We start from the raw sequence: 56,541 nt of genomic DNA, 5'->3' as shown, positions 1-56,541 counted from the left end.
GTCGCGGAGGATGTTACCGCAGATCGTCCAGCATCAGTGTTGCGGTGGCCTTGGCGCTGCCGACCACACCCGGAATGCCCGCGCCCGGATGGGTGCCGGCGCCGACGAAATAGAGGTTGGCGATCGCATCGTCGCGGTTGTGGACGCGGAACCACGCGCTCTGTGTCAGGATCGGTTCCAGGCTGAAGCCGGAGCCGAGATGCGCATTGAGATCGTCGCGGAAATCGGTGGGCGCATAGTGGAACTTGGTGACGATGCGATCGGCCAGATCGGGGATCAGCCGGCGCTGCACCTCCGCCAGGATGCGTTGCTCAAGGATCGGGCCGACATCCTTCCAGTCGGTCGGAAACTTGCCGAGATGCGGAACCGGCGCGAGCAGATAGAAGGTCGAATGCCCCTCGGGCGCCATGCCGGGATCGGACGCGCTGGGATGGTGCAGGTAAAGCGAGAAATCCTCGCTGAGCACGCCGTGCGAATAGATATCGTCGAGCAGCCCTTTGTAGCGCGGCCCGAACAGGATCATGTGGTGCGGGATATCCGGGAAGGTGCCGCGCAGGCCCAGATGGACGACGAACAGCGATGGCGAAAAGCGTTTGCCGACCAGCCGGTTCGAAGTCCGCTGCGCGCTGCGCGAGCCGCGCAGCAGATCGCGATAGCTGTGCACGATATCGGCGTTGCTGGCCACGGCGTCGACTTCGACCTCGAAGCCGCTTTTGGTCCTGACGCCGGTGACGCGATCGCCCAGCGTCTGAATCTCCTCCACCGGATCGCCCAGGCGCACCACGCCGCCGAGCCGCTCGAAATGGCGGACCATGCCGGCGATCAGGCGATTGGTGCCGCCTTCGGCCCACCAGACGCCGCCATCGCGCTCGAGCTTGTGGATCAGCGCATAGATGCTGCTTGTCGCCATCGGGTTGCCGCCGACGAGCAGCGTGTGGAACGACAGGGCCTCGCGCAGCTTCTCGTTCTTCACGAAGCTGGACACCATCGAATAGACCGAACGCCAGGCCTGATGCTGCATCAGCGCCGGTGCCGCTTTCAGCATCGACTTGAAATCCAGGAACGCCTTGGTTCCCAGCTTCACATAGCCTTCCTGATAGACCGATTCCGAATAGGTGAGGAAGCGGCGATAGCCGGCGATGTCGTCGGGATCGAGCTTCGCGATCTCGTTCGCGAGCACGGCATCATCGTTGGTGTAGTCAAAGGTCGTGCCGTCCGGCCAGGACAGGCGGTAAAAGGGCAGAACCGGCTTCAGCGTGACGTCTTCGGCGATGTCGTGGCCGGACAGCCGCCACAGTTCCTCAAGCGCGCCCGGATCGGTGATGACGGTCGGCCCGCCGTCAAAGGTAAACCCGTCGCGTTCCCAGAAATAGGCGCGACCGCCCGGCTTGTCGCGCCCCTCGATCAGGGTCGTATCGATCCCCGCCGACTGAAGGCGGATCGCCAGTGCGAGGCCGCCAAAGCCGGCGCCGATGACTGCCGCGCGCGCCATCAGCGGTGCCTGATCGCGGCGATGGCGCGGCCGATCGGCACCGGCGGCTTGCCCGTCAGCACGCGCAACCGATCCGCCCATGTCGTCTGGCCTGCGTAGAAGCGCTGGATCAGTCCGGCGTCCAGCCTGTAAAATCGTTGCAGCACGCGATAGCGCTCCTCGGGTTCGGCCGCTTTGAACAGCATTGCGGCGAGCATGCGATAGAAGCCTCGCTTGCGCCAGAGCGTCCGCGCATGGCCATACAGCATTTGGTGCAGCGCCGGCCCCGAAAAGTCGGTGGCGCCCGCGACCAGTGCTGCGGTTCGGACGGCGTCGGGGAAGGAATAGCCGGTCATCGGGTGGAACAGCCCGCCCTTCATCCCCGCCTTGGCGACGCCGCGGCCGCCGGCCGCCCAATAGGCGGCGAAATCGCCGTCGATCGCCACGGGCAGGCTGCCGGTTTCCTCGCGCAGCACCCGATCGACCTGCCAGCGTTGCGCCGCGGCATAGGCTTCGATGCGCGCGCCGGTCAGGTCCAGATCGATCTCGGGGGTGTCGCTGTAATAGGTATCCTCGACGAACATGCGCGTGGGCGTGAACGGCAGGCAGTAAACGAAGCGATAGCCGTCATGCTGAGCGACGGTGGCGTCCATGATCACCGGCCGGCGAAGCTGGTGTAGCCCGTCCAGCGCCAGTTCGGCGCCGTGAAACTTCTGCCAGCCGAGCTGCAATGCGCTGGTATCGCCCAGGCCGCGGCAGTCGATCACGCCTTCGGCCTCGACCAGGTCGCCATCGGCCAGCGCCACCGCGGTGGGGGTGACGTCGGCGACTACGCGGCCGAGCATCAACTGGCGGCGCGCCAGCGTGCGCCGCAGCACGTGATCGAAATGATCCGATTCGACCGAATAATAGCGGCCGGCCAGGGTGCGGGCATGGTCGGGAAACGCGACATCATAGCCCGACCAGCCATGACTGATCAGCGGCGCCGCAAGCCAGCGATGCTCGGGCGCGACATCGTCGGCGAAGAACGACCAGAGATGATTGCCACCGATCCGGCCCGATCCTTCGATCAGGCGAATGTCGCAATCGGGCAGTTTTTTCCTGAGGGCGAGCGCAATAAGCCCGCCTGCGAGGCCGCCACCGACAATGGCGACGTCGCAGCTGATGGTGGACGGCATCGCTGCCGCCTAGACCAAGGCCGTCATGCTGGGAACCCCATCCATAATGCAGCGCGGCGAGACGAGTGCGGGCGCAGCCCGGGCGCGCCGAGGCATGGCGGCGCGCAGGAATTTACATTTTATTAACCATCGTCACAGAGGTTGCACACCGGGCCCCTAACAACGGTTGCAGCCGTATCGGCTGCTTTGCGAATCAGGGGTTTACGCATGAAGATCAAGATCATTGCCGGCGCCGCCATCGGCGCCGTTCTCGCCGTGGCGCCCGCCGCGCAGGCGCAGATCGCGCTGACCGGCACCAGCTACACGCAGGATTTCAACACGCTGGCGACCAGCGGCACGAGCAACGTGCTGCCGATCGGCTGGCAGCTGGACGAGCGCGGATCGAGCAGTGCCGGCTCGGACGATGCCTATGCCACCAGCAACGGCAATGCCGGCACCGCCTATGCCTTTGGCACCGGCAGCGAGCGTGCGCTGGGCAGCGTTACCTCGGGCAGCGCGTCGCCGATCCTGTTCGGCGCGTTCTTCAGCAACGAACTCGGCGCCGCGATCGAATCAATCACGCTGAGCTATTTCGGCGAGCAGTGGCGCCGCGGCACGGCGAGCCTCGACACGCTGGTGTTCGAATATTCGACCGACGCGAGCACGTTGTCGAACGGCAGCTGGAGCGCGTTTTCGGCGCTCGACTTTGCCAGCATCGTCAATGGCACGGGATCGGGCAGCTCGAGCAGCGCGATCGACGGCAACGCCGCAGCGAACCGCACCGCGATCAGCGCGACGATCGCCAATCTGATGATCGCCGACGGGGGCACGTTCGCGATCCGCTGGACCGACTATGACGTCGGCGGTTCGGATCACGGCCTGGCGATCGACGATCTGACGCTGACCGCCGCGCTGACGCCGCCGGCGGGCGCGGTGCCGGAGCCGGCCACCTGGGCGATGCTGATCGGCGGCTTCGGCCTTGCCGGCGCCAGCGTCCGCCGTCGCCGCAACGTCGCGGCGCACGCCTGAACGGATTGGGGGCGCCAGGCGAGGCGCCCCCTTTTCACCGGTCAGAAATTGTAGCGGGCGGATGCCGAGACGGTGCGGCCGTGAACGCCGCGGCCCCAGCCCAGGCCGCTGGCCGGTACGCTGCTCTGGCTGATCTCGAACAGCCCGATCGTGTCGAACAGGTTGCTCGCATTGACCATCAGTTCGACGTTTCGGATCGGCCGGATCACCGCGAACGCCCCGACCGTCGTGAAGCCGGGCATGCGAAGCAGGTTGGTGTCCTGCGCATAGCTGCTGGTGATGGTGACGATGTTGGCGCCGATCGTCGCCTGGGGCAGGTCGATCTGCGGCGTCGCGACCAGGGTCCAGGTCGGCTGGTGCCGTGGCTCCTTGCCGGTGAGCGTCGGATCGAGCTTGTCCTCGCTGATCTTGGCCTTGGTGTAGGTGGCGCCGGCAGTGAGGCTGAACACGCCGTGTCGGACACTTCCCTCCATTTCCACGCCGTGCGCGCGATAGGTGCGGATGGTCTGGTTGGCAGAGCCGTTCAGCACATTGTGATCGTCGGCAGTCGCACGGAACGCCGTGACGTTGAGCGTCGCCCAAGGCTTGCGGAACTTGAAACCGCCTTCCAGCTGGTTGACGCCGTCATATTTATCGCTGCCGTCGGGAACGCTGCCGTCGACTGCGCTTACTGCCGGCGTGAACAAGATCTTGTCGGCATTGGCTCGGGCGCCGTGGCTGTATCGGGCGAACACCGAAAATGGCTCGGCCACACGATAATTGATGCCGCTCGAATAGCTGACATAGCCGTAATTATAGTCGACCGGCGCCGGCTGATCGAGCGGGAGAAAGGCGACGCGGGTTTCTGCCGGCGAAATCACCCCGTCGCCATTGACGTCGTAGCTGATGACCCCGTTGCGGCCGCCGCCGAGATCGGCGCCGAACAGCTGTCCGCGCACCCGGCCGCTGTCGTAGCGGACGCTGGCGCCGATCGCGACCTTGCCGATATGATAGTTCACCGAGCCATAGGGCGCGATGATGTCGTACGACACGTCGAAGATGCGACGAAACTTCGAGCCGTTGCGGCTGAACGCATAATAGCCGTTCAGCGTCTGTGCGTCGCCTTGGGCGTTGAAGATATCGACCATCGCGGTTCGGCCACCACCCGCGACGTCGGTGTCGATCGCGGTATGCAGCCACTGGGTGTTGAGCTGCTGGTTCGACTTGTAGAGGCCGCCGGTGACGGTCAGGTCGCCGCGACCGACCTTCCACACGCGCGTGGCGCGCAGATCGTTGACGAAATAGTTGAGCGAACGCGCCCGCGTCTCCGAGATATAGGAGAACATCAGCAGCCCGTTGCCGTTGATCGGCGTCGCCGTCGAAATCGGCTGGCCGGCGTTGGGACCGGTCGCATAGGCGGCGGTCGCGCCCGCGCCGCCCTGCGATGCCGCAATCGCCGAGACGGTGTTGATGGTGGAAGGGAAGGCACGGCTGAAATCGCCGCTGTTCCACGAATAGCGCACGCGATCGGTGATGGTGAAGCCGCCGACATCGAACTGCGCCTCGGCGCCGATCGACTTGCTGATCGGATTCATGCCACGCGACACGGGGATTCGGATCAGATTGTTGTTGCCGTCCAGCGTGGTAACCGGCCCGATATAGGGCGACAACGTCGAATCGCGGCGGATATCGAATCCCGGGATGTTGCCGATCACCGGCTTGTCGTTGGTTCCGGTGATGCTGATCGCATAAGGCGCGAAGGTCGGCGACTGATCGCGCAGCCATTTGCCGCTGACGCGGATATAGCCATTATCGAACTGGCGGGTGACGTTGAAGCGGATCTGGCCGCCCTTGTAGCCGGTGAAGCCGATATCGCGCGGCCCTTCGCCGGCGCGATAATAGCCTCCGACATGGAAGCGCCAGCCGCCGCCGAGCGGGCTGCCATAATCGAAATCGACGCGCTTTTCGCCATAGTCCAGCCCGGTGCTGACCTGCACGGCGCCGCTCCGCCGATCGCCGGTTTTCGAGATCAGGTTGATGAGGCCGCCCGGCGCGTTCGACGAAAAGGTCGAACCAGAGCCGCCGCGGATCGACTCGATCGCGCTGACATTGAAGTCTGCGCGCATGTAGACATCGGCAGCGATGTTGAAGAGGTCGCCGAATTCCAGGACGGGCAACCCGTCTTCCTGCATCTGCATGTACTTCGATCCGCCGGCGGCGAGCGGCAGCCCGCGAACCGTGTAGTTCGCATTGCCTTCACCCACGCCGGTTTCGACGCGCAGACCCGGCACGGTGCGCAGCAGATCGCCAAGCGGCACCGGGCCAAGCAGGCGGAAGTCGCGCTCCCGGAAGGCGCTGGTCGACGTCGCGCTGTCAAGCCGGTCCCGGCCCTTGGCGACGCCCGTGGAGAACACCTCCTTCTCGGGCACCTTCTCCGCGGCCGTGGTTTCGCCCTGTTCGGACTCTGAAGCCGCATCACCCGACTGTGCCCATGCGGGCTGTGCGACGATGCTCGCCGTGCAGGCGAGTAGAACATGCCGGAATCTCACAAATCCGCTCCTGCGATCATATCGATGATCCCTCTGAGCGCCTTATAGAGGGGCGCTTGTCAGCGCGCGGATTCCGGAATGCAAAGTTGGCAACTGTGGGCGCCAGGCAACAGTCGAAAGAAAGGGCTGAAATGGCCGATTAGTTACAGGAAAGAACAATTATCGTTACTTGCTGACTGGCAATCTGCTTTCTGTCAACGCTGGACAAGCCAGGTTTCGTCCCATTCGATGACCGGAATTTCCCACGGTTGTGCGGCCAGGATGCGATCGACTGTTGCGTCGATCGCTGCAGGATCGGCATCCGCCGGTACATGAAAGGTCAGGATCAGCGTTGGCGACACCGTTTCCTGCGCGGCGGCGCCGAGCGCCGGGCGGGCGTGCGCGCCCGGCGTGAAAATCTCCCAGCCTGGCGACAACTCGACCACCCCGCGATACAGGCCGAAATCGCCAAAGGGCGTATCGTCGCGGGCGATGGCCAGTATCGCGCCAATGGCGGGATCATCGGCCAGCGCCGTATGGTCCCCGGCCATCAACCGGCGCCAGCTTTCCGGGGCCATCGGGCAATGCACGCGCAGCCGCTTCACCTGGCGCTTGCGAAATGCATTCATCGTCGCTTCCTTTTCGGCATCGGGCAATTGCGTATCGAATTGCGCACTCGAGCGGGAAAGACTAGCCCTCGCTCATGACCGCCGCGCTCGCCATAGCTGCCTCTGCGATTGCGATGACGCTGATCGTCGGGCTGCGCTATCTGGCTGCGTCGGGCGGCTTCGCGCTGGCGACGCGGCTGCGCCATCCGGGGCTCTATGCCGGGTTGGACCGCCAGATTCGCCGCGAGATCGGATGGAGCCTCGCCTCCGCTGCAATCTATGGGATTCCGGCCGGCGTGGTGGCCTGGGGCTGGCAGAATCTGGGCTGGACGCGCATCTACACCGATGTGGATGCCTGGCCGCTCTGGTATCTGCCGCTATCGGTGCTGCTCTACCTGTTTGCGCACGACAGCTGGTTCTATTGGACGCACCGCTGGATGCACATTCCGGCGCTGTTCCGCCGCTATCACGCGGTCCACCATGCCAGTCGTCCGCCGACGGCCTGGGCCGCAATGGCATTCCATTGGGGCGAGGCATTGACGGGCGCGATCGTGATCCCGCTGCTGGTCTTCCTGATTCCCATTCATGTTGCCGCGCTCGGCTTGGTCCTGACCGTAATGACCGTTATGGGGGTGACCAACCACATGGGGTGGGAGGTCTTTCCAGCTTGGGTCTGGCGCGGACCGATGGGTGCCTGGTTGATCACGGCAAGCCATCATCAGCGCCATCATGAGCGTTATGGGTGCAACTATGGGCTTTACTTTCGGTTCTGGGACAGGCTGTGCGGAACCGACCAGGGGCTTGGCAGCTTTGCGGGTGGCGCGGGCCGCCGGCGCGATGCTGTGCCTGGCGACGCTGGCCGCGGGCAGCCCGCTCGGCACGCTGGAGATTGATTTTCTCAAGCTGCGGTCGGCCAAGGGGCTACTCCAGATCTGCATCGCCCCCGACGCAAGCGAATTCCCGGATTGCAGCGAAGGCGGCGGTGCCATCAAGCGCACGGTTTCGGCTGCCGATGGCCGCGTTCGCGTCTCGGGCCTCGCCCCCGGCGACTATGCCGTGGCGGTGATCCATGATGCCAATGGCAACGGCAAGCTCGACACCTTCATGGGCATCCCGCGCGAAGGCTTTGGCTTCTCGCGCAACCCGGCGATCGGTTTCGGCCCGCCCCGGTTCAACGCCGCGCAGTTCCCGGTTACCGCCGGCAGCGCGCGCCAGCAAGTCCGGATGCGCTACCTGCTTTAGGAACCGCAGCGCCGGGATGGGCGTTTCGCGGGTGCAACATTCATTCCGGAGCCTCCATGTCGTCTATCCACCATCTCGCGCGTCGCGCGTCCGTGCCGCTTGCGCTGCTGATCGCGACGCCCGCCCTTGCCCAGCAAGGGGAGGCGGCGCCGGACCTGAACCGCGATTCGATCACGGTCGGCGTGGGCGCGGCGGTCGTGCCCACCTATGAGGGTTCGGATCGCAGCGTCATTACCGCTGCGCCCGGCGCGCGCGGCCGCGTTTCGGGCATCAACTTCACGGTGCGTGGCAATCGCGCCTGGGCGGACGTGATCCCCACCGATGGCGGACCCGGGTGGGATTTTCAGTTGGGGCCGCTGGTCAACGTCAATCTGAACCGCACCGCGCGGATCAAGGATCCGCAGGTTTCGAGGCTGGGCAAGATCAAGGCGGCGCTGGAGGCCGGCGGTTATGTCGGCATCGGCAAGCAGGGCGTGCTGACCAGCGATTACGACAAGCTGACCGTCAGCGTCGCCTATGTTCACGACGTCGGCGATATCCACAAAAGCTATGTGGTGACGCCCTCGATCGACTATGGCACCCCCCTCAGCCGCAAGATCTTTGTCGGGATCAATCTTTCGGCCGATTACATGGGCGATGGCTATGCCGACACCTATTTTGGCGTCAGCCCTGCCGGCAGCGTCGCGAGCGGACTGCCTGCCTATCGGGCGGGGAAGGGGTGGAAGGACTGGTCGGTCGGCGGACTGGTCAACGTATCGCTGACGGGGGATTTGACGCACGGCCTGTCGGCTGTCGGCGGCGTCGGCTACAGCCAGCTGCTCAACGATGCGGCCGAATCGCCCCTGGTGTCGATTGCAGGGTCACGAAACCAGCTTTTCGGCGTGCTGGGTCTCGCTTATACTTTCTGAGCGCCCGCCGGCATCAGTTGATCCTGTTTTGGGACGTTAACCGAAAAAAGTATAGCGGTGCCAGCGCGGCGGAGTCCGTTTAGCGAGGATTTCGAAGTCGAGGATCACCCAGGGGGTTACGTCATGAAGATCAAGTCGTTCATCGCCGCCGCAACTGCCGCTATTGTATTCGCCGTTCCGGCTTCCGCGCAGGATATCGATCTCAGCGGGCCGGTCGCCGATCAGATCAGCGCGTTCGGTGTCCCCGATACCGCCACCTATGGCCAGACCTTCACCGTCGGTGCGGAAAACGCGCTCAATTCGTTCACGATGTATCTCGGGGGCAATGAATCGGCCGGGCGGGATGGCGGGACCATCAATTTCCGCGCCTATGTCTATGCCTGGAACGGTGCGCGCGCGGTGGGCGGTGCGATCTACACAAGCGATGAGCAGCAGTTCGGCTTTACCAGCGATGGCGCGGTACAGGCGTTCAACTTCGACACCACCGGCACGACGCTGGTGAGCGGCAACCGCTATGTCGCGTTTCTCACCACCTCGGGTGTCCTTAACAACAGCTCGGGGTCGGCCTGGATGCCGACGGCCGGCGCGCTTGGTACGGATGCCTATTCGGGCGGCGACTTCGTCTATTTCAACAATGGGACTCAGTTCGCGTCGTTGACGGCGCGGGATTGGGATTATGCTGGCGGCGTCTTTGGCGATGCCCAATTCAAAGCGGACTTCAGCGCCGGCGCAACCTCCGGCGTGCCCGAGCCGGCGGCCTGGGGCATGCTGATCGGCGGTTTCGGCTTTGCCGGTGCGGCGATTCGTCGTCGCAGGGCGGTGGGTTCGCTCCGACTGGCTTGATGCCGGGGGCGCTCGTCGCGACGGCGCATCATTGCAGTTGGGCAAGCGCCGCGTCGGGATTGCTCGGCGCGGCGCTTGCGCGTACACAGGGCTATTCCCCGGGGGACCGCTGGCGCAGCGGTTGAGAGGAGGGCCGCAGCCTTCGACCCGCTGAACCTGATCCGGTTGACACCGGCGTAGGGAGGGAGCGGTCTTTCACCCAAGGTCCGTTGTCTCTCCCGGCGATAGCCCAAGGAGTGGACGAACCATGGCCGACATCCCCGCCAAGGCCGAAATCGGCGTTACCACCGGCCCGATCCGCGGCAGCCGCAAGATCCATGTCGGCAAGCACCGCGTCGCCATGCGCGAGATCCATCTCGAGCCGGGCAGCGGCGAGCTGCCGGTGCGCGTGTACGACACCTCGGGGCCCTACACCGATCCGAATGCGCAGATCGACATCATGGCCGGTCTGCCGGCACTCCGCCGCGACTGGATCCTCGCTCGCGGCGATGTCGAGGCCTATGACGCGCGCCAGGTGAAGCCCGAGGACAACGGCCTGAAGGGGCCGGACCGCTCGGCCGGCGTGCCGCAGTTCCCGAACGTGGTGAAGCGCCCGCTGCGCGCCAAGCCGGGCATGAACGTGTCCCAGATGCACTATGCCAAGCGCGGCATCATCACGCCCGAGATGGAATATGTCGCCGAGCGCGAGAATCTCGGCCGCGAGCGGCTCGCCGAATATGTCCGCGACGGGCAGGACTGGGGCGCCTCGATCCCCGATTACGTGACCCCCGAATTCGTCCGCGACGAAGTGGCGCGCGGCCGGGCGATCATCCCGAACAACATCAACCACCCGGAAAGCGAGCCGATGGCGATCGGTCGCAACTTCCTGGTGAAGATCAACGCCAATATCGGCAATTCGGCGGTCGCCAGCGACGTGGCGAGCGAGGTCGACAAGATGGTCTGGTCGATCCGCTGGGGCGCGGACACGGTGATGGACCTCTCCACCGGCCGCAACATCCACGACACCCGCGAATGGATCCTGCGCAACTCGCCGGTGCCGATCGGCACGGTGCCGATCTACCAGGCGCTGGAAAAGGTGGGCGGCATCGCCGAGGAACTGACCTGGGAGATCTTCCGGGACACGCTGATCGAGCAGGCCGAGCAGGGCGTCGACTATTTCACCATCCATGCCGGCGTGCGGCTGCCCTATATTCCGATGACCGCCAAGCGCGTCACCGGCATCGTATCCCGCGGCGGCTCAATCATGGCCAAGTGGTGCCTCGCGCATCACCGCGAATCGTTCCTCTATGAGCGGTTCGACGAAATCACCGAGATCATGAAGGCCTATGACATCGCCTATTCGCTCGGCGACGGCCTGCGTCCGGGCTCGATCGCCGACGCCAATGACGAGGCGCAGTTCGCCGAGCTCTACACGCTGGGCGAGCTGACCAAGCGCGCCTGGGAGCAGGACGTGCAGGTGATGATCGAGGGCCCCGGCCATGTGCCGATGCACAAGATCAAGCAGAACATGGAAAAGCAGCTCGAGGCGTGCGGCGAGGCGCCCTTCTACACGCTCGGGCCGCTGACCACCGACATCGCACCGGGATACGACCATATCACCAGCGGCATCGGCGCGGCGATGATCGGCTGGTACGGCACGGCGATGCTCTGCTACGTCACGCCGAAGGAGCATCTCGGGCTCCCCGACCGCGACGACGTGAAGGTGGGCGTGGTCACCTACAAGCTGGCGGCGCACGCGGCGGACCTCGCCAAGGGCCATCCGGCGGCGAAGGTGCGCGACGACGCGCTGAGCCGCGCGCGCTTCGAGTTCCGCTGGCGCGACCAGTTCAACCTGTCGCTCGATCCGGATACGGCCGAGCAGTATCACGACCAGACGCTGCCGGCCGAGGGCGCCAAGACCGCGCATTTCTGCTCGATGTGCGGGCCCAAATTCTGCTCGATGAAGATCACGCAGGAAGTGCGCGACTTTGCGGCGAAGCAGAACCAGCCGGCGGATGGGTTCCTCGCGGCAACGCCAGCGCCGGCCGACGCCGAGGCGGGGATGGCCGAGATGAGCGCGCGATATCGCGACGGTGGCGACCTGTACGTTCCGGCGGAATAGGTCACTTACAGCGGCCTGGCGGGTGCTGCGGTGCTCGCCCGGCTGCGGCGATTTAGGTCAGCGCGGCTGCCCCATCTCGACAAGCTGGTTGAAATTTTATAACAACGGCGGGCAATCGAGTCCGTGCGTTGTCGTTGCGACACGGCCGCACCTGATGGAGAGACCATGACGGCCGACGCCCCGCGCGCCAACCTGCCGCCGCTATCGCTGCACGTCCCCGAGCCGCGATTCCGCCCCGGCGATGAAGCCGATTTCAGCGACCTGTCGATTCCGCCTGCGGGCGCCGCGCGCCGCCCGGACAGCGCCGAAAAGGCAGACCAGTTCCACGACCTGGCTTACGGGCTGATCCGCGTGCTCGACGATTCGGGCAATGCCGTCGGCCCCTGGGATCCGCGGCTCGATGCCGAGGCCAAGCGCCGGATGCTGCGCGCCATGGCGCTCACCCGCGCGTTCGACGAGCGGATGTTCCGCGCCCAGCGCCAGGGCAAGACCAGCTTCTACATGAAGTCGACCGGCGAGGAGGCGGTGTCGGTCTCGGCGGCCCTTGCAATGGCCGGCGACGACATGTGCTTCCCCAGCTATCGCCAGCAGGGCATCCTGATCACCCGCGGCTATCCGCTGGTCACGATGATGAACCAGATTTATTCGAACAAGGGCGATCCGCTGCAGGGCCGGCAGTTGCCGATCATGTACTCTTCGAAGGAGACCGGCTTCTTCTCGATCTCCGGCAACCTCGCCACCCAATATCCGCAGGCGGTGGGCTGGGCGATGGCGAGCGCGGCGCGCGGCGACACGCGCATCGCCGCCACCTGGTGCGGCGAAGGCTCGACCGCGGAAGGCGACTTCCACTCGGCGCTGACCTTCGCCACCGTCTACCGCGCCCCGGTGATCTTCAACGTCGTCAACAACCAGTGGGCGATCTCGAGCTTCTCGGGCTTCGCGGGTGCCGAGGCGACCACCTTCGCGGCACGCGCGATCGGCTATGGCATCGCGGGCTTGCGCGTCGACGGCAACGACGCGCTGGCGGTCTATGCGGCGACGGAGTGGGCGGCCGAGCGCGCGCGGACCAACCAGGGCCCGACGCTGATCGAGCATTTCACCTACCGCGCCGAGGGCCATTCGACCTCCGACGATCCCAGTGCCTATCGCTCAGCCGGCGAGCCCAATGCCTGGCCGCTCGGCGATCCGATCCGGCGGCTGAAGGACCATCTGATCGGCCTCGGCGAATGGGACGAGGAACGTCACGCGGCGATGGATCTCGAGCTCGCCGAGACAGTGAAGCGCGCGCAGAAGGAGGCCGAGAAGAACGGCATCCTCGGCCACGGCATGCACCAGCCGTTCGAGACGATGTTCGAAGGCGTCTTCGAGGAGATGCCCTGGCACCTGAAGGAACAGAGCGACCAGATGATCGCCGAGCGCAAGGCGGCTGGCATATGACCGCCCCCCGCATGAACATGATCCAGGCGATCAACTCCGCCATGGACGTGATGATGGAACGCGACGACCAGGTCGTCGTGATGGGCGAGGATGTCGGCTATTTCGGCGGCGTGTTCCGCGCGACCGCCGGGCTCCAGGCGAAGTACGGCAAGACCCGCGCGTTCGATACGCCGATCACCGAGATCGGCATCATCGGCGTGGCGATCGGTATGGGTGCCTATGGCCTGCGCCCCGTGCCCGAGATCCAGTTCGCCGATTACATCTACCCGGCGCTCGACCAGCTGGTCTCCGAGGCGGCGCGGCTGCGCTACCGCTCGAACGGCGACTTCACCGCGCCGATCACCGTGCGCTCGCCCTATGGCGGCGGCATCTTCGGCGGGCAGACGCACAGCCAGTCGCCCGAGGGCATCTTCACCCATGTTTCGGGCATCAAGACGGTGATCCCGTCGACCCCCTATGACGCCAAGGGCCTGCTGATCGCCGCGATCGAGGACAACGACCCCGTCCTCTTCCTCGAGCCGAAGCGCATCTATAACGGCCCGTTCGACGGCCATTATGATCGCCCGGCCAAGAACTGGACCGCACATCCCGCGAGCGAAGTTCCGACAGGCTATTACCGCGTCGAACTCGGCAAGGCGGCAACGGTTCGCGAGGGCGAGGCGGTGACGATCCTCTGCTATGGCACGATGGTCCATGTCGTCGCCGCGACGATTGAGGAACTGGGCGTCGATGCCGAGATCCTCGACCTGCGCACGCTGGTGCCGCTCGACATCGAAGCGATCGAGGCCTCGGTGAAGAAGACCGGCCGCTGCATGATCGTCCATGAGGCGACGCGCACCTCCGGCTTCGGCGCCGAGCTCTCCGCGCTGGTGCAGGAGCGCTGCTTCTACCATCTCGAAGCGCCGATCGCCCGCGTCACCGGTTTCGACACGCCCTATCCCCACAGCCTCGAATGGGCCTATTTCCCGGGTCCCGTGCGGATCCGCGAGGCGCTCAACAAACTCCTCAAGGACTGACGCCCATGGCTCGTTTTACCTTTCGTCTGCCGGACATCGGCGAAGGCATTGCCGAGGCCGAGATCGTCGCTTGGCACGTGCGTGTCGGCGACCGCGTCGAGGAAGACCAGCAGGTCGCCGACATGATGACCGACAAGGCCACGGTGGAGATGGAATCGCCCGTCTCCGGCGTGGTGGTCGAACTCGCCGGCGAGGTGGGCGACCAGGTGCCGATCGGCTCGGCGCTGATGGTGATCGAGGTTGAGGGCGAGGCGGAGACGCTGGCCGAGGCAGAGACTACCGTCGAGGAGCAGGTCGAGGCCGAGAATCCGGGCGTCGAGGAAGCGATCCTCCCCGACACGGGGAGGGGGATGAGCGGGTCGCCTCGTGCCCCGCACGAGGCTAAGATTGCTGGGAGCAATCTTAGCCGCGCATCCGGCGAAGCCGGTGGTGGAGGGGGAGCGTCGCTGGGCGACCCCGCTGAAACTGCGCCCGCATCCCCCGCTGAGGCCCCCCTCCACCATCAGCCTGCGGCTGATGGTCCCCATCCCCGTGCCGGGGAGGATCATAAGGTCCTCGCCTCCCCCGCGGTGCGCGCCCGCGCGGCGGACCTCGGCATCGACCTAGCGAGCGTGAAGCCCGCCGAAGGCGACCGCATTCGCCATGCCGATCTCGACGCCTTCCTCCGCTACGGCAGCGCGCAGGGCTATCACGCCCCCCACGCAAGCCGCGCCCGCGAGGACCAGCCGGTGAAAGTGATCGGCATGCGCCGCCGCATCGCCGAGAACATGGCCGCGTCGAAGCGCGCCATCCCCCACTTCACCTATGTCGACGAGATCGACGTCACCGCGCTGGAGGCGATGCGCGCCGACCTCAACGCCAACCGCGGCCAGCGCCCCAAGCTGACCATGCTGCCGTTCCTGATCGTCGCCTTGTGCCGCACGCTGCCCGACTTCCCGATGCTCAACGCCCGCTATGACGACGAGGCGGGGGTGGTCACCCGCCATGGCCGCGTCCATCTCGGCATGGCGACGCAGACCGATGCCGGGCTGATGGTGCCGGTCATCCGCGACGCGCAGGACAAGAATGTCTGGCAGCTGGCGAGCGAGATCACCCGCCTTGCCGAGGCCGCGCGCACCGGCAAGGCGACCTCGCAGGAGCTGAGCGGCTCCACCCTCACCGTCACCTCGCTCGGGCCGCTCGGCGGCATCGCGACGACGCCGGTGATCAACCGGCCGGAAGTGGCGATCATCGGCCCGAACAAGATCGTCGAGCGCCCTATCTTCCACGGCGAAGACATCGTCCGCGCCAAGCTGATGAACCTCTCGATCAGCTGCGACCACCGCGTCGTCGACGGCTGGGACGCGGCGAGCTTCGTTCAGGCGGTGAAGAAGCTGCTTGAGACCCCTGTGCTGCTGTTCGCCGATTGAGGCGTGCACCGCAGTTCATCTGCGCCAAAGCCTTGGAATAGTCGAACGGCATGAGCCCCTGATAGGCTGAGCTCATGCCGTTCGACTTGATTCAGTCCATCAGCTTGGCAGGTGCCGCCGACACCCCCAATGACGACCGCGCGGGCTCGGCGACCGCGCACGCCTGGGTGATCGACGGGGCCACCGATCTCGGGCCGCCGGGGCTGGTCGGGAGGCAGGGCGGCGCGGCCTGGCTGGCGGGCCAAGCGCATGCCGCGTTCATGGCGGTTGCCGATGCGCCGCTGGCGGCGATGTGCGGCGCGGTCGCCGAGGTGCTTGCAAATGATTATGCTTCGGCGCGAACCCGCGATCCGTACGGACGGTGGGAATTGCCGATCGCCGCTTTTCTCGCCGTGCGGCTCGATGGCGATGCGCTCGAATGCGGCTGGCTGGGCGATTGCGTCGGGCTGCTGCGGGGCGATAGCGGCGTCACGCGAATTGGCCCGTTGCCTGCCGATCGCGATGCCGAAGCGGCGCACGCCGCAAGCCTTGCCGAGTACGGGCTGGGCGCGGTCAAACAAGCGGAGGCCCCCATCATCGACAGCCTGCGCGCCGCGCGCGATCGGCCTGGCCGATCCGTGCTTGGCGTCGAGCCGGCGACGTTGACTCGGCTGGAGACGGCGCGGATCAATTGTACGCCGGGCGATGATCTGCTGCTGATGACCGACGGTTTCGCCGCGCTGATCGACAGCTATGCCGCGCTCGACGCGACGTCGTTGATGGCCGCCCTGATCCAGGACGGGCTGCCGGCGCTCGCCATCGCCCTGCGCGCGATCGAAGCGACCGATTCGGCCTGCACCCGCTATCCGCGTTTCAAGCGATCGGACGACGCGACTGCGATCTGGCTTCGCGTCGCCGCCTGATCGCCGCGATCCCGTTCACGCTTGCTTTGCACCGCGATACGGCTAACCGCGGCGCGATGTCAGAAAGCCAGCAATCCGGTCGCGCCGGCCTTCTTCTCGGTATCAGCGCCTATGCGATGTGGGGCGTGCTGCCGCTGTATCTGCATATGCTTCAGCGGGTGCCGGCCTTGCAGGTGCTTGCCCATCGTGTGCTCTGGTCGCTGTTGCTGCTGGTGGTGACCGTCGCGGCGATGCGGCGGATCGGGCCGATCTTGCGGGCGGCGCGCGGCCGAACGCTGTTGCTGCTGGCGGGAAGCGCGACGCTGATCGCGATCAACTGGGCGGTCTATATCTGGGCGGTGCAGCACAACCACGTGCTGGACGCCAGCCTGGGCTATTTCATCAATCCGCTGGTCAATGTCGCACTTGGCATGGCGGTGCTCGGTGAGCGGCTGCGGCGGCTGCAGGGGGTTGCAGTCGCGCTGGCGGCGCTTGGCGTGCTGCTGCTCGCCTCGAATGGCGCCGAGGCATTGTGGATTCCGTTGGCGCTCGCATTCAGCTTCGGCGGCTATGGCCTGCTTCGCAAGGTCGTCGCGATCGATGCGCTGGGCGGGCTGACGGTCGAGACGCTGCTGCTTGCGCCCGCCAGTCTCGCGCTGCTGATTCATGCGGGGCAAACCGGCAACGGTGCGTTCGGCAGCTCGGCTCACATCGATCTGCTGCTGATACTGGCCGGGGCGGTGACGGCGACGCCGTTGCTGTTGTTCGCGGCGGCGGCCCGCCGGCTGCCCTATGCGACGATGGGCCTGCTCCAATATATCGCACCCACGCTGCAGTTTCTGGAGGCGGTGCTGCTGTTCGGTGAGCCGGTGCGGCTCGTGCACGTCGCGACCTTCGTGCTCATCTGGAGCGGTTGCGCGCTCTATGCCTGGGACAGCATACGCGCCTATCGGCTGGCGCGAGGGGCGGCGCGCGGCACGAGCCGCTGACCGCCGCCCTCCGGTCGCCTCAGGAGAGCGCGATGTCCGGCGCGTCCTCGGCCTTCATGCCGATCACGTTATAGCCGGCGTCGACATGGTGCGTCTCGCCGGTCACGCCGGCCGACAGGTCCGAAAGCAGATACAGGCCGGCACCGCCGACATCCTCGATCGTCACGTTACGACGAAGCGGCGAATTCAGCTCGTTCCACTTCATGATGTAGCGGAAATCGCCGATGCCGCTTGCAGCGAGCGTCTTGATCGGCCCGGCCGAGATCGCATTGACGCGAATCTTCTCCGGCCCCAGGTCCATCGCGAGATATTTGACCGAGGTTTCCAGCGCGGACTTGGCGACGCCCATCACGTTATAGTGCGGTACGACCTTCTCGGCGCCATAATAGCTGAGCGTCAGCAGGCTGCCGCCCTCGGGCATCAGTTCGCGCGCGCGCTTGGCGACGGCGGTGAAGCTGTAGACCGAGATGTTCATCGTCATCAGGAAATTGTCGAGCGACGTATCGTAATAGGCGCCGCGCAGCTCGTTCTTGTCTGAAAAGCCGATCGCGTGAACGACGAAATCGATCGTCGGCCAGCGCGACTTCAGCGTATCGAACGTCGTGTCCAGCGCCGCCATCTCAGAAACGTCGCATTCGATGAGAAAATCGGAACCCAGCTGCTCGGCCAGCGGCTTTACCCGCTTGAGTAGTGCGTCGCCCTGATAGGTGAACGCGAGTTCCGCGCCCTGCGCACGCAGTTGCTGCGCGATGCCCCAGGCGAGCGAGCGATCATTGGCCAGGCCCATAATGAGCCCGCGTTTGCCTTGCATCAATCCGGTCACGTACCCTGAACCTCCTGTCCTTCGGGCCCCTCTAGACCGTTCTCACCCACTTCCGCCAGAGCCGCGTTGAGTTCGGCCCCCAGCACGACGCCGAGCCCGACCAGGAAGAAGAAGATCAGCGCCACCATCACGCCCGCGAGGCTGCCATAGGTGGCACCATAGCCGCCGAACAGCGCCAGCACCCAGGGCAGCAACGCGGTGACGCTGAGCCACCATGATGCGGTCAACGCCGCGCCCGGCCACTTGGGACAGGAGGCGCGACGATAGCGCCCGGGCGTAAGCGAATAAAAGAGGATGTAGAGTGCGCCGAACAGTGCCAGCCCCGGAACCACGCGCCCGGCCGCGGCGAAGCGCTGCGCCTCGGTCGCCCAGGGCAGGACGCGGTAGAGGAACTGCTCGACCGCGACCAGCACCACCTGGAGGCTGAACGCGAGCATCACCAGCAGCACCGCCACGACGATCAGCCCGATCGCGCCGAGCCGATACTTCCAGAAGGGCGTATTGGAGGGAACGCCATAAGCTTGGCGGACGATGGCCCGAATTGTTTCGATGAAGCCCGCGGTGGTCCAGAGGCCGACGATCGCGCCGAACCACAACAGACCGCCGGTGCGGGCATTGAGCACGTCGATAACCGGCTGCCGCAGCAGTTCGGCGACGTCGGGCGGCACCGTCTGCAGAAACACCTCGAGCGTATGAATGCCCGTGCCGGTGCGGCCCAACAGGCTGGCGAGCGCGGTCGCGACGATGAAGAAGGGAAACAGCGTGACGAGCGACAGATAGGCGAGGTTGCCCGCATAGGTGAAGCCATCGTTGAACGTGCCCACCGCAACCCGCTTCACGATTTCAAACGTTCGGGCCGAAATGCCCATCTCTTCAAGGCGCCGGGGAAACTTGCCGGCAAGCCCCAGCCGCCGCGCCTCGGGCGACTGGGGAGAGATGGGTTGCGTGGGGCGTTCTGACACCCCGTTCAGACGCCCATTCGGCCCCTGGGGTTCCCCTTGTTCTGCCATCCCTTGGCAAATTCGACGAGCGCATCGTCATCGACCGGCAGATCGACCATCAGCGTCACGAACAGGTCGCCGCGCCCGGCGCCCTTCTTGTGAAAACCGCGGCCCTTGAGCCGCAGGACGCGGCCCGATGTCGATCCCTTCGGCACCGTCAGCATCACCGCACCATCCGGGGTCGGCACGCGAACCTGCGCGCCCAGCACTGCCTCTGCCAGCGTGATCGGCAGGTCGAGGCGGATGTCGTCGCCGTCGCGGACATAGAAGCGATGCGGCTGGATCTCGATCGTGACGATCGCGTCGCCCGCGCCGCCGGGGCCTTCCTCGCCCTTGCCGGCCAGCCGCATCTGGGTGCCTTCCTCGACGCCGGCCGGCAACTTCAGGTCGATGGTCTTGCCGTCGCGCAGCGTGATGCGCTGCGTCGCGAGCCGGGCGGCATCCTCGAACGAGACGGCAAGGCGATAGGCGATATTGGCGCCCTTCGGCTGGGGCCGGCGCCCGAAACCGCCAAAGCCGCCGCTGAAGCCGCCACGCCTGCCGCCGGCCGCGCCGCCGCCGAACAGGCCTTCGAAGATGTCGCCGAGGTCGGCGCTGTCGCCGCCGAAATCGAACTGGCCGCCGCCGGGCCGGAAGCTGCCCGCGCCGCCACCGCCCGCGCCGCCAAAGCCGAAAGGTGCGGTCGGATTGCCGTCGCCGTCGATCTCGCCGCGATCGAACCGCGCGCGCTTGTCCTTGTCGGTCAGCAGGTCATAGGCCTGGGTAACCTGGCTGAAACGTTCGGATGCCTTGGGATTGTCCTTGTTGCGATCGGGGTGCAGCTCCTTGGCGAGCTTGCGATAGGCCTTTTTGATATCCGCTTCGCTGGCGCCGCGCGCCACCCCAAGCGTTGCGTATGGATCCGCCACCTAGTTCCCCAATGCGTTCAATGCCGATCGCCTGCCCCGTACATGACAGGCGTTAAAGCCCAAACATCGGCGTGCGGAGCGTTTCCTGCAAGGGGCGCGCTTCATTCGTGCGCGGTCTCGCACGCCTCGCGGTGCAACGTGTAACGGGCGAAGATCTTGTCCTTTCCGGCCGGATCGCGCGCGGTGATTTGCCAGGCGAGCCGATCGTCGTGCAACTGCCAGCGATTGACGAAGGCGGCGTCGGGATAGGGATAGGTGATCTCGAAGCCGTCCGGCGTCGGCGCGCCCTGGCCGGTGGATGTATAGGCGCCGCCGAAGCTGTCCGCCCAGAAGCCGGTCAGTCCGCCCTTGCCATCCCCCCCGAACAGCAGATGCGCGGCATAGCGATCCGCTTGATCGGCGGCTGCGACGCTTTCCGTGTCCACCGCCAGCATTGCGCCTGCCGCGACCGGCCGTGCGGCGAGCACCAGCGTCACCGCTTTGCCCTTCACATCGCCTTCACCCCGCCAGCAGCCGGTGAGCGCAGCCAGCGCGGGCGGCATCCGTGCCGCCTCCTGCGCCGATGCGGCGCCCGGCAACAGCATCGGCAATGCCAGCGCGAGGCTCCATCCGTTCGTCATGATTCGCCGTCCCTCAAATCGGAACCACGACTAGGCAATTCCCGGCCTATAGCAATGCGCGGGCGCCGCGCAGATCGGTGACGAAATCGCGATAGGCCAGTGCAGCTGCATCGGCATCGGGCAGGCGGAGCAGATAGCTGGGATGTACCGTCACCCAGCCGGCGCCGCCGTCGGCAAGCGCAAGCGCCCGGCCGCGCAACGCCGAGATCGTCGCGGCCTTTCCCGTGATCTGCCGGGCGGCCGTTGCGCCCAGCGCGACGATCAGTTTCGGGCGGACCAGCGCCAGTTCCTGCTCATACCACCAGCGGCAGGCGCTGATCTCGCCCGCATCGGGCCTGGCATGGATGCGCCGCTTGCCGCGCGGCTCGAACTTGAAGTGCTTGACCGCGTTGGTCAGGTAGACGCTGGCGCGATCGATGCCCGCATCGGCCAGCGCGCGATCGAGCATCTGCCCCGCGGGACCCACGAACGGGCGGCCCGCCTGATCCTCCTGATCGCCCGGCTGTTCGCCGACCAGCATCATCGGCGCGTCGAGCGGGCCTTCACCGAACACCGTTTGCCTCGCAGGTCGATAGAGCGGGCAGCGCGTGCAGCTCGCCGCCTCGTCGCGGAGCGCCGCCCAGGCGCCCGCCATGTTGCCGCCGGCGCTCTGTCGTGCCGTCTCCACCATCGCCGTCTCCCGCGCCCGGGCACCCGCCACGAGTTCCTTCACCAACGCGGTCTCGGGCATGTTTTTCCAGTATTTGCGCGGCATTTCCTTGAGCATCGCACCGGTCTTGAGGCGGGCGGGGTTGAAGATCGACGCATAATAGGTCTTCCAAACCGCCTCGACCGGATCGTCGGCGGGCGCGTCGTTTCGCGTCGCGGCGGGCCCTTCGCCAAGCCTGTGGCCGTCCCAGTGGATCGACAGTTCGGGCGTCAGGATCGACCATCGCATGTTGGTGAAACGCTCGACGAAGAAGCGGGCGTTGGCGCGGACAATGTGATGCTCGGGTTCGAACCAGGCGACGAAGCGGGTGCCGCTCTCGTCCGTCAGTTCGCGAAAGCGGACAAAGGCTCGCATCTTGTGAATGTCGCGCCGCACCGCCTTAGCCATGAGCACCAGTCGGCGGACGAGTGGATCGGCGCGATCCTCGATCCGGTGCGGATCGGTGGCGAGGAGCGTGTAGAGCAGGGCGAAGCGCTGCGGATCGGCATGGAGAATGACCGTCCGGGCGAGGTCGACGAACGCCCGCGGTACGCGAATGTCCGCGCCTTCTGCACCGTCCGAAGCGGGCGCGGTAGGGGCGGCGAACAGATCGCCCGCCGCATTCCCCACGCGCCACACCACCGCTTCCGGCGCGACGCGCGCGCGGGCCAGCATCCGTGCGGCGTCACGCCAGCCGTCGAAATCATCTTCGGCGGAAAGCGTGATCGCCTGCAAGGGTCAGTCGCGGTCGTCGCCCGGCGCGTTCGCCTCGGCGCGCTCGCGCTCCTTCGGCTTGCGCTGCTCGAACAGCTTGCCCAGCCGCTCCTCGGTCTCCGCCGACAGTTCCTTTTCTGCCGCCGGGAACATCTCTTCCTCTTCCTCGTCGATATGGTGGAGATAGCGGTCGCGCATCGTCCTGAATTTGCTGAGCCAGGCCGAGGACGCCATGTCGATGTCCATCAGCTCGCCGAGGAGATCGTCGACTTCCTTGTGCTCGGAAACCGAATGGCGTGCGTCATCGCGCAGGTCGGGCCGGGCGAGCATCGTCGCGTACAGCGTTTCTTCCTCCGCCGCCGCATGCGACTGAAGCTCGAGGCGCAGTTTCTCGAACAGGTCGCGGCGATCGGCGCTGTCGCCCGACGTGCCGTCGATTTGCTCGATCAGTTTACGCTGGCGGTCATGATCCTCGATAAGGTCGCGGAAGATGCGCGGCTGCTTTGCCATGTCGATTACTCCTTGGTTCGGAGGCTCAACCGGCGATCGCGCCCGAGGTTTCTCGCGCGAGTCGTTCGCAGCATCGCGTCACGCGGCGAACAATTCGAGCTGTTCCCGTCGCGGCTTGACCCAGGCCGAGAGATCGGCGCGATCGGCCAGTCGAATCGGGCGCCAGTCCGCCGTGACGATGAAGGGACGAAGCTTCGCCAGCGACACGGTCAGGCGCCCGATATCGGCGAGGTGAAGGCGCCGCAGCCGGCGTGCGGCAAGGATCGAGGCGACGGCCTTGGTGCCAAGGCCGGGCACGCGCAGCAACGCTTCTCGCGGTGCGCGATTGACGTCGACCGGAAAGCGATCACGAAAGCGCAGGGCCCAGGCGAGCTTGGGATCCATATCGAGCGGCAGCATGCCGGTGGCCGGGTCCACCGCCTGTGCGACCTCGTCCGGGCGATACCCGTAAAAGCGCATCAGCCAATCGGACTGATAGAGGCGGTGCTCGCGCATCAGCGGCGGCCGCTGGAGCGGCAGCACCGCGCTGGCATCGGGAATCGGGCTGAACGCCGAATAATAGACGCGGCGCAAGCCAAAGCGGCCATACAGGCCGGCGGCGCGGCCGATGATGTCTCCGTCGGTTGCCGCATCGGCGCCGACGATCATCTGGGTCGATTGACCCGCGGGCGCGAATTTCGGCGCCGAACGATATCGCTTGCGGGCATCGGCGCCATCCTCGATCGCGCTGCGCATCCCCAGCATCGCCCCCTCGATTCGGGGCGCGGACTTTTCGGGCGCAAGCCGCTTGAGCCCGGCAACCGTCGGCAGCTCGACATTGATCGAGACGCGATCGGCATGCAGCCCGGCCTGGTGGATCAGCGCCGGATCGGCGTCCGGGATTGTCTTCAGGTGAATATAGCCGCGGAAATCATGGTCCTCGCGCAGGCTGCGCGCCACCTCGACCAGTTGCTCCATCGTATAATCGGACGAGCGGATGATGCCCGAGGAAAGGAACAGCCCCTCGATATAATTGCGGCGGTAGAAATTGAGCGTCAGTTCGACCACCTCGGCCGGCGTGAAGCGGGCGCGGCGAACGTTCGAGCTTTTGCGGCTGATGCAGTAGTGACAGTCGAAGATGCAGCTGTTGGTCAGCAGGATCTTGAGCAGGCTGATGCAGCGCCCGTCCGGCGCATAGGCGTGGCAGATGCCCATGCCGGTGGTCGAGCCCAGCCCCTTGCCGTCCTTCGACGTCCGCCGGGTGGTTCCGGAAGACGCGCACGACGCATCATATTTCGCCGCGTCGGCGAGGATCGCCAGCTTTGCCCGTGTATCGAGTTGCGCCATTTGTTCTTTCTATGTTCTCTTCTCTTCGCTGTCCAGATGGACGCGTGGCGATCGGCGCTGTAGCAGCGGTCGTCGGAGGGTTTTGGCATGATTCAGCGGATCGATGCGCGGGCGTGGGCGCTCGCGCTCGGCATGGCGCTCACCTGCGCGCTCGGGTGGCTGTTCAAGGCGCAGTGCAATGCGCATGGCTGGGTAAACGCGGTCCAATATACCAGCGGTTGCTACAGCGACGCGGTGCCGTTCTGGATGCAGCGCCATGTCGATCAGGGGCTGATTCCCTATTTCCAGACGCCGATGGAATATCCGGTGCTCACCGGGCTACAAATCTGGATCGAGGGTGCGATCACGCATGGGGTGTTCGGCGCATCCGCCAATGCGGCGACGTTCCTGACCACGGTTACGCTGGTCAATGCGGCGCTGGCCGGGCTGATCCTGTGGATGTTCTGGCGGGCGGGTCTCGATCGGGCGCGGCTGTGGCTATGGGCGGCCGCGCCGCCGCTGATCCTCTATCTCGGCCATAACTGGGATCTGGGTGCCGCCACGCTGGCAGTGGCAGCGATGCTGGCGGCGCGCCGCCAGCGGCTGGTGGTCGCCGCTGCGCTGGCGGCATTGGGCGCGGCGGCCAAGCTGTTTCCGGTACTGCTGCTGCCGCTGATCGGTCTTGCCGCGCTATTCGCGCCCGATCGGAGCTGGCGTGACCGCATCGCCGCTGCCGCCACCTGTACACTGGTGGCGATCGGCGCTTGGGCGGTGGTAAACCTCCCGGTCGCGCTTGCGGCACCGGAGAACTGGTCCGAATTCTACCGTTTCTCGCAGGCGCGATCGGGCACTGCCGGGTCGGTGTGGGAAATCCTGTCGACGCAGCAGATCTGGTCGACGACGATCGAGCAGCGCAATCTTTATGCCGCGCTCGCCTTTATCGCCGGGGCAGCGGCAATCGTCGGGGCGGGGTGGCGGCGCCACGGGGATCACCTATGGGTGCTGTTCACGCCGGTGCTCGCGTGGTTCATGCTCACGAACAAGGTCTATTCGCCGCAATTCGATCTGTGGCTCTATCCGATGCTGGTGCTCACCGCGCCGCGACGTTGGCCGATCGGCTTGTTCGTCGCGGGGGATATCGCCGCCTATTTCGCTGAATTCTGGTGGTTTGCAGGCTCCGAACATGCCTGGCCCTATGCGACGTCGCAGGACATCATGCTGGCGGCCGCGCTGCGTGCCACCGCGATGATCTGGCTGATCGTCGATGCCGTGCGCCTGCCCGCGCCCGCCTGGATCGGGGCGGGGGGTGCGGATGCGCGCCCTGGCGGCGCGCCGCGGCCCGCCTGATCAGGGCAGCGGCAGGTCGGTCTCGGCCTTTTTCTGCGCGCGTCGTTCGGCGCGCGCCTTCGTCGCCTGGCGGACGAAACAGCCGGTCGCGCTTGCCGCGCCGACCGTCGTGCAACTGCCCGCGCCGAAATCGCCGGTGGTCAGCGCATCCTGCGACCGTACGGCCCAGCTCTCGGTCTTTTGCGGCGCACCGGGCTGATCGCGAAGCGTCTTCGGAATGCGGAACCGTTCGGCCTCGTCGAGGCGCTGGCAGACGACGATTTCCTCACCATTTTTGTTGGTGGGGCATTTGTCGTCGCCATAGATGATGAGAACGCCGTTCTGCGCGGCGTTCTGTGCATGCGCCTCGGCCGGCGCCAGCAGCAGCGGCGCCGCCGTGGCCGCCATCGTCAGCACGATCCTCTTCAGCACCGTCATTCTCCTCATGCCGCCCGCGCTTGTGCCACGCGGCGGGTTAACCACGGCTTTCACAGCCGCTTCGAAAGCGCGATCGCAGCACGGCAGCCCGCGCGGATCAAGCCCGAGAGCAGCGGATAGGCCGGCACGCTCTCCGCGCCCGAGGCGATCGCAGCGTCGAGATGTTCGACCTCCTCGTCGCGAAACTGGGCCACGGCGCCGCGCAGTTCGGGATCGTCGCCGCCGAGCTGATCGAGCTGCTGACGGTAATGACGGTCGATCTCCGTCTCGACCGCCGCAGTGCAGGCCATCGCCACCGTCGGCCCCAGCGCCGCGGTGCCCGCTCCCAGCGCAAAGCCGGCGACGTTCCAGAAGGGCTGGAGCAAGGTGGGGCGCACACCCCGCCGCACGATCATCGCGTCGAAGAATCGGCGATGATGCTCTTCCTGATTGGCCATGCCGTTGATCGCGCGCGCCATCGGGTGGCGATCGCCCATCACCGCCAGCTGCCCGGCATAGATGCGCGTCGCGCCATATTCGCCGGCCTGATCGACGCGCACCATCGTCTTCGTGTCCTCGCGGCGGTCGCCCGGTTTCCAGCCCATGTTCACGCCTTTCGTGTCGAGAGGACGAAGATCGATGCCGCGCCGGCAAGCGAGAAGATCGCATTGAATCCCGCCAGGCTGATGCCGAGCAGCTGCCATTGCGGCACATCACAGCGGACAAGAGGCCGGCGCAGCGCTTCGGTCAACATCTCCATCGGGGAGCCGTGCGTCGGTGCGGCGGTGCAGGCGGTGATTCCCTGCCACCAATGATATTCGACGCCGGCATGAAACACGCCGATCGCGCCGCTGACCGCGATCAGCGCGCCTGCGAACAACACCAGCATCGTCGTCGCCGGCCGCACGCGGACGACGAACGACAGAAGCGCGACGACGATCGCGGCAAGATGCGGCCAGCGTTGCCAGACGCACATCTCGCACGGCACCAGGCCGCCGACGAACTGCGAGGCCAGCGCGCCGCCGAGCAACGCCACGGGAAGCAGCAGCGCGATCCAGCGCGCGATCGAGGGAGAAGCCATCCGCATGACGCTTACCGGCTCTTGGCCATTGCCGTCGCCGGCCCGAGCCGCGCGATCGTCTTCACCGCATAGTTCAACTGGAAGTCCTCGATGCCCTGCTTCTTCAGTTCTTCGGCGGTGGCCGCGAAGCGGGGATCGGTGTTGGTATCCTGTTCGAGCACACCGTCGTCGACCTTTTCCTGGTTGACCAGATGGCGGAGCAAATCGGCCTCGCGCACCACCGGCCGTGAGCGGAAGTCCGGATCGGAGAGCTGCGGCACCAGAATGTCCGGTTTGATCCCGCCTTCCTGCACCGAATGCCCGGAGGGCGTGTAGTAGCGCGCGGTCGTCAGCCGCAGCGCCGCGCGCTGGCCCATCGGCAGGATCGTCTGGACCGAGCCCTTGCCGAAGCTGCGCACCCCCAGAACGAGCGCGCGGTGATGATCCTGCAGTGCCCCGGCCACGATCTCGGACGCCGATGCGGTGCCCGAATCGACCAGCACGATCACCGGCAGGCCCTTGGCGAGATCGCCCGGGAACATGCTCTCGGCATAATAGCGCTCGATGTCGGTCTTCTCGCGGCCGCGCTGCGAGACGATTTCGCCATGATCGAGGAACACGTCGGAGACGGCGATCGCCTCGGTCAGCAGTCCGCCGCCATTCTCGCGAAGGTCGACGACATAGCCGAGCGGCTTGTGGCCGAGCTTCTTTTCGATCGCTTGGATCGCCAGCGCGGTATCGCCGCCGGTATGCGCGGTGAAGGTGTTGATGTTGATGATGCCGACATCGTCCTTCACCTCCCATTTCACCGGCTTCTGGGTGATGATCTCGCGGACAAGGGTGAACTGGAGCGGTTTGTCGGCGCCGGGGCGGACGACGGTGAGCGACAGCTTGGTGCCCGGCTCACCGCGCATCTGCTGGATCGCATCGTCCAGGCTACCGCCGACGATGAACTTGCCGTCGAGATGCGTGATGAAGTCGCCGGACTTGATCCCCGCCTTCGCCGCCGGGCCGTCCTCGATCGGGGAAATCACCTTCACCGCGCCGTCGACCTGGGTCACGGTGAGGCCGAGGCCGCCATAATTGCCCTGCGTCTGGATCTGCAGATTGTCGAAATCGAGCCCGTCGGCGTAGCTGGAATGCGGATCGAGCGCGGCGAGCATCCCTTGGATCGCGCCCTTGACCAGCGTCTTGTCGTCGACCTTGTCGACGTAATTCGCCTTCACCTGGTTGTAGACTTCCATGAAGGTATCGAGTTCGCGGTAACTGCTGGTGTCGATCTCCGCCATCGCGCCGGATGTGATCGGGACAAGCGCAAGCGCGCCGACGGCGGCGGTAACCTGGAGAAACGAACGCAGCATCAAAAGACTTTCCAGAGAGGCGACCTTGCTGATCTAGGTGACGATAACGGCTTTTGCATCACGTGTCAGTCGAGCAATTGCGTCAGGTCCATCGGGCGACCTCGGCGCCGGAGTTCCACCGTGACCTGCGGTGCCGGCGTGCGCGCGGCGGTACCGATCGGCGCCCCCGCGACGACGCGATCGCCGAGCCGGACGGAGAGTGCCGCAAGCCCGGACACCAGGCTGGTCCAGCCGTCGCCATGATCGACGATCACCACGCCGCCATAGTCGCCGAACCGGCCGGCATAGGCGATCACGCCATCGGCAGGGGCAGCCACGCGGGCGCCGGGCGCACAGGCCAGCGTGATGCCGCGCGCACGCACACCAGCGTCCGAAAGCGTCCCAAAGCCGGTGATCACGCGGCCGGCGACCGGCAGGCGATAGGCGCCCGGCATCGGCGCAGCCCCACGGCCGTCCGCGCTTCCCGGCCGGGGCAGCGGCCCCAACAACGCGCGCAGCGTCGCCTCGGTCTGGGCGGCGTCCTGCTCACGAGTCATCTGCGCGGCGATGGCGCGGACCGTTTCGCCAAGGGCGAGCGCGCGATCCGATTCGTCGATCGCGGTCCGCTGAAGCGTCGACGCGCGCAGCCGGTGTTCGGCCTGAAGCTCGAGCGCGGCGAGCCGCTGGCGTTCGAGCCTCGCCTGGGCTTCGCGCAGGCTCGCAAGCGCTCCTGCGGTCGCGTTGCGAAGGCTGCGTACGCGATCGAGATCGGCACGGGCATCGGCGCTGCGCGCCTCGACCGCCGGCCGGATCGTCGCGAGCATCGCCCGCACATGCACCATGTCGCGCATCGATCCGGGCTGGGCGATTGCCAGCAATGCCGGGCGGCGCGCCATCGCCTGAAGCGCGGCCACCAGCCGCAGCACCGGGCTCTGGCGCTCGAACAGCGCGCGGCGTTGCCGATCGAGCATCGCGTCGAGCATTGCGATATGCGCGTTGGCGGCGGCGATATCGGCTTCGGTCGCTGCGATCGTGGCGGCGGCCGCGGATTCCTCTGCAACGGCCCTGGCCGCTTCGTCGCGTTCGCGCGCGGCGGCCTGCGTCATCGCCTTCGAGCGGGCCTGGGCGGCGCGCGCGCGCGCGGCGGCATCGATCAGGGCGCGCCGCTGGTCGGGGAGGGTGTCGCCGGCGGGGGTGCCGCTGGCCGCCCCGGCACCGATCGCCGCGAGGCCCGCGAGGAGGATCAGGCCCCGGCGCAGCGCCACCGCTCAACCCTCGCGGTGATAGGGGTGGTTGGCAAGGATCGATGCCGCGCGCCACAATTGTTCGGCAAGCATCGCGCGGGCAAGCAAATGCGGCCAAGTCGCCCGACCGAAGGAAAGCAGCATGTCGGCCCCGGCGCGCTGGGCATCGTCGAACCCATCGGCTGCGCCGATCAGGAAGCGCGTTTCGCGCACCCCGTCGTCGCGCCAGGCGCCGATGCGTTCGGCCAGGACGCGCGAGGGAAGCACCTCGCCCGTTTCGTCGAGCATCACGATCCGGGTGGCGCCGGCGACCGCGGGCATCTTGCCGCCGGTATCGGGAAGCTCGGTCACCCGCACGGGCCAGCTCAGCCGCTTGAGATAGCGGTCGACCAGCTCGGCTTCGGGGCTGCGCCCGATGCGCCCGCGCGCGATGATGTGGAGAAGCATGTCAGTTCGCCTGCCGTCTGCCGGCAGCCGGCCGGCTCAGGCCTGGCCGGCCTCGCCGAACGACCACATCCGCTCCAGATTGTAGAAGCTGCGGACTTCCGGCCGGAACAGGTGGACGATCACGTCGCCCGCATCGATCAGCACCCAATCGGCGGTGGGAAGGCCCTCAACGCGCGGCGTGCGGCCGCATTCGGCCTTGATCTTGTCGGCGAGCTTCATCGCCATCGAGGCGACCTGCCGGGTCGACCGGCCCGATGCGATGACCATGTGATCGGCAATGCTGCTCTTGCCGGCGAGCGGGATCGAGACGGTTTCGACCGCCTGATCGTCCTCCAGCGATGCGAGCACGAGCCTATGCAGCGCTTCGACGCTGTCGGCGTCGGTCGAACGCTGCATATTGGGGGAAGTGGCCAAGGTTGCTCCTAGTCTAGCGACTGTCTGTGCGAAGTGAGTGGAGACGGCGCCGACAGCTTGCTTTCATCCGATCGAAGCGAGCCGAGGTAACGCCGGTGCCAGGCGGGATCGGCGGCCCGAAGGCGCGTTGCCGACGTTGAATCGGGGCGGAAGCGCAACAGCACAAGTGCCGGCAATCTCCATCGCGTCCAATGTTTCGCCTGGCCTGCGGGCCGCACAGCGCGCCGCAGCCAACCCATTGCAGGACTTGCATGGGCACCGCGATCATAGCCCGGACGGGCGATCACCGCAATCGGAACCTTGCGGGCGATCTCGCGCCAGCGCTCCCAGCGGTGAAACTGCGCCAGATTGTCCGCGCCCATCAGCCAGATGAAGCGATGCCGCGGATAGAGCCGCGGCAATTTGGCGAGCGTGTCGGCCGTGTAGCGCGTTTTGAGTCGCGTCTCGATCGCGCTCACGCGGATCGGCGCGTGCCTGGCCATCACCCGCGCCGACGCCATGCGTGCCTTGAACGGCGCCATTCCCGCCTTGTCCTTCAGCGGGTTGCCGGGCGAGACCAGCCACCAGACTTCGTCCAGATCGAGCGCGCGCAAGGCATGTAGCGACAGCCGCCGATGCCCGCGATGCGCCGGATTGAACGATCCGCCGAGGAGACCGATGCGTTTCAAGCGGCAACAGCCCTCAAGGCCGCGCCTGCCCGGTCCCCAGCACCAGCCATTTATAGGTCGTCAGCCCTTCGAGCGCGACCGGCCCGCGTGCGTGCAGGCGGCCGGTGGAAATGCCGATCTCGGCGCCCAGCCCGAACTCGCCACCATCGGCGAACTGGGTGGAGGCGTTCCACATCACGATCGCGCTGTCGACGGTGTTGAGGAACCGCGCGGCGGCATCCGCGTCTTCGGTGAGGATCGCGTCGGTATGGTGCGAGCTGTGCGCGGCGATGTGCGCGATCGCGGCGTCGACGCCATCGACCAGCTTCACCGACAGGATCGCCTCCAGATATTCGGTGTCCCAGTCCGCATCGCTGGCGGGTTGAACGCGCGAATCCAGCGCCCGCACCTCGGCATCGCCGCGCAGCTCACAGCCGGCGTCCGCCAGCGCGGCAAGGATCGGCCTGGGCTCGGCAAAGCCGCGATCGATCAGCAGCGTCTCGGTGGCGCCGCAGATGCCGGTGCGGCGCATCTTGGCATTGACCGCGAGCGTCTGCGCCATCGCCGGATCGGCGGCGCGATCGACATAGGTGTGGCACAGCCCGTCAAGATGGGCGAGCACCGGCACCCGCGCCTCGGCCTGCACGCGCGCGACCAGTCCCTTGCCGCCGCGCGGTACGACCATGTCAATCAGTCCCTCGGCTGTCAGCATCGCGCCGACAGCCGCGCGGTCGGTGACCGGCACCAGCTGGATCGCGTCGGCTGGCGCGCCGCCCTCCGCAAGCCCGTGCACCAGCGCGGCATGGATCGCGCGGTTGCTGCGGATCGCTTCGGACCCGCCACGCAGGATCGCGGCGTTGCCGGACATCAGGCACAGCGCGCCGGCGTCGGCGGTGACATTGGGGCGGCTCTCATAGATGATCCCGATCACGCCGATCGGCACGCGAATGCGGCGGAGGATCAGCCCGTTCGGGCGCGTCCGTTCGTCGATCAACGCGCCGACCGGATCGTCGAGACCGGCAACCGCCTCGATCCCTGCCGCCATGCCCTCGATCCGCTTGGCATCGAGCAACAGGCGGTCGAGCATCGCGTCTGACAGGCCATTTGCCTTGCCGGCGGCCATGTCCTCGGCATTGGCGGCGAGGATGGCGTCCTGCGCGGCCCGGATCGCGGCCGCGCCTGCGCGCAGCGCTTTTGCCTTGGCGGCGCTTGGCATCGCCGCCAGCATCGTGGCGGCGGCGCGGGCGCGGGCGCCCATGTCAGCGATCAGCAATTGCGTGTCGAGAACGTCGATATCGGCCATGTTGCAGTCGCTAGCATGAAGTGCGCGAAGCTGGTAGCCTCGCCGCCGATGGGGGAATTTGACGCAGCCGGGGAACTGGTAACGGGGGGCCTGCTCGGCCGCGCGGTCGAGCCGCGTGCGGGCGAGGGGCATGGCGCGGGACATGGCACGATCTGCCTCAACTGCGGCACGGCGCTGATCGGCTCGCATTGCCACCAATGCGGGCAATCCGGCCACATCCACCGCTCGCTCGGTGCGATCGGGCACGAATTGCTGCACGGTGTCGCGCATTTCGAGGGCAAGATGTGGCGGACATTGCCGCTGCTCGCCTGGCGGCCGGGCGACCTGACCCGCCGTTACATCGCCGGCGAACGAGCGCGATTCGTATCGCCGATGGCGATGTTCCTGTTCTCGATCTTCACGATGTTCGCGATCTTCCAGATCCTCGGTATTTCCACGCCGACCGACATCAACGCGGCGACGGCGCGGCCAGCGGCGGCAATCCAGCAGTCGATCAAGACCACCCAGGCGCGACGCGAGAGCAAGGTTGCCAAGCGTGACAAGCTCGACGCCGCCGATCCCGATCGCGCGCAGCTGACGGCGGATATCGCCGAAATCGACCGCGATCTGGCGACGCTGAAAGCGGCAGGCGCGCAGATCGGCACGGACACGACCAAGGAATTTTCGGTCCACACCAAATGGCACGCGCTCGATCACGGGATCGAGAAGTGGCAGAAGAACCCGGCGCTGATGCTCTACAAGCTGCAATCGAGCATCTACAAATTCTCATGGCTTTTGATTCCGCTGTCGCTGCCGTTCGTATGGCTGCTGTTCTTCTGGAAGCGGCAATACAAGCTCTACGACCATGCGGTGTTCGTTACCTATTCGATCGCGGCGATGTCGCTGCTGTTCATCGTCATCACGTTGCTGAGCGCGGTGGGCGTGCCGAGCGGCATTCTGGTCGCCATGGCGCTCGTGGTGCCGTTGGTCCATATCTGCCGTCAGCTTCAGCAGGCCTATTCGCTGAGCTGGGCCTCGGCGGTGGTGCGGACGATCATTCTGCACTGGTTCATCGGAATCATCGCATTCTTGTTCATCGCCATCCTCGCCCTGCTCGGCATCATGGGGTGACGGTCAGCGGCACGGATAGCGCCGCTTCATTACCGCGTAAAAGCCGGCCTTGACGCTCATCCTGCGCTGGCCCGGCGGAATGCGCTCGAACTCGGCGACCAGCTGCTGGCCATCCAGCTTTACCTGGCCCTTGGGTGGGGGGCAGCTGTGCGGCCGGCGCCCGCCTGCCTCGGCGGCGGCGAGATCGGCACGATAGGCCTGCGACGCCGATTCGATTTCGCTCCGCAGCAGCGCCAGATCGGGCGACATCATCGCGAGCGGCCCCTGCGCCTTCAGCGCAGCCGCTTTTGCCAGAAATTCCGCGACGGTCATCGGCGGCGGTGCGGCGGTGCCGAGGGTGGCAATCAAGGCAGCCAGCAACCCGTACATCAAAACGCCTCCCGGAGAGCGATTCTCCGGGAGGCGTTTCTAATTGCTGCCGGCGGCACCGGCAATTGCGAGCGGATCAGGCGCCTTGCGGGGCCGGATTGCCGAACGGACCCTTGGGACGCCGCGTTTTGGGGATCGAGGTCCCGCCGGCCGCGGCCGGAACATGCGCCCCGCCGGGATCGCCGCGGTCGAGCGTTTCACCCGCGATCAGCCGCTTGATCTCCTCACCGGTGAGGGTTTCATATTCGAGCAGCGCCTGCGCGATCGTGTGCAGCTGATCGATATTGTCCGAAAGGATCTGCCGCGCGCGCGCCAGCCCCTGCTCGACGAAGCGCTTGACCTCGCTGTCGATCAGCCGGGCCGTCTCGTCGGACATCGGCTTGGCGCGGTGCATCGAATAGCCGGTGAAGCTGTCCTCGCTTTCCGAGAAGTCGAGCGGGCCGAGATTGTCGGACAGGCCCCACTTCGTCACCATCGCGCGGGCGAGACGGGTCGCCTGCATGATGTCGTTCGAGGCACCCGAGCTCACCTTGTCATAGCCGAAGATCAGTTCCTCGGCGACGCGGCCGCCGAACGCCACGGCGATATCGGCATGCATCTTGTCGCGATGATAGCTGTACGAGTCGCGCTCTGGCAGCGGCTGCACCATGCCGAGGGCAAAGCCGCGTGGGATGATCGTCGCCTTATGGATCGGGTCCGCCGTCGGCTCGTGCGCGAACACCAGGGCATGGCCCGCCTCGTGATAGGCGGTCATCCGCTTCTCGTCGTCGGTCATCACCATCGAGCGGCGTTCGGCGCCCATCATTACCTTGTCGCGGGCGTCGTCGAATTCTTGTGCCGCCACCAGCCGCTTGCTGCGACGGGCGGCGAGCAGCGCCGCTTCGTTGACGAGATTTGCGAGATCAGCGCCCGAAAAGCCCGGCGTGCCGCGCGCGATCACGCGCGCATCGACATCGGGCGCCACCGGCACCTTCTTCATATGGACCTGAAGGATCTTCACGCGGCCCTCGATATCGGGGCGCGGCACCTGCACCTGGCGGTCGAAGCGGCCCGGACGCAGCAGCGCCGGATCGAGCACGTCGGGGCGGTTGGTCGCGGCGACGATGATGATGCCTTCGTTTGCCTCGAAGCCGTCCATTTCGACGAGCAACTGGTTCAGCGTCTGCTCGCGCTCGTCATTCTGGTTGCCGAGCCCCGCACCGCGCGAACGGCCGACCGCGTCGATTTCGTCGATGAAGACGATGCACGGCGCCGACTTCTTGGCCTGTTCGAACATGTCGCGCACGCGGCTCGCGCCGACGCCGACGAACATTTCGACGAAGTCCGAACCCGAAATGGTGAAGAACGGTACGCCCGCCTCGCCGGCGATCGCGCGGGCCAGCAGCGTCTTGCCGGTACCGGGCGAGCCGACCAGCAGCGCGCCCTTGGGGATCTTGCCGCCGAGGCGTGCGAACTTCGACGGGTCCTTGAGGAACTCGACGATCTCCTGCAATTCCTCGCGCGCCTCGTCGATACCGGCGACGTCGTCGAAGGTGACCTTGCCTTCCTTCTGCGTCAGCAGGCGGGCGCGGCTCTTGCCGAAGCCCATCGCGCCCGAGCCCGAATTCTTCTGCATCTGGCGCAGCACGAAGAAGGCGATGCCGAGGAACAGCAGGAAGGGCAGCGACTGGACGAGGATATATTGCCAGATCGACGGCGAATCTTCCGGACGCGCGTTGATCACCACGCCCTTGTCGCGCAGCGTCTCGACGAGCTTGGTGTCGCCCGGGTTGTTCGTGCGGAACTTGCCTTCGCCCGTCGTGCCGGTGATCACCCCGCTGCCGACGGCGATGTTGACTTCCTTGACGTCGCCGGACTGAACCTTGTCGAGGAACGTCGAATAGGGGATCGCGTTGCCCGTCGGCTGCGTCTGGCCACCCTGAAGCAGGGTGACGAACAGCGCGAGCGCCGCCAGAATGCCTACCCAGATGAGCAGGCTCTTCATCCAGGGGTTGTTGCCCCCGTTTTCCGGTCCCTGCTGCTTGCCGTTGTCGCTCATCTTTTGCCCAGTACCTTTCAAGCCCCTAAGATAGGCATGGGGACGTTAATGACAATGGAACAACGCCGATCACCGTGATCGACGCGGCGGTGCCGGCGCAAAGCCCCATCGCGATCCGGGGCGGACCACGACTCCGGCGAGCGTGGCCACTTCTCCGGCATCAACTGCCGCGACCAGCCGGTCAAGTCCGGTTCCATGCCAGTGCGACGAAAGCGTGTCGCCGCTGCGCACCTCCGCGATGGCGCGTGCGACCAGCCGGCGGCGCAATTCGTGCGGCAGGCCGGAAAGATCGAGCGCGATGCGATCGAGGCCGGGCCGCGTCGCGCGCGCGTCCCATTCGCGCCCGGCGGTCCATGCCAGCGCCTGATCGACGTCGCGCAGGTTGATCGCCGCGCGCGCCAGCCGGGCTGCCGGCAGGTCGGGCGAAGCGGCGATCAGCGCGCGCATCCGGCTGCGATCGAAAAGGGGATTGGCATTGGAAGGATCGTCGACCGGATCGATCCCGGCCAGATCGACGATCGCGGCGAGCGCCTTGCGCGACCAACCGAGCAGTGGCCGGACCAGCGCCGGTCCGGCAACGCCCTCCGCCAGCGGACGGACCCGGGCCATCGCGGCAAGCCCGCCGACCCCCGCCCCCCGGCGTGCCCGGAGCAGGAAGCTTTCAGCGATATCGTCCTGCTGGTGGGCGGTCGCGAGCCACGGCGCGCCGATCGTATTGGCCCATTCGCCGAGCAATCGATAGCGGGCGGCCCGGGCGCGATCCTGAAGATTGCCGGTAGCAAACGCAGCAGGATCGGCGGCGAGGAGGTGATGCCCGACGCCGAGCCGCGCGCACAGATCGGCAACGAAACGGGCCTCGGCCGCCGATTCCGCCCGCAATCCGTGATCGACGGTGGCCGCGGCAACCGCGCCGGGAAAGGCGGCACGGGCGAGCAGCAGCAAGGCGAGGCTGTCCGCGCCGCCTGACACGGCAAGCCCCGCCGGCCGGTCGGCACCCGGAGCGTCGGCGATGGCGATCCAGTCGGCGCGGAAGCGTTCGACCGCCGCCGGATCGATCGTGTCGATCAGTCGCGCGTCACTTGCAGCGCGAATCCGCACGGCCCTTGGCCACCCCCGCCTTCATTTCGGCCGAAAGCTGCTCGCCATAGACCTTGGTCAGCTCGTCATACACCTTGCAGACCTCGCCCGCGGGCTTGTTCAGCTTCACCAGCGCCTGGGCGAGATAATAGAGGCTGTCGGGCGCGCGCTCGCCGTTCGGGTCCTTCTGATAATTGTCGTAGAAGGCGACGGCGGCGAGGCTCGGCGCATTGTCGTCGAGATAGGCGCGGCCGAGCAGGTTCCGCGCGAAGCTGGCGCGGCGGCTGTTCGGATATTTGGTCACGACCGTCTGCAACGCGGCGCGCGCCTCGGGGTAGAGCTTGGCGCTCCACAGGCGAAAGCCATAAACATAGGCGTCGTCCGCCGGATCGCCGGTCGACGGCTTTTCGACGGCGGCGATGCGCTGGGCCCGCTCGGGCGAAGGCTTGGCGGCGCCCCCGGCGGTTACGGGAGCCGCACCGTCATCGGCCGGAGCAGCGGCGGCAGGCGGGGTCTCGAGCACCTTGAGCCGGGCGTCGGTCGCCGCCTTGTAGGCGGTAAAGGCGTCGTCCATCTGCCGCAGGCGATATTGCGCCTGTTCGACCTGGCCGGTGAGCATCTGAATCTGCGATTCTAGCGCTGCGACGCGCTGGGTAAGGTCGGTCAGCGGCGAGCTGGCGGGAATGCCGGGGACGGTGGTGTCGACCTGCTGGGTGATCTGCGGCTCGACGAGCTGGCCGGCGCCGTTTGGAAACACCTTGCGCTGCACCGCGCGCATCTCCCGCTCGAGCCGGTCGACCCGCGGTTCGAGCGCGGACTGCGCCTGTGCCGTGCCGTGGACGCCGATCGCGGCCAGTGCGAATGCCGCTGCAAATGCGATGCGCATCGTTCAATCAATCCCTGGAAGCAGATCACCGGGCCTATTGGCCGTCATCGCTATAGCCAAGCCCGGGGGCCGCGCGCCAGCCCCCAACGCGGCTTGCCGGTCACGGCGTCGGGTTGGCACCCGAGGCCGTTGCCGGCTCGGCGCCACTCGCGGCCGGCGTCGAATAATCCACGCTGTCGGGCATCCGCGGCCCCAGCCGACGCTGGCCGCGCGGCACGGCGCGGGTCTGGGTGGTCGCGCCGGCGGTGGCGGTCGGCGATGGTGAGGGGGGCGGCGTCGAGGTGCCGCGCGCGCGCAGCGCGGCCGCGGAGATATCGGCCTCGACCGTCTGGACGCCGGTGCCGAGCGGTGCGACCTCCGACCCGTTGATCAGCACCTGAAGCTGATCCGGACGCCCGGTGCGGATCCGCGGATGATCGGCGTCGAGCGGCACGTCATAGCGTTCGCCGGCCGCCATTTCCTTTTCGACCAGGCGATTGCCGCCCGCGTCCGTCACGCGGATCCAGGCCGGCCCGCGCGCGACCAGCGTCACACGCTCGACGGCGGGTGCGGCCGGGGTGGGGGCCGCGCTGGAACTGGGGGTAGGCGTCGGTTCGAGTTGGGCTACGGTCTCGTCGGCGCGACTGCCGCCGCCGCGGAACAGGTTGGTGCCATACCAGATGCCGACCCCGGCAACGATCAGCACGGCGACGATGACGCCGAACCATGCCAGGCCGCCCGAGGCGACGCGCGACGGTTCGTCGAGCGGATAATCCTCGGCAGGCGCTGCATGCTGATAGGTGCCGAGTTCCGCCCGCACGTCGCGTGCGATCGTGACATCGTCGGCGCCGACCGAACGAGCATAGGCGCGCGCGAAACCGGTGGCATAGGTTACCGAGGGCAGCCCGGCATAGGTGCCCGCCTCGATCGCCTCCAGATGCCGAAGCGGAATCCGCGTGCGCGCGGCAATTTCGGCGAGGTCGAGCCCCTGGGCCTCGCGCGCGGCGCGCAGGCGTTCGCCCGGACGGGCAGGAAACAATGCGGGGTCTTCGGGCGTCTCGCCTTCCATTCGGTCCTCCGGCGGACGGGTTGGGTTCCTGAAGTCGGCCGCCTTTGCAGCGGGATGCCCGTTGGGGCACCGGCGTGTCAACGTCGCGGCGAAATCAATCCGCCGCCGGATCAGTCCAGTTCGACGTTCTGCGCGCCCGCCCAGTCGCTCAATGCATCGCGCAGCGGCAGATCGGGGCTGGCGAGCATCGCATCGAGCGCGGCCATCACCGCCGATCGATCGAGCGAACGGATCATCGCCTTGATCGGGCCGACGGCGGCGGGGGTGATCGAAAGGCGATCGACCCCCAGGCCGATCAGCGCCATCGCCTCAAGCGGCCGCCCGCCCATTTCGCCGCACACCGCAACCGTCACGCCCGCCGCATGCGCCTGGGCGGTTACGCGGCGCATGAAGCGCAGGATCGCTGGGCTCAGCCAGTCATAGCGCAGCGCAAGCTTGGGATGCGCGCGATCCGCCGCGAACAGGAACTGGGTGAGGTCGTTGGTGCCGATCGACAGAAAATCGAGCTTGGGCAGCAGCAGATCCAGCACCTCGGCCAGCGCCGGCACCTCGAGCATCGCGCCGTAGCGAATGTCGGCGGGCAGCTTCTTGCCGCGTGCGGCGAGCCAGTTGTACTGCGCCTCGAACAGCGCACGCGCCTGATCGAACTCCCAGGGCTCGGACACCATCGGGAACATCACGTTGAGCGTGCGGCCCGCCGCCGCCTCGATCAGCGCACGCGCCTGTGCCTTCATCAACCCGTCGCGATCGAGCGCGAGGCGCAGCGCGCGCCAGCCCATCGCCGGATTCTCTTCCTCGCCGTCCTCGTCATGGTTGAGATAGGGGAGCGCCTTGTCACCGCCGATATCGACGGTGCGGAACACCACCGGGCGGTCGCCGGCGATGTCGAGCACATCCTTGTACAGCCGGCGCTGTGCCTCGCGCTGCGGCAGCGTGGCCGAAACGAGGAACTGGAATTCGGTGCGGAACAGGCCGATGCCGTCCGCGCCGGTCAGGTCGAGTGCCGCGATGTCGTCGCGCAGGCCGGCATTGACCATCAGCGTCATCCGGTGTCCGTCGCGCGTCACCGGCGGTTCGTTCTTCAGCCGCGCGAAGGAAGCGCGGCGCTTCTGGCTGAGCGCGAGCTTGGCCTCGAATGCCTCTTCGGTCGCGGCGCTTGGCCGGATGAACAGCGTTTCCTGGCCGACGTCGAGCAGCAGCATGTCGCCCTCGGCGATCAGGCGCCGAATGTCGCGGACGCGGCCCAGCACGGGCACGCCCATCGCGCGCGCCACGATCGTGACATGCGCAGTCAGCGAACCTTCCTCCAGCACGACGCCCTTCAACCGGCGGCGATCATATTCGAGCAGTTCGGCCGGGCCGAGATTGCGCGCGATCAGGATCGAATCCTGCCGAAGCCCCATCTGCGCGGCGGTGCCGAGCTGGCCCGAGACGATCCTGAGCAGCCGGTTGGACAGGTCCTCCAGGTCGTGCATCCGATCGCGCAGCAGCGGATCGTCGATCTCGCGCATGCGCTGGCGGGTGCGCTGCTGGACGCGCTCGATCGCCGCCTCGGCGGTCAGGCCGGAATCGATCGCCTCGTTGATGCGGCGGCTCCAGCCCTCGTCATAGGCGAACATCTTGTACGTCTCGAGGATCTCGTCGTGCTCGCCGCCACCGCCGAATTCGGCCTGGCTGGCCATGCGGTCGATCTGTTCGCGCATCTTGTCGAACGCGGCATAGACGCGGTGGCGCTCGGCCTCGGTATCCTCGGCGACAGTATGCTCGATCACGATGCGTGGCTGGTGGAACACCGCAACGCCGCGCGCCATGCCTTCGACGAGGCGGAAGCCGCGTGCGTTGCTCGCATTGGTCGGCTGCAGCCGCGTGGAGGCGCCGCCCGCGGCATCAACCAGCTCGGCATTGGCGATCAGCTCGGACAGCACCATCGCGACGGTCTGCAACGCCTCGATCTCGATATCGGCATATTTGCGCGGCTCGACATGCTGCACGGCGAGCACGCCGACCGCGCGCTCGCGTCGGATGATCGGCACGCCGGCAAAGCTGTGGAACCGCTCTTCGCCGGTTTCGGGATTGTGGACGAAATTGGGATGGCTCGTCGCCTCGTCGAGGTTGAGCGTTTCCACATTGGCGGCGATGGTGCCGACCAGGCCCTCGGCCAGTGCGAGCTTGGTGACGTGTACCGCCTCCTGCTTCAGCCCGCGCGTCGCGAACAGCTCGAGCACGCCTTCGCGCAGCAGATAGATCGAGCAGACCTCGCTATCCAGTGCCTCGCCGATGATGTTGACGACGGCGTTGAGCTTTGATTGCACCGGCAGCCGCTTCGCCATCAGATCGTGAAGGCGGGTGAGGATTTCCCGGGCGGAGGCGGCTGCGGTCAAGGCCATGCAGCAGCGCTAACAGATTGTTCAACCTCGCGCCAAGCGGGAGTGCAGCAAAAGCGGCGGAAACATGACCGATCAGGCGGCGCGCTTCTCCAGCGCCTGTGCCGCCTCGGCCATCAGCGTGGCGATGATGTCGGCGACTGGCTCTTCTTTGGTCACCATGCCCACCGACTGGCCGGCCATCACGCTGCCATGCTCCACATCGCCGTCGATCACCGCGCGGCGCAGTGCGCCCGCCCAGTAATGCTCGATCTGGAGCTGTGCCTCGGCCATCGCCACCTTGCCCTCGTCGAGCGCCTGGGCGACTTCGCGCTGCTTGGCGGTGAACAACTCGCCGCCGGCATTCTTGAGTGCGCGCACCGGGATCACCGGCAGGCGGGGATCGATCTGCACGCTGGCGATCGCGTCGCGGGCCGAGGCGCGGATGAACGCCTTCTTGAAATTGGGATGGGCGATGCTCTCGGTCGCGGCCGCGAAGCGCGTGCCGAGCTGGACGCCGGCCGCGCCCATGTCGAGATAGCCCGCGATCGCCTCGCCCCGGCCGATGCCGCCGGCGACGAACACGGGCACCTGGCCTGCGACGTCGGGCAGGATCTCCTGCGCGAGCACGCTCGTCGACACCGGGCCGATATGGCCGCCGGCTTCCATGCCCTCGACAACGAGCGCGTCGACGCCCGAGCGGATCAGCTTCTTGGCGAGGCTCAGGGCCGGTGCGAAGCAGATCAGCTTGGCGCCGTGGCCCTTAATCGCGTCGAGCGAGCCGGCCGGCGGCAGCCCGCCCGCGAGCACGACATGGCCGACGCCGTGACGCCCGCACACGTCGATCAGCTCGAACAGCTGCGGGTGCATGGTGATCAGGTTAACGCCGAAGGGCTTGCTCGTCAGCGCCTTGGTCGCGGCGATTTCGGCGTCGAGCAGCTCGGGGCTCATCGCCCCGCACGCGATCACGCCGAAGCCGCCGGCGTTCGAGATCGCGGCGACGAGGTTGCGTTCGGACACCCACGACATCGCGCCGCCGAGGATCGCCACCTCGCTGCCCAGGAAATCACAGCCCCGCGCCATGCGGCGCGCCAGGCGCTCGGCGTCGATCGTTGCAGTGTCAATCATGCACCGCGCCTAGCCGCGCCGACGCCCGCTCGGCAAGAGGCGCCGTATCAGGCGGCGTCTTCGTCGGCGTCGAGACCATAGGCGGTGTGCAGCACGCGCACCGCCAGTTCGGTATAGTCTTCCTCGATCAGCACCGAGACCTTGATTTCCGACGTGGTGATCGCCTGGATGTTGATGCCGCGCGCGCCCAGCGTCTGGAACATCGTAGCGGCGACGCCTGCATGGCTTCGCATGCCGACGCCGACCACCGAGACCTTGGCGACGCGGGTGTCGTGGCTGATCTCGCTGAAGCCGATCGTGCCGCGCGCCTGGTTGAGGATCTCGATCGATCGCGGCAGGTCCGCCGCCGGGACCGTGAACGTCACGTCGGTCGCGCTGGTGCTGCCGGCGCTCTGGTGCGCGATGTTCTGGATGATCATGTCGACATTGATGCTGGCATCGGCGAGCGGGGTGAAGATCGACGCGACCGCGCCGGGCTTGTCCGGCACCGCGGTCAGCGTGATCTTGGCCTCGTTCTTGTCGTGCGCGATGCCGGTGATGAGCTGGCGTTCCACGTCCTGAATCTCCTCTTCGCCCACGATCATCGTCCCGGGCAATGTATCTGCCATCGGCGCATCGTCGCCCGTGAAGGACGAGAGCACCTGCACGCGAACCCCCGCCTTCATCGCCAGGCCGACCGAACGGGTCTGGAGCACCTTGGCGCCGACGCTGGCGAGTTCGAGCATTTCTTCATAGGTGACGCGCTTCAACTTGCGCGCGCGAGGCACGATGCGCGGATCGGTGGTGTAGACGCCGTCGACATCGGTGTAGATGTCGCAGCGATCGGCCTTCATCGCCGCCGCCATCGCCACGGCCGACGTGTCCGATCCGCCGCGGCCCAGCGTGGTGACGCGGCCGCCATCGGTAACCCCCTGAAAGCCAGGGATCACCGCGACTTCGCCGGCGGCGAGGCTGGCGTTGAGCGCCGCCGTGTCGATCTCGCCGATTCGCGCCGAGCTGTGCGCGTCGCTGGTGCGGATCGGCAATTGCCAGCCCAGCCACGAACGCGCGGGCACGCCGATCGCCTGCAGCGCGATCGCCAGCAGGCCGCTGGTCACCTGCTCGCCGGCCGCGACCACTACGTCATATTCGCGCGTGTCGTAGAGCGACGAGGCTTCGCGGCAGAAGCCGACCAGCCGATCGGTTTCGCCGGCCATCGCGGAGACGACGACGGCGACCTGGTTGCCGGCGTCCCATTCGCGCTTCACGCGCGCGGCGACATTGCGGATTCGTTCGGTGCCGGCCATCGAGGTGCCGCCGAACTTCATTACGATACGGGCCATGGCTTGGTTGCTTGTTTCCGGGCCTTGGGAGAGATGGGCGAGCCTGATAGGAGCGGCGGATGGCGAACGCAACAAAAGCTACGATTGACCCCCGTGAAGCTGAACATTTCGGTCGTCTTGCGGCCGATTGGTGGAATCCGAAGGGGTCTTCCGCAATGCTGCACAGGCTGAATCCTGCTCGACTCGCCTATATCCGGGCCGCCGTCGATGCGCATTGGGGCAGTGATTCGGGCGGGTTCACGCCGCTGGCGGGCAAGACCGCGATCGATGTCGGCTGCGGCGCCGGGCTGCTCTGCGAACCGCTGGCGCGGCTGGGCGCGCACGTCACCGGCATCGACGCCGCACCCGAAAACATTGGTGCGGCGGCCGCCCATGCGGCGCAGTCGGGTCTCGCGATCGACTATATCGCCGGCGGGATCGAGGACCTTTCGGGCCGGCAGTTCGACCTCGTCACCTCGATGGAAGTGATCGAACATGTCACCGATCCGACCACGTTCGTTGCGGGGCTGGCCGGGGCGCTGGCCGAAGGCGGGCTGATGATCCTGTCGACGCCGAACCGTACGCCCCTGTCACGGCTGGCGATGATCACCCTGGCCGAGGGCACCGGCGCGATCCCGAAGGGCACCCACGACTGGCAGCGATTCTTGAAGCCTGAGGAGCTCGAGGCGCTGCTCGCCGACGCTGGTCTGAAGGTGATCGACCGCAAGGGGCTGATCCTATCCCCGGCGCGCGGCTTCGTGGTCGGCGAGCAGGAAGCGCTCAACTATCTCGTCACCGCGGTCCGCGCCTGACCCGCGGCGAGTACGCCGTCAGCGGTTGAGATCGAGCACGAAGATCGGGCCGAAATCGAGCACCTGTTTCGCGGTGGCGAGATGGAGCGAGACCGAAAGCTCGCCGGGCGCATAGTCGCGGTCGGCCGTGCCGGCGACGGGATACATCTTCCAGTCGCCGGTGACTTCGATCGGGCTACCGAACACCGGCGTATAGGGTTCCTTGGCCATCGCGACCTGCGCCGTCGCGATCCTGGCGCGATTGGCACCGGCAGGCAGCTTTTCGGCGCGCGCCCAAATGACGATGACCAGCTTGTCGCCCTTCTTCACCGGCTGGTTGAGCGGCGACAGCAGCCCGACACTGTAGGGCTGGTCCGACGCGCCGGCGATCGGCACCCGCAGCGCCCATTCGCCCTGCACCGCCTTGTCCTTGTGGATGGCGGGTTTGGTCGGCAGGCCATAGACGATGAAGCTCGACGGCTGCGGCGTGTTGATGATCTGCTTCGTGACGTCAGGCTGGGCTTGTTGCTGCGTCTGTTGCTGTGCGGGTGCCTGTTGCTGAGCGGGCGCTGCCTGGGCGGCGGCGCACAGCGCAGCCGCGACGAACCATTGTTTCATCGTCTGTCCTCCCCCTTTGTTTTGACTCGAGGCTATCCGGTTCGTTGGCACTGTCAATCGCGCGGCGGTTGACACCGGCCGGGCGTGGCCGACACATGCGCGCCATGTCGACGGTCAAGCTGCATCCGAGCTGGCTCGCGCCGCTTCAGGACGAGTTCAATCAACCCTATATGGCGGCCCTGCGCGACTATCTGCGCGCTGAGAAGGCAGCGGGGAAGCGCATCTTTCCAGCCGGCAGCGAGTGGTTTCGTGCGCTCGATCTGACGCCGCTCGATCAGGTGCGCGTCGTGATCCTGGGGCAGGATCCCTATCATGGCGAGGGTCAGGCGCATGGGCTTTGCTTTTCGGTGCGGCCCGGCGTCCGCACGCCGCCCAGCCTCGTCAACATCTACAAGGAGATGGAGGCCGATCTGGGCATTCCCCGCGCGGGCCACGGCTTTCTGGAACATTGGGCGCGGCAGGGCGTGCTGCTGCTCAATTCGGTGCTGACCGTCGAAATGGGCCGCGCCGCCGCGCATCAGGGGCGCGGGTGGGAACGGTTCACCGATGCGGTGATCCGGCTCGTCAACGCCCAGGTTGAACCGGTGGTATTCCTGCTCTGGGGCAGCCATGCGCAGAAAAAGGCGGCGTTCGTCGATTCGATCGAGCGGGGCGGGCGCCATCTGGTGCTGAAGTCGTCGCATCCGTCGCCGCTATCGGCACATGGCGGGTTTTTCGGCTCGCGGCCGTTCAGCAAGGCGAATGCGTTTCTGGAATCGCGCGGGCGGCAGCCGATCGACTGGGCGCTTCCCGCCTCGCCGGCGAGCGAGGGCTGAACGCGCCTAGCTGTGCCCGACAAGGCGATGCCGGGCATGTGGCCCGGCATCGCGATTGGGTGCTTCCGAAAGCGCGAGGCTCAGGCCGCGAGCGCCTGACCGGCGACGCTGCGGCGGCGGCGCATCGCGGCGCCGGCAAGGCCGAAGCCGCCAATCATCATGGCCCAGGCTGCCGGTTCGGGAACCGCGCCGCCCGTCGCGTCGGTGGTGAACGTCAGGCTCCAGCCACCGGCGATGGTGCCGGTATCGCCCGGAAAGACGTCGCCGACAAATAGCGTCCATGTGCCATTCGGCGATGCGCCGAAGAAGTCTGCGAATGACAGCGCGTTAGCATAGCCGATAAACTCGTAGAAGCCATAGTTGGACGGGAGATACGTGCCCGACGTGACGGGCGTGAAATCAACAAAGGACTCGGGCAACGCCGTGCTGGCATCGTCGCTGAAGGTGAGGTCGATGTTGTTCCAGTCCGTGCCTGATCCAACCTGGCTCATGAAGACGAAGCCGAGGCCCAGGTCGACGTTGAGCAGGCCGAGCACCAGATCGTCCGGATAAGTATGGCTGATGTCATTGAGGGAAAGGGTAAGACCCGTGATGTTTCCGGCGATCCCGAAAACATTGATGCTGCTGGTGACTTCGCCGGCATCGACGATGGCGATCGGATCGGGGTTCGAAACCGTCTGTGCGATTGCTGGCGTTCCAGCGAGGGCGAGCGCGCAGGCCGCGAGTAATGCTTTCATCTGGTATCCCCTGTGTTGCGCAATGGCGGCTCAGAGTCCCTCGCATGTTCGACCAAGTCAACAGGTCGTTAACCACAATTTGACAGCAAGCCGCCAATTCTGTGTCGCAGGGGCACGGCGCCGGTGGCGGATGAACCAATCGGATAGCGCAGTGTTTCGTTCGCCCGCAGTGTGGCGGGTGATGTTGGTGGTCGGTTCAGGACGCTCTGCCCGATTGACTCGCGCAGATTTAAGAACAAAATAGGAACGAAGTCTTAGCGAGTCGTCGTGCCCGATCCAGCCGCCCTTGACCAGTTACGTGCGATGCTCCGTACCATCGAAGGTACCGGATTCCGTCGCCGCCCGGTATTGCCGTTCGGCCTGGAGCGGCTCGATGCGCGGCTGGCCGATGGTGGGTTGCGGCTCGATGCGCTGCACGAGATCGCCGGCGCGACGCCCGATCTGACTGACGATTGCGCGGCCACCGCCTTTCTGGGCGGCATCGCCGCGCGCTGCTGGGGGCCGGTGCTGTGGGTGGTCCGGCGGCGCGACCTGTTCGCGCCCGGGCTGGCGCAGGTCGGGCTCGACCCAAAGCGCGTGATCTATGCCGAGGCGCGCGATGACGACGAACTGCTCGCGATCATGGAGGAGGGGCTGCGGCATCGCGGGCTCGGCGCTGTGATCGGCGAAGCGAAGCGGGTTGCCATGCCCGCCACTCGCCGGCTGCAACTGGCGGCGGAGGGCGGGCGCACGATCGCGTTGCTGCTCAAGCGCCATGCGCGCGCGGGGAGCGATCCGCTGGGGGCACCGTCTGCCGCGGTGACACGCTGGCGGATCGGCTGTGCGTCCTCGGCGCCGCTGCCGGTGGAGGGGGTCGGGCGGCCGCGCTGGGAGCTGTCGCTGGCGCGGCAACGTGGGGGGGAATCGTTCCAATTCTTGGTGGAGGCCTGCGATGCAACGGGTCGCTGCGCTCTTCCTGCCCCACTGGTCGCTCGACCGCGTGCGGCGGGCGGAGCGGCGCGTGCCGCCGCCTGAGCGGGCGCACCCTCTTTCTCCCGACTCGCCTTCCGACGATGCGCTCGCGCCCGTCCAGGCGCTTGCGGCTGCCGAGCAGGAAGCGGCCTGTTCCGTCCAGCGCGGCGGCGGCTGGCGGCCGGGCGCGCGCTGGGCGCGGGCCGCGCGCGATGCCGCCATCGCCGCGCTGCCGCCGCACCAGCGGCCGCCGATGCGCGAGCTCGGCCGGCGCAGCGAGGCGGCCGAGCCGGTCTTCAAGCGGATGCGGCCCGACGAGGGCGGGGCGATGGCGGGCGGGGTGGTGCCGCTGCCGCTGGCGGCGCGCGGGGGGGCGCCGTCCGTTGCTGTGCCCACCCCCGCCACCCCTACAGCGTCATCCCCGCGGAGGCGGGGATCCATTGACTCAGCGGTTGAAGAGGGCGCCGCGACGGCACGGCGAATGGATCCCCGCCTTCGCGGGGATGACGATGGAGGGCGGGGGGAGCGCCGGAGCAAAACGCAGGCGACGTTGGGGGATGTGGGGAAGGCTCCCCGCATCCTCTCCCGCCGCACCGGCAGCCGCAGCGAAGTCGCCGCCGCCTGCCCCGCAGCGATCACCGCGGGTATCCGCATCGGCATGGCGCTCACCCAGGCCCGCGCGTTGGTGCCCGATCTGCGCGTCGACCCCGCCGACCCGGACGGCGACCACGCCGATCTCGAACGCTTGGCGCACAGCCTCGCCCGCCGCTGGTCGCCCAGCGTCACCCTCGCCGGCGAGGACCTGCTGTTCCTCGACCTGACCGGCGTCGCCCATCTCCATGGCGGCGAGGCCCGAATGCTGCGCCGGCTGCACGCGCTGCTCGCCCGGCTGGGGTTCGCGAGCAAGATCGCCGTCGCCGATACCCCCGGTGCCGCCTGGGCCTTCGCACGCTTCCGCCCCGAGACGTTGCTGCTCTGCCCGCCCGGCGAGCATGCCGCCTGGCTCGCTCCGCTGCCGGTCGAGGCGCTGCGGCTGCAAGGCGATGCGCTCGACCTGCTCCACCGGCTCGGCGTCGACAGCATCGGCCAGCTCGCGGCGTTTCCCCGCGCGCCGCTGGTACGCCGCTTCGGTACCACGATCGCCGCGCGGCTCGACCAGGCGCTGGGCCGCATCGCCGAGCCGGTCACCCCGGTCACCCCCCCCGAGCCGATCGCGGTCACCCAGCGCTTCGCCGAGCCGATCGCCACCCCCGAGGCGATCGCCCACTGGCTGGGCGATCTCGTCCACCGCCTCGCCGGAGCGCTGGCGGAGGCGGGGCAGGGCGCGCGCCGGATCGGGCTGGTCGCCGATCGGGTCGATGGCGTGCCGCAGCGGATCGGCATCGGCCTTGCCCGCGCCAGCCGAGATCCAGCGCATCTGCTCCGCCTGCTCGCGCGCCGGATCGACCAGATCGAACCCGGCTATGGCCTAGACGCGATGACGCTGCATTTGCTGCGCAGCGAACCGCTTGGGAGCCTGCCGGTGGACGAGCGGCTCGATGCCGAGACGGCGCCCGATCTCGCCCCGCTGATCGACACGCTGGCGACGCGGATCGGCATGGCGCGGCTGTGGCGGATGCGGCCGGTGGAAAGCGACGTACCCGAACGCTCGGCCGCAGCACTCCCGCCCCTCGACCCGCCGGAGCGCGAAGCCCCGCCGATGAAGGCCGACGATGTCCGCCAGCTGGACCGGAACGCCCCGCTGCCGCCCTGGCATCCGGATTGGCCGCGCCCGATTCGCCTGCTCCGCCGGCCCGAGCGGCTGGACTTCGTCGTCGCCGAACTGCCCGACCAGCCGCCGCGCCGCTTCACCTGGCGGGGGGAGCGGCACGAGGTGGTCCGCGCCGACGGGCCCGAGCGCATCCATGGCGAATGGTGGAAGCGCGCGACCGAGACGCATGCCACGCGCGACTATTTCCGCGTCGAGGACGAGCGCGGCCGCCGCTACTGGTTGTTCCGCCAGGGCGATGGCGAGCGCAGCGTGACCGGTGATCTCAGCTGGTACCTCCACGGCCTGTTCGGGTGAGCGCGATGTACAGCGAACTCCAGGTCACCAGCCATTATTCCTTCCTGCGCGGCGCCTCCGCGCCTTCCGAGCTGTTCGAGGCGGCGGCGGCGTTCGGCATGCCCGCGCTCGGCATCACCGATCACAACAGCGTCGGCGGCATCGTCCGCGGGCTGGTCGCGGCGGAGGAGACCGGCGTGCGCCTGGTCACCGGCTGCCGGCTGGATCTGACCGACGGCAGCGGCGTGCTGGCCTGGCCCGAGGATCTGGCCGCCTGGTCGCGGCTCACCCGGCTGCTCAGCATCGGCAAGGCGCGCGCTGATGCGCAGCATGGCGAGAAGGGGCAGTGCTTCCTCCATTGGGAAGACGTGGCCGGCCATGCGGACGGCCTCGTCGCCGCGTTGGTGCCCGGCATGGCGGACAGCGGCGACCCGGCCGCGCTGCGCTGGATGGCGGATGTGTTCGGGGAGCGCGGTCATGTCACGCTCACCCGTCATCGCCGTCCGCAGGAGGCAGTTCGGCTGCACGGGCTGGCAGAGGCCGCCGCCGCGCATGGCCTGACCCCGCTCGCCACCGGCGACGTGCTCTACCACCATCCCGACCGGCGGATGCTGCACGACGTGATGACCGCGATCCGCCACACCACAACCGTGGACGATCTCGGCTTCCGTCGCGCCCGCAGCGCCGACCGGCACCTCAAGCCCCCGCACGAAATGGCGCGCCGCTTCGCCGCCTGGCCCGAGGCGCTGCAGGCAGTCGAGGCGGTGGTCGAACGGTGCAGTTTCAATCCCCGCGAGCTCAGCAAGCTCTATCGCTATCCGGACGAAGTGGTGATGTCCGGCCGCAGCCCGCAGGCGGCGCTGGCCAAGCTGGCCCGCGATGCGCTCGCCGCGAAATTCCCGGAAGGGCCGCCGCCCGCCTATGCCGAACTGCTCGAGAAGGAACTGCGGCTGGTCGATACGTTCGGCTACGCGCCCTATTTCCTCACCGTCCATTCGATCGTCCGCTATGCTCGCGCGCAGGAGATCCTGTGCCAGGGGCGCGGCAGCGCGGCCAATTCGCTGATCTGCTTCCTGCTCGGCGTCACCTCGATCGACCCGGTGGTGCATAAATTGCTGTTCGAGCGGTTCATCTCCGAGGACCGCGACGAGCCCCCCGATATCGACGTCGATTTCGAGCATGAGCGGCGCGAGGAAGTGATCCAGTGGATCTACGAGACCTATGGCGCCCGCCATGCCGCACTCACCGCCGTGGTCAGCCGCTATCGTACAAGGGGGGCGGTGCGCGAGGTCGGCAAGGCGCTGGGGTTGCCCGAGGACGTCACCGCAGGGCTGGCGGGGCAGGTCTGGGGCTGGTCCAACGAAGGGGTGAGCGAGGCCGATGCCGCCGCGCTCAACCTCGACGCCAGCGAGCCGCGGCTGGCGCTGACGCTCGACCTTGCCCGCCAACTGATCGGTACCCCGCGGCACCGCTCGCAGCATCCCGGCGGCTTCGTGTTGGCCCAGGCCAATCTCGACGAGATCGTGCCGATCGAGCCGGCGGCGATGGTCGACCGGCGGGTGATCGAATGGGAGAAGGACGATATCGAGACGCTCGGCCTGATGAAGGTCGACATTCTCGGGCTCGGCATGCTCGGCTGCATGCGGCGCGCGTTCGATCTGCTCGAGCAGCACAAGGGCGTGAAGCTGACGCTCGCTTCGGATGCGATGCAGGATGATGATCCGGCCACCTTCGCGATGATCCAGAAGGCCGACACGCTCGGCACCTTCCAGATCGAGAGTCGCGCCCAGATGTCGATGCTGCCGCGACTGAAGCCACGGGAATTCTACGACCTCGTCATCCAGGTCGCGATCGTCCGGCCGGGGCCGATCCAGGGTGACATGGTCCACCCGTATCTCCGCCGGCGCGAGGGCAGGGAGAAGGTCGAGTATCCGAGCGAGGAACTGAAGGAAGTGCTGGAAAAGACCTTCGGTGTGCCGCTGTTCCAGGAACAGGCGATGAAAGTCGCCATCAAAGGGGCGGGCTTCAAGCCGGCCGAAGCCGATGCGCTGCGTCGGGCGATGGCGACGTTCAAGTCGACCGGCGGCGTCACCCATTTCAAGGAGAAGATGATCAGCGGGATGCTGAAGAAAGGCTACACGCAAGATTTTGCCGAGCGAACCTTCAAGCAGATCGAGGGGTTCGGCAGCTATGGCTTTCCCGAGAGCCACGCGGCGAGCTTCGCCAAGATCGCCTATGCGTCGAGCTGGATGAAGTGCCACCATCCCGACATTTTCTGTGCGGCGCTGCTCAACGCACAGCCGATGGGGTTTTACGCGCCCGCGCAGATCGTCCGCGATGCTCGAGAGCATGGGGTCGAGGTGCGCGCGGTGTGCGTCAACGACAGCGAGTGGGATACGCGGGTATTACAATCCTCCCCGGAACGGGGAGGGGGACCGCCGCCGAAGGCGGTGGTGGAGGGGGAGCCCGACAAGGGAATCCGGTGTGGAGCCCCCCCTCCACCATGTGCTGGCGCACATGGTCCCCCTCCCCGTGCCGGGGAGGATCTTGGGTTGCTCCCCCTTCGCCTCGGTCTGCGCGTCGTGCAGGGGCTCTCCGCTCGCGATACCGATGCGATCCTCGCCGCGCGCGCGGAACGCCCCTTCGCCTCGATCGAAGACGTCTGGCGGCGCGCTCGCGTCTCGCCCGCGGCATTGGAGAAGCTTGCCCACGCCGATGCATTCCGCTGTTTCGGGCAGGACCGCCGTCAGGCGCTCTGGGCGATCAAGGCGCTCGACCAGGCGCCGCTGCCGCTGTTCGCCGGGATCGAGGGGCCGATTCAGGCCGCCGAGCCGGCGGTCACACTCACCCCGCTCACCGCCGGGCGCGAGGTGGTGGAGGATTATCGCGCCACCCAGCTGAGCCTGCGCGCGCACCCGCTCCACTTCCTCCGCGGTACGCTCGCCGCGCGGCGGATCCGCCCGTGCGGCGACCTCAAGATGCTCAAGGACGGCGCCCGGGTGGAGGTGGCGGGGATCGTGCTCGTCCGCCAGAAGCCGGGCAGCGCCAAGAGCATCTTCCTCACGCTCGAGGACGAGACCGGCATCGCCAATGCGATCGTCTGGCCGGCGCGCTTCGCGCTTTACCGCCCGATCATCCTCGCCGCGCCGATGATTTCCGTGCATGGACGCCTCCAGCGCGAGGGCGAGGTGCTGCACCTGATCGCCGAGACGATCACCGACCTGACCGAGCTGCTGCGCAGTGTCGGCGCGCTCGACCTGCCGCGGATGACGATGCCCGGCGACGGCGCGACGCATGGCGGCACGATCGACTCGCGCGACCGCAAGGTCACCCGGTCGAGCGACCCCGCCCACGCCTATCCCAGGCAGCGCACGCCCGAGAGCTGGCCGTCGCGGCGCGAGGACATCATCCCCATCAAGTCGCACGATTTCCACTGACGGCCGATCCGGCACCGCGGCGCCGGATCGAGCCCCCGCTTACGCCGCCGGCTTCAGATAGCCGTGCATTCCCAGCCAGCGCGAAAACGCATCGAACCAGCCGGTGCTGGTCGTAGTCTTTTGATACATGCCGAAGCCGTGGCCACCCTGTTCGTAGAGGTGGAATTCGATCGGGCGCTTCGCCGCGCGCCAGCTTTCGATCAGCCCGAAATTGCCCCCGCCCATCAACGGATCGTCCGCCGCCAGCGCCACGAAAAGCGGTGGTGCACCCGCCGGCACGGTCACCGGCGCCAGCGATCCATAGATGGTGCCGATAAACGCCGGCGCAGCATCGCCGCCGGACAGCGTGGTCGCCATCGTCAGCATCGCGCCGGCCGAAAAGCCGATCATCCCGATCCGATCGCGATCGACATGCCATTCGTCCGCGCGCTTGCGGACCAACGCGAAGGCGGCGCGGGCATCGGCGATCTGCGGGGCAAGGCCCGCCACCGCCGCGTCGGGCGACGGTCGCGGCCGGCGGGCGACGCCCGAGAACATGTCGCGCATCGATTGTTCGAACGCCGCCATTTCCTGCGGCGTCTGACGAAGCCGGTATTTGAGCACGAATGCGGCCACGCCCTGCGCCGCCAGCGCGCGGGCGACATCCCAGCCTTCATTTTCCATCGACAGCGTCATGAAACCGCCGCCCGGCGCCACGATCACGGCCGCCCCGGTTGCCTTGGCCGGATCGGGCAGGAACGGCGTCAGCGTCGCGATGGTGACATTGCGGGCGAAGACGCTGCCATATTGGCTGTGCCACGATTCCGACGCGGTCGCATCGGGCAGCGGACCGGTGCCGAGTTCGATCGCGGTCGGCTGTGCCGGGATCGGGATCTGCACCATCTTGTCGTTCTGGGCGTGCGCCGATGGGATCGAACAGACGGCTGCAAGCGCCGCCAGGCACGTGCCGAGCTCCCGTCGCCATTGCTGTCGCCGCGTCTTTAGAGCCTTGTTCCGCATCATCCTCTCCCTGTGTTTACTCGGATTATTCCTCGTTCGCTGCCGGCGGGGCGGTCACCCCGGCCTCGGTCTGGCGGACCGGCTGCATCGTGCCGTCCGGATTGTATCGAAGATGCTCCGCGGTCACCGCTCGCCGCCCAAGCGCGCCGCCGACCCCGTCGATCGACAGCGTCGCGTTGTGCAGGAAGAGATACCAGTCGCCCTTGAACGCGGCGATCCCCGGATGGATGGTGAAGCTGCCCCTGGCCGAACCGGTCAATTCGCCGCGATAGGTCCAGGGACCACGGATCGATGATGCCGTGGCATAGGACACGCGCTCATCCTTGTGCGTCGAGCGATCGAGCGACGCATAGGTGAGGTAATAGAGCCCTTCCCGCTTGTGCAGCCAGGGGCCCTCCTCGAAATTCGGCGGGGTGATCTCGGTGATCGGCCCATCGATCTCGATCATGTTGGGCTTGAGCCGGGCGATATAGCATTGGCGATTGCCCCACGCGATCCAACTGGTGCCATCATCGTCGGTGAGGACCGTCGGATCGATGTCTTCCCAGCTGTGCGTGCCCTTGGGCGTCATTTCGTTGGTGATCAGCGCCGCGCCCTTGGCGTCGACGAACGGCCCTGTCGGGCTGTCCGACACAGCCACGGCGATCGCCTTGCCGGGGTGGCTCGCATCATGCTCGACCGCCGCATAGAGCCAGAATTTTCCATTCTTCCGAACGACCTGCGATGCCCAGGCGTCCTGCTTGGCCCATTTGAAGTCGGACACCTTCATGATCGGGCCGTGCGCGGTCCATTGGCGCATGTCGCTGGTCGAATAGACCAGCCACTCGCGCATGTTGAACATCTCGCCCGGCTTCGCCTCGTCATGGCCGACATAGAGGTACAGCCGGTCGTCGACGACGAGCGGCGCCGGATCGGCCGTGAAGGCATCGCGGAACAGCGGGTTGGCGCCCGGCACCGGCACCTGATCCTGTGCAGCGGCAGGCCAGGCGAGCAACATCGCGCCAATCGCCATCGCCTGCCATCGAAGCGCCGTCATCACCCCTCCCGCCTTTTTGTCGATATTTACTCCTACTAAATCAACGGTCAAGCGTGCGAAGAAGCGATCATCCGGCCACTTGCTGCTCGATCGTGCCGAAGATCGGATGCCGCTTCTCGTCTTCCATCCAGATGCGGACTGTGTCGCCGCTGCGGAGGAACGGTGTTTCGGGCTTGCCGTTCCGGATCGTCTCGATCGTGCGAAGCTCGGCGATGCAGCTATAGCCGACGCCGCCTTCGGCAACGGGCCGGCCGGGGCCGCCATCGGCATCGCGGTTGGAGACGGTTCCCGATCCGATGATCGTGCCGGCGCCCAGCGCCCGGGTCTTGGCGGCATGGGCGATCAGCGTGCCGAAGTCGAAAGTCATGTCGACCCCGGCATCGGCCCGCCCGAAGGGCTTGCCGTTCAGATCGACCATCAACGTGCCGCTCAGCTTGCCGTCGCGCCAGCGGTCGCCCAGCGCATCCGGCGTCACGAACACCGGCGAAAAAGTGCTGGCCGGTTTGGACTGGAAGAAGCCGAAGCCCTTGGCGAGTTCGCCGGGGATCAGGTTGCGCAACGATACGTCGTTGGTCAGTCCGACCAGGCGAATCGCCGCGATGGCCTCGTCCTGGCTGGCGCCCAGCGGCACATCGCCGGTCACCACCACCACCTCGGCTTCCAGGTCGCAGCCCCAGGCCTCGTCCTTCAGCGGAATCGGATCGCGCGGCCCGAGAAACCCGTCGGACCCACCCTGATACATCAGCGGATCGTGCCAGAAGCTGTCGGGCATTTCGGCGCTGCGCGCCTGCCGCACCAGCGCGACGTGGTTCACATAGGCCGATCCGTCCGCCCATTGATAGGCGCGCGGCAATGGCGCGGCGGCGTTGCGCTCGTGAAAGCGCATCATCGGAATCACTTCATGTTCCAGGTCCGTCGCCAGGTTGCGCAGCGCCGGTTCGAGCCTCTCCCAGTCGTCGAGCGCGGCTTGCAGCGTCGGCGCGATCGTCGTGGCGTCGGCGCACCAGGCAAGATCGTTCGAGACCACGACCAGGGCACCGTCACGACCCCGTTTCAAGCTGGCGAGTTTCATGCGTCCATCTCCTTGTCGCAACGGGCATAGAACAACGCGCATCGGTGCGGAACCGTTTGGCCGACAAAACAATTGTCGCCCGCGAGTTGACTCGAACCCCCCGGACCATCATCGCTTGTACATGGCCTCTCCGCTGCGCTTTCTGGATCACGGCGGCGACATGGCTGCCAGGATCCAGGCATTCGATTGGGGCAGCCACCCGTTCGGGCCGCCCGCGACCTGGCCCGAGCAGTTGCGCGTCATGGTCGACATGGCGCTGGCGTCCAGCTTTCCCACCGCGATCTACTGGGGCCCCGAGCTTCGCCTGATCTACAACGATGCCTGGGCGCACATCCCGGCCGATCGCCACCCCTGGG

At 66.9% G+C, this 56,541-nt stretch carries 52 protein-coding genes and 1 riboswitch (1 of these 53 only partly in view); of the genes, 19 read left to right on the top strand and 33 right to left on the bottom strand.

Annotated elements, in window-relative coordinates; genetic code table 11:
• Positions 1-13: 13 nt before the first annotated feature.
• Positions 14-1,492, bottom strand: a complete 1,479-nt coding sequence (locus tag ACX40Y_RS02875) for a phytoene desaturase (RefSeq protein WP_459118022.1) — start codon at positions 1,490-1,492, stop codon at positions 14-16.
• Positions 1,492-2,649 carry a lycopene beta-cyclase CrtY gene (gene crtY, locus ACX40Y_RS02870; RefSeq protein WP_459118021.1) on the bottom strand — a complete coding sequence of 386 codons (1,158 nt, stop codon included), beginning with the start codon at positions 2,647-2,649 and terminating at the stop codon, positions 1,492-1,494. The genes ACX40Y_RS02875 and crtY overlap by 1 nt, the downstream gene beginning before the upstream one ends.
• A 207-nt stretch (positions 2,650-2,856) precedes the next feature.
• Between crtY and ACX40Y_RS02865 the strand changes: the two genes are divergently transcribed.
• Complete coding sequence (locus tag ACX40Y_RS02865; protein WP_459118020.1) at positions 2,857-3,657, top strand: PEPxxWA-CTERM sorting domain-containing protein; 801 nt, start codon at positions 2,857-2,859, stop codon at positions 3,655-3,657.
• Between the two features lie 41 nt (positions 3,658-3,698).
• Here the strand turns inward: ACX40Y_RS02865 and ACX40Y_RS02860 are convergent, their stop codons facing one another.
• Together ACX40Y_RS02860 and ACX40Y_RS02855 are read right to left on the bottom strand one after the other, a co-directional pair.
• On the bottom strand, positions 3,699-6,185 hold the full coding sequence (locus tag ACX40Y_RS02860; RefSeq protein ID WP_459118019.1) for a TonB-dependent receptor domain-containing protein: 2,487 nt from the start codon (positions 6,183-6,185) through the stop codon (positions 3,699-3,701).
• Positions 6,186-6,379: 194 nt separating this feature from the next.
• On the bottom strand, positions 6,380-6,793 hold the full coding sequence (locus ACX40Y_RS02855; RefSeq protein ID WP_459118018.1) for a hypothetical protein: 414 nt from the start codon (positions 6,791-6,793) through the stop codon (positions 6,380-6,382).
• A 74-nt stretch (positions 6,794-6,867) separates the two neighbouring features.
• On the opposite strand from ACX40Y_RS02855, the gene ACX40Y_RS02850 reads away from it, so the two are divergent.
• From ACX40Y_RS02850 to rarD, 10 genes are all read left to right on the top strand, one after another.
• Positions 6,868-7,665 carry a sterol desaturase family protein gene (locus ACX40Y_RS02850; RefSeq protein WP_459118017.1) on the top strand — a complete coding sequence of 266 codons (798 nt, stop codon included), beginning with the start codon at positions 6,868-6,870 and terminating at the stop codon, positions 7,663-7,665.
• Positions 7,610-8,014, top strand: coding sequence for a DUF2141 domain-containing protein (locus tag ACX40Y_RS02845; RefSeq protein ID WP_459118016.1), 405 nt, complete (start codon positions 7,610-7,612; stop codon positions 8,012-8,014). Before ACX40Y_RS02850 ends, ACX40Y_RS02845 begins: the two co-directional genes overlap by 56 nt.
• A gap of 56 nt (positions 8,015-8,070) precedes the next feature.
• Positions 8,071-8,922 (top strand): MipA/OmpV family protein, encoded by an 852-nt coding sequence (locus ACX40Y_RS02840; protein ID WP_459118015.1) that lies wholly within the window; start codon positions 8,071-8,073, stop codon positions 8,920-8,922.
• A 123-nt stretch (positions 8,923-9,045) separates the two neighbouring features.
• Entirely contained in the window at positions 9,046-9,765 is a 720-nt protein-coding gene (locus ACX40Y_RS02835) for a PEPxxWA-CTERM sorting domain-containing protein (RefSeq protein ID WP_459118014.1), read from the top strand.
• Between the two features lie 89 nt (positions 9,766-9,854).
• A riboswitch (TPP riboswitch) is annotated at positions 9,855-9,965 on the top strand.
• A gap of 47 nt (positions 9,966-10,012) precedes the next feature.
• Positions 10,013-11,866, top strand: a complete 1,854-nt coding sequence (gene thiC / locus ACX40Y_RS02830; RefSeq protein WP_459118013.1) for a phosphomethylpyrimidine synthase ThiC — start codon at positions 10,013-10,015, stop codon at positions 11,864-11,866.
• 165 nt (positions 11,867-12,031) lie between these two features.
• Entirely contained in the window at positions 12,032-13,303 is a 1,272-nt protein-coding gene (locus tag ACX40Y_RS02825; protein WP_459118012.1) for a thiamine pyrophosphate-dependent enzyme, read from the top strand.
• A gap of 11 nt (positions 13,304-13,314) precedes the next feature.
• Positions 13,315-14,319, top strand: coding sequence for an alpha-ketoacid dehydrogenase subunit beta (locus tag ACX40Y_RS02820; protein WP_459118389.1), 1,005 nt, complete (start codon positions 13,315-13,317; stop codon positions 14,317-14,319).
• A gap of 5 nt (positions 14,320-14,324) precedes the next feature.
• Complete coding sequence (locus ACX40Y_RS02815) at positions 14,325-15,728, top strand: dihydrolipoamide acetyltransferase family protein (protein WP_459118011.1); 1,404 nt, start codon at positions 14,325-14,327, stop codon at positions 15,726-15,728.
• Positions 15,729-15,814: 86 nt separating this feature from the next.
• A complete protein-coding gene (locus ACX40Y_RS02810; protein ID WP_459118010.1) occupies positions 15,815-16,630 on the top strand; it encodes a hypothetical protein in 816 nt (271 codons plus the stop codon).
• 56 nt (positions 16,631-16,686) lie between these two features.
• A complete protein-coding gene (gene rarD, locus ACX40Y_RS02805) occupies positions 16,687-17,598 on the top strand; it encodes an EamA family transporter RarD (protein WP_459118009.1) in 912 nt (303 codons plus the stop codon).
• 19 nt (positions 17,599-17,617) lie between these two features.
• On the opposite strand, the gene fabI is transcribed toward rarD, so the two are convergent.
• From fabI to ACX40Y_RS02770, 7 genes are all read right to left on the bottom strand, one after another.
• Positions 17,618-18,421 (bottom strand): enoyl-ACP reductase FabI, encoded by an 804-nt coding sequence (gene fabI, locus ACX40Y_RS02800; RefSeq protein ID WP_459118008.1) that lies wholly within the window; start codon positions 18,419-18,421, stop codon positions 17,618-17,620.
• Positions 18,418-19,431 carry a YihY/virulence factor BrkB family protein gene (locus ACX40Y_RS02795; RefSeq protein ID WP_459118007.1) on the bottom strand — a complete coding sequence of 338 codons (1,014 nt, stop codon included), beginning with the start codon at positions 19,429-19,431 and terminating at the stop codon, positions 18,418-18,420. The genes fabI and ACX40Y_RS02795 overlap by 4 nt, the downstream gene beginning before the upstream one ends.
• The gene (locus tag ACX40Y_RS02790) at positions 19,389-20,330 is read right to left on the bottom strand and encodes a DnaJ C-terminal domain-containing protein (protein WP_459118006.1); all 942 of its coding nucleotides are present in this window, start codon (positions 20,328-20,330) and stop codon (positions 19,389-19,391) included. Before ACX40Y_RS02790 ends, ACX40Y_RS02795 begins: the two co-directional genes overlap by 43 nt.
• Positions 20,331-20,431: 101 nt before the next feature.
• A complete protein-coding gene (locus ACX40Y_RS02785) occupies positions 20,432-20,950 on the bottom strand; it encodes a hypothetical protein (RefSeq protein ID WP_459118005.1) in 519 nt (172 codons plus the stop codon).
• Positions 20,951-20,996: 46 nt separating this feature from the next.
• On the bottom strand, positions 20,997-22,373 hold the full coding sequence (locus ACX40Y_RS02780) for a UdgX family uracil-DNA binding protein (protein WP_459118004.1): 1,377 nt from the start codon (positions 22,371-22,373) through the stop codon (positions 20,997-20,999).
• 3 nt (positions 22,374-22,376) lie between these two features.
• Positions 22,377-22,862: a hemerythrin domain-containing protein gene (locus ACX40Y_RS02775; RefSeq protein WP_459118003.1), complete on the bottom strand. Its 486-nt coding sequence runs from the start codon at positions 22,860-22,862 to the stop codon at positions 22,377-22,379.
• A 78-nt stretch (positions 22,863-22,940) separates the two neighbouring features.
• A complete protein-coding gene (locus tag ACX40Y_RS02770; protein ID WP_459118002.1) occupies positions 22,941-24,188 on the bottom strand; it encodes a putative DNA modification/repair radical SAM protein in 1,248 nt (415 codons plus the stop codon).
• A gap of 87 nt (positions 24,189-24,275) precedes the next feature.
• Here ACX40Y_RS02770 and ACX40Y_RS02765 point away from each other — a divergent pair, with 87 nt between their 5' ends.
• Positions 24,276-25,514 (top strand): glycosyltransferase 87 family protein, encoded by a 1,239-nt coding sequence (locus ACX40Y_RS02765; protein ID WP_459118001.1) that lies wholly within the window; start codon positions 24,276-24,278, stop codon positions 25,512-25,514.
• On the opposite strand, the gene ACX40Y_RS02760 is transcribed toward ACX40Y_RS02765, so the two are convergent.
• The 9 genes from ACX40Y_RS02760 to ACX40Y_RS02720 form a co-directional block, all read right to left on the bottom strand.
• Entirely contained in the window at positions 25,515-25,925 is a 411-nt protein-coding gene (locus ACX40Y_RS02760) for a hypothetical protein (RefSeq protein ID WP_459118000.1), read from the bottom strand.
• Between the two features lie 56 nt (positions 25,926-25,981).
• Entirely contained in the window at positions 25,982-26,515 is a 534-nt protein-coding gene (locus ACX40Y_RS02755; RefSeq protein ID WP_459117999.1) for a demethoxyubiquinone hydroxylase family protein, read from the bottom strand.
• Positions 26,516-26,517: 2 nt separating this feature from the next.
• Positions 26,518-26,991, bottom strand: a complete 474-nt coding sequence (locus tag ACX40Y_RS02750; protein ID WP_459117998.1) for a disulfide bond formation protein B — start codon at positions 26,989-26,991, stop codon at positions 26,518-26,520.
• Positions 26,992-27,002: 11 nt separating this feature from the next.
• Positions 27,003-28,331: a S41 family peptidase gene (locus ACX40Y_RS02745; protein WP_459117997.1), complete on the bottom strand. Its 1,329-nt coding sequence runs from the start codon at positions 28,329-28,331 to the stop codon at positions 27,003-27,005.
• 65 nt (positions 28,332-28,396) lie between these two features.
• Positions 28,397-29,575, bottom strand: coding sequence for a murein hydrolase activator EnvC family protein (locus ACX40Y_RS02740; protein WP_459117996.1), 1,179 nt, complete (start codon positions 29,573-29,575; stop codon positions 28,397-28,399).
• A 3-nt stretch (positions 29,576-29,578) separates the two neighbouring features.
• The gene (locus ACX40Y_RS02735; RefSeq protein ID WP_459117995.1) at positions 29,579-30,001 is read right to left on the bottom strand and encodes a 23S rRNA (pseudouridine(1915)-N(3))-methyltransferase RlmH; all 423 of its coding nucleotides are present in this window, start codon (positions 29,999-30,001) and stop codon (positions 29,579-29,581) included.
• 36 nt (positions 30,002-30,037) lie between these two features.
• Complete coding sequence (rsfS, locus tag ACX40Y_RS02730; protein WP_459118388.1) at positions 30,038-30,397, bottom strand: ribosome silencing factor; 360 nt, start codon at positions 30,395-30,397, stop codon at positions 30,038-30,040.
• Positions 30,398-30,423: 26 nt separating this feature from the next.
• Positions 30,424-31,083 (bottom strand): nicotinate-nucleotide adenylyltransferase, encoded by a 660-nt coding sequence (locus tag ACX40Y_RS02725; protein ID WP_459117994.1) that lies wholly within the window; start codon positions 31,081-31,083, stop codon positions 30,424-30,426.
• A 13-nt stretch (positions 31,084-31,096) separates the two neighbouring features.
• Positions 31,097-32,365 carry a glutamate-5-semialdehyde dehydrogenase gene (locus ACX40Y_RS02720; RefSeq protein WP_459117993.1) on the bottom strand — a complete coding sequence of 423 codons (1,269 nt, stop codon included), beginning with the start codon at positions 32,363-32,365 and terminating at the stop codon, positions 31,097-31,099.
• A gap of 15 nt (positions 32,366-32,380) precedes the next feature.
• Between ACX40Y_RS02720 and ACX40Y_RS02715 the strand changes: the two genes are divergently transcribed.
• Entirely contained in the window at positions 32,381-33,475 is a 1,095-nt protein-coding gene (locus ACX40Y_RS02715; RefSeq protein WP_459117992.1) for a DUF3667 domain-containing protein, read from the top strand.
• A gap of 3 nt (positions 33,476-33,478) precedes the next feature.
• Here the strand turns inward: ACX40Y_RS02715 and ACX40Y_RS02710 are convergent, their stop codons facing one another.
• The 8 genes from ACX40Y_RS02710 to ACX40Y_RS02675 all read right to left on the bottom strand — a co-directional run bounded on the left by ACX40Y_RS02710 (position 33,479) and on the right by ACX40Y_RS02675 (position 43,706).
• Positions 33,479-33,844, bottom strand: coding sequence for a hypothetical protein (locus tag ACX40Y_RS02710; protein ID WP_459117991.1), 366 nt, complete (start codon positions 33,842-33,844; stop codon positions 33,479-33,481).
• A gap of 76 nt (positions 33,845-33,920) precedes the next feature.
• Positions 33,921-35,882: an ATP-dependent zinc metalloprotease FtsH gene (ftsH, locus tag ACX40Y_RS02705; RefSeq protein WP_459117990.1), complete on the bottom strand. Its 1,962-nt coding sequence runs from the start codon at positions 35,880-35,882 to the stop codon at positions 33,921-33,923.
• A 69-nt stretch (positions 35,883-35,951) separates the two neighbouring features.
• Complete coding sequence (tilS, locus tag ACX40Y_RS02700) at positions 35,952-36,980, bottom strand: tRNA lysidine(34) synthetase TilS (protein WP_459117989.1); 1,029 nt, start codon at positions 36,978-36,980, stop codon at positions 35,952-35,954.
• Entirely contained in the window at positions 36,958-37,845 is an 888-nt protein-coding gene (locus ACX40Y_RS02695) for a hypothetical protein (protein ID WP_459117988.1), read from the bottom strand. Before ACX40Y_RS02695 ends, tilS begins: the two co-directional genes overlap by 23 nt.
• A gap of 100 nt (positions 37,846-37,945) precedes the next feature.
• Positions 37,946-38,893 (bottom strand): helix-turn-helix domain-containing protein, encoded by a 948-nt coding sequence (locus ACX40Y_RS02690; RefSeq protein ID WP_459117987.1) that lies wholly within the window; start codon positions 38,891-38,893, stop codon positions 37,946-37,948.
• A gap of 110 nt (positions 38,894-39,003) precedes the next feature.
• Positions 39,004-41,280, bottom strand: a complete 2,277-nt coding sequence (gene ptsP, locus ACX40Y_RS02685; protein ID WP_459117986.1) for a phosphoenolpyruvate--protein phosphotransferase — start codon at positions 41,278-41,280, stop codon at positions 39,004-39,006.
• A 72-nt stretch (positions 41,281-41,352) separates the two neighbouring features.
• Positions 41,353-42,339, bottom strand: a complete 987-nt coding sequence (locus tag ACX40Y_RS02680; RefSeq protein WP_459118387.1) for an NAD(P)H-dependent flavin oxidoreductase — start codon at positions 42,337-42,339, stop codon at positions 41,353-41,355.
• Positions 42,340-42,431: 92 nt separating this feature from the next.
• The gene (locus ACX40Y_RS02675; RefSeq protein WP_459117985.1) at positions 42,432-43,706 is read right to left on the bottom strand and encodes an aspartate kinase; all 1,275 of its coding nucleotides are present in this window, start codon (positions 43,704-43,706) and stop codon (positions 42,432-42,434) included.
• A gap of 59 nt (positions 43,707-43,765) precedes the next feature.
• On the opposite strand from ACX40Y_RS02675, the gene ubiG reads away from it, so the two are divergent.
• Entirely contained in the window at positions 43,766-44,497 is a 732-nt protein-coding gene (gene ubiG, locus ACX40Y_RS02670; protein ID WP_459117984.1) for a bifunctional 2-polyprenyl-6-hydroxyphenol methylase/3-demethylubiquinol 3-O-methyltransferase UbiG, read from the top strand.
• A gap of 18 nt (positions 44,498-44,515) precedes the next feature.
• Here ubiG and ACX40Y_RS02665 read toward each other — a convergent pair whose 3' ends face one another.
• Positions 44,516-45,094: a hypothetical protein gene (locus tag ACX40Y_RS02665; protein ID WP_459117983.1), complete on the bottom strand. Its 579-nt coding sequence runs from the start codon at positions 45,092-45,094 to the stop codon at positions 44,516-44,518.
• A gap of 104 nt (positions 45,095-45,198) precedes the next feature.
• On the opposite strand from ACX40Y_RS02665, the gene ung reads away from it, so the two are divergent.
• Positions 45,199-45,909 carry a uracil-DNA glycosylase gene (ung, locus tag ACX40Y_RS02660; RefSeq protein WP_459117982.1) on the top strand — a complete coding sequence of 237 codons (711 nt, stop codon included), beginning with the start codon at positions 45,199-45,201 and terminating at the stop codon, positions 45,907-45,909.
• Positions 45,910-45,989: 80 nt separating this feature from the next.
• Here the strand turns inward: ung and ACX40Y_RS02655 are convergent, their stop codons facing one another.
• Positions 45,990-46,646 carry a PEPxxWA-CTERM sorting domain-containing protein gene (locus tag ACX40Y_RS02655; RefSeq protein WP_459117981.1) on the bottom strand — a complete coding sequence of 219 codons (657 nt, stop codon included), beginning with the start codon at positions 46,644-46,646 and terminating at the stop codon, positions 45,990-45,992.
• Between the two features lie 303 nt (positions 46,647-46,949).
• Here ACX40Y_RS02655 and ACX40Y_RS02650 point away from each other — a divergent pair, with 303 nt between their 5' ends.
• Genes ACX40Y_RS02650 through ACX40Y_RS02640 form a run of 3 tightly spaced genes read left to right on the top strand, consistent with a single transcriptional unit; the run spans position 46,950 to position 53,078 of the window.
• Positions 46,950-47,660: an ImuA family protein gene (locus ACX40Y_RS02650; protein ID WP_459117980.1), complete on the top strand. Its 711-nt coding sequence runs from the start codon at positions 46,950-46,952 to the stop codon at positions 47,658-47,660.
• The gene (locus ACX40Y_RS02645; protein WP_459117979.1) at positions 47,578-49,662 is read left to right on the top strand and encodes a Y-family DNA polymerase; all 2,085 of its coding nucleotides are present in this window, start codon (positions 47,578-47,580) and stop codon (positions 49,660-49,662) included. Before ACX40Y_RS02650 ends, ACX40Y_RS02645 begins: the two co-directional genes overlap by 83 nt.
• Before the next feature lie 5 nt (positions 49,663-49,667).
• The gene (locus tag ACX40Y_RS02640; RefSeq protein WP_459117978.1) at positions 49,668-53,078 is read left to right on the top strand and encodes an error-prone DNA polymerase; all 3,411 of its coding nucleotides are present in this window, start codon (positions 49,668-49,670) and stop codon (positions 53,076-53,078) included.
• 39 nt (positions 53,079-53,117) lie between these two features.
• Here the strand turns inward: ACX40Y_RS02640 and ACX40Y_RS02635 are convergent, their stop codons facing one another.
• The 3 genes from ACX40Y_RS02635 to ACX40Y_RS02625 form a co-directional block, all read right to left on the bottom strand.
• The gene (locus tag ACX40Y_RS02635) at positions 53,118-54,077 is read right to left on the bottom strand and encodes an alpha/beta hydrolase (protein ID WP_459117977.1); all 960 of its coding nucleotides are present in this window, start codon (positions 54,075-54,077) and stop codon (positions 53,118-53,120) included.
• A 25-nt stretch (positions 54,078-54,102) separates the two neighbouring features.
• Positions 54,103-55,113 (bottom strand): glycoside hydrolase family 43 protein, encoded by a 1,011-nt coding sequence (locus ACX40Y_RS02630; RefSeq protein ID WP_459117976.1) that lies wholly within the window; start codon positions 55,111-55,113, stop codon positions 54,103-54,105.
• A 67-nt stretch (positions 55,114-55,180) separates the two neighbouring features.
• Entirely contained in the window at positions 55,181-56,185 is a 1,005-nt protein-coding gene (locus ACX40Y_RS02625) for a fumarylacetoacetate hydrolase family protein (protein WP_459117975.1), read from the bottom strand.
• A gap of 160 nt (positions 56,186-56,345) precedes the next feature.
• Here ACX40Y_RS02625 and ACX40Y_RS02620 point away from each other — a divergent pair, with 160 nt between their 5' ends.
• Positions 56,346-56,541: the beginning of a PAS domain S-box protein gene (locus ACX40Y_RS02620; RefSeq protein WP_459117974.1), read on the top strand. 3,125 nt of this gene lie beyond the right edge of the window; 196 of the gene's 3,321 nt are visible here — the first part of the coding sequence; it begins with the start codon at positions 56,346-56,348; its stop codon lies off the right edge, out of view.

This window comes from Sphingomonas sp. RS6 (genome assembly GCF_054489705.1).
The sequence above is the reverse complement of the archived record's forward strand: the minus strand, read 5'-3'. Positions and strand labels throughout refer to the sequence as shown.

Excerpts from the sequence above, each read along its gene's own strand:
- ACX40Y_RS02875 (WP_459118022.1), bottom strand. The coding sequence starts at position 1,492 with ATGGCGCGCGCGGCAGTCATCGGCGCCGGCTTTGGCGGCCTCGCACTG.
- crtY (WP_459118021.1), bottom strand. The coding sequence starts at position 2,649 with ATGCCGTCCACCATCAGCTGCGACGTCGCCATTGTCGGTGGCGGCCTC.
- ACX40Y_RS02865 (WP_459118020.1), top strand. The coding sequence starts at position 2,857 with ATGAAGATCAAGATCATTGCCGGCGCCGCCATCGGCGCCGTTCTCGCC.
- ACX40Y_RS02855 (WP_459118018.1), bottom strand. The coding sequence starts at position 6,793 with ATGAATGCATTTCGCAAGCGCCAGGTGAAGCGGCTGCGCGTGCATTGC.
- ACX40Y_RS02850 (WP_459118017.1), top strand. The coding sequence starts at position 6,868 with ATGACCGCCGCGCTCGCCATAGCTGCCTCTGCGATTGCGATGACGCTG.
- ACX40Y_RS02845 (WP_459118016.1), top strand. The coding sequence starts at position 7,610 with ATGCTGTGCCTGGCGACGCTGGCCGCGGGCAGCCCGCTCGGCACGCTG.
- ACX40Y_RS02840 (WP_459118015.1), top strand. The coding sequence starts at position 8,071 with ATGTCGTCTATCCACCATCTCGCGCGTCGCGCGTCCGTGCCGCTTGCG.
- ACX40Y_RS02835 (WP_459118014.1), top strand. The coding sequence starts at position 9,046 with ATGAAGATCAAGTCGTTCATCGCCGCCGCAACTGCCGCTATTGTATTC.
- thiC (WP_459118013.1), top strand. The coding sequence starts at position 10,013 with ATGGCCGACATCCCCGCCAAGGCCGAAATCGGCGTTACCACCGGCCCG.
- ACX40Y_RS02825 (WP_459118012.1), top strand. The coding sequence starts at position 12,032 with ATGACGGCCGACGCCCCGCGCGCCAACCTGCCGCCGCTATCGCTGCAC.
- ACX40Y_RS02820 (WP_459118389.1), top strand. The coding sequence starts at position 13,315 with ATGAACATGATCCAGGCGATCAACTCCGCCATGGACGTGATGATGGAA.
- ACX40Y_RS02815 (WP_459118011.1), top strand. The coding sequence starts at position 14,325 with ATGGCTCGTTTTACCTTTCGTCTGCCGGACATCGGCGAAGGCATTGCC.
- rarD (WP_459118009.1), top strand. The coding sequence starts at position 16,687 with ATGTCAGAAAGCCAGCAATCCGGTCGCGCCGGCCTTCTTCTCGGTATC.
- ACX40Y_RS02795 (WP_459118007.1), bottom strand. The coding sequence starts at position 19,431 with ATGGCAGAACAAGGGGAACCCCAGGGGCCGAATGGGCGTCTGAACGGG.
- ACX40Y_RS02785 (WP_459118005.1), bottom strand. The coding sequence starts at position 20,950 with ATGACGAACGGATGGAGCCTCGCGCTGGCATTGCCGATGCTGTTGCCG.
- ACX40Y_RS02775 (WP_459118003.1), bottom strand. The coding sequence starts at position 22,862 with ATGGCAAAGCAGCCGCGCATCTTCCGCGACCTTATCGAGGATCATGAC.
- ACX40Y_RS02770 (WP_459118002.1), bottom strand. The coding sequence starts at position 24,188 with ATGGCGCAACTCGATACACGGGCAAAGCTGGCGATCCTCGCCGACGCG.
- ACX40Y_RS02765 (WP_459118001.1), top strand. The coding sequence starts at position 24,276 with ATGATTCAGCGGATCGATGCGCGGGCGTGGGCGCTCGCGCTCGGCATG.
- ACX40Y_RS02755 (WP_459117999.1), bottom strand. The coding sequence starts at position 26,515 with ATGGGCTGGAAACCGGGCGACCGCCGCGAGGACACGAAGACGATGGTG.
- ACX40Y_RS02750 (WP_459117998.1), bottom strand. The coding sequence starts at position 26,991 with ATGGCTTCTCCCTCGATCGCGCGCTGGATCGCGCTGCTGCTTCCCGTG.
- ACX40Y_RS02745 (WP_459117997.1), bottom strand. The coding sequence starts at position 28,331 with ATGCTGCGTTCGTTTCTCCAGGTTACCGCCGCCGTCGGCGCGCTTGCG.
- ACX40Y_RS02735 (WP_459117995.1), bottom strand. The coding sequence starts at position 30,001 with ATGCTTCTCCACATCATCGCGCGCGGGCGCATCGGGCGCAGCCCCGAA.
- rsfS (WP_459118388.1), bottom strand. The coding sequence starts at position 30,397 with ATGCAGCGTTCGACCGACGCCGACAGCGTCGAAGCGCTGCATAGGCTC.
- ACX40Y_RS02720 (WP_459117993.1), bottom strand. The coding sequence starts at position 32,365 with ATGGCCGATATCGACGTTCTCGACACGCAATTGCTGATCGCTGACATG.
- ACX40Y_RS02715 (WP_459117992.1), top strand. The coding sequence starts at position 32,381 with ATGAAGTGCGCGAAGCTGGTAGCCTCGCCGCCGATGGGGGAATTTGAC.
- ACX40Y_RS02710 (WP_459117991.1), bottom strand. The coding sequence starts at position 33,844 with ATGTACGGGTTGCTGGCTGCCTTGATTGCCACCCTCGGCACCGCCGCA.
- ftsH (WP_459117990.1), bottom strand. The coding sequence starts at position 35,882 with ATGAGCGACAACGGCAAGCAGCAGGGACCGGAAAACGGGGGCAACAAC.
- ACX40Y_RS02695 (WP_459117988.1), bottom strand. The coding sequence starts at position 37,845 with ATGCGCATCGCATTTGCAGCGGCATTCGCACTGGCCGCGATCGGCGTC.
- ACX40Y_RS02690 (WP_459117987.1), bottom strand. The coding sequence starts at position 38,893 with ATGGAAGGCGAGACGCCCGAAGACCCCGCATTGTTTCCTGCCCGTCCG.
- ptsP (WP_459117986.1), bottom strand. The coding sequence starts at position 41,280 with ATGGCCTTGACCGCAGCCGCCTCCGCCCGGGAAATCCTCACCCGCCTT.
- ACX40Y_RS02680 (WP_459118387.1), bottom strand. The coding sequence starts at position 42,339 with ATGGCGCGGGGCTGTGATTTCCTGGGCAGCGAGGTGGCGATCCTCGGC.
- ACX40Y_RS02675 (WP_459117985.1), bottom strand. The coding sequence starts at position 43,706 with ATGGCCCGTATCGTAATGAAGTTCGGCGGCACCTCGATGGCCGGCACC.
- ubiG (WP_459117984.1), top strand. The coding sequence starts at position 43,766 with ATGGCGAACGCAACAAAAGCTACGATTGACCCCCGTGAAGCTGAACAT.
- ACX40Y_RS02665 (WP_459117983.1), bottom strand. The coding sequence starts at position 45,094 with ATGAAACAATGGTTCGTCGCGGCTGCGCTGTGCGCCGCCGCCCAGGCA.
- ung (WP_459117982.1), top strand. The coding sequence starts at position 45,199 with ATGTCGACGGTCAAGCTGCATCCGAGCTGGCTCGCGCCGCTTCAGGAC.
- ACX40Y_RS02655 (WP_459117981.1), bottom strand. The coding sequence starts at position 46,646 with ATGAAAGCATTACTCGCGGCCTGCGCGCTCGCCCTCGCTGGAACGCCA.
- ACX40Y_RS02650 (WP_459117980.1), top strand. The coding sequence starts at position 46,950 with ATGCTCCGTACCATCGAAGGTACCGGATTCCGTCGCCGCCCGGTATTG.
- ACX40Y_RS02645 (WP_459117979.1), top strand. The coding sequence starts at position 47,578 with ATGCAACGGGTCGCTGCGCTCTTCCTGCCCCACTGGTCGCTCGACCGC.
- ACX40Y_RS02640 (WP_459117978.1), top strand. The coding sequence starts at position 49,668 with ATGTACAGCGAACTCCAGGTCACCAGCCATTATTCCTTCCTGCGCGGC.
- ACX40Y_RS02635 (WP_459117977.1), bottom strand. The coding sequence starts at position 54,077 with ATGCGGAACAAGGCTCTAAAGACGCGGCGACAGCAATGGCGACGGGAG.
- ACX40Y_RS02630 (WP_459117976.1), bottom strand. The coding sequence starts at position 55,113 with ATGACGGCGCTTCGATGGCAGGCGATGGCGATTGGCGCGATGTTGCTC.
- ACX40Y_RS02625 (WP_459117975.1), bottom strand. The coding sequence starts at position 56,185 with ATGAAACTCGCCAGCTTGAAACGGGGTCGTGACGGTGCCCTGGTCGTG.